This window comes from Candidatus Nealsonbacteria bacterium DGGOD1a (assembly GCA_022530585.1).
GTDB lineage: Bacteria > Patescibacteriota > Minisyncoccia > Minisyncoccales > UBA5738 > UBA5738.
Map to the genome: position 1 here is coordinate 516,744 of CP092821.1, position 57,671 is coordinate 574,414.

Genomic DNA, 57,671 nt, shown 5'->3' on the forward strand with positions numbered 1-57,671 from the left:
GAAATCAAAAAAATTTGCGATGAGAATAATTTAATTCTTATAGAAGATTGCGCGCATTCGTTGGGCGCGGAATATAAAGGCGGCAAAGTCGGAACATTCGGCAAGGCTGCGTTTTTTTCTTTCGGCCGCGATAAAATGATTTCTTGCGTTTACGGCGGCATGGCCGTGACCAATGATGACGAATTGGCGCGAAAGATCGCGGCGTTTCAAGAAAAAGCCGGTTATCCGCCAAACGGCTGGATTCGCCAACAGCTGTTGCATCCGGTGTTGATGGATCGGCTGGTTTTGCCGGCATATTCAATTTTGGGCAGATATTTGCTGGTATTGTTTCAATGGTTCAATGTCTTGTCGAAAGCTATTCATTGGAAAGAAAAGCGGGGTTTGGCGCCGGATTATTTTCCCAAGCGTTTACCCAACGCGTTGGCGATTCTGGCGTTGAGACAATTCGGTAAATTGGAGATATTCAACGCGCATCGCCGCGAATTGGCCAAATTATATTATAATGAATTAAAGAACGGCGATTTTGTTTTACCGCCGAGATTAAACGACCGGAAAGCGGTTTATCTGCGCTTTGCCGTTCGACACGCCGCCGCGGCCGAAATAATAAGAAAGTCATGGAAAAAAAATTTGCTGATTGGCGATTGGTATCGCACGCCGGTCGATCCGTTCGATACATTGCCGGAAACCGTGGGTTATAAAAAAGGCAGTTGTCCGACCGCCGAACGCTTCGCGGGGAAGATGATCAACTTGCCCACTCACATTAAAATTGGCGAGAAAGACGCAAGAATGATCGCGAAACATATAATTCAAAACCGCGAATGATCAAGGAAATCAACAATAAAGGCGAGTGGGAAAATTTTTTGGAAAAATGCGCGCGAAAAAGTTTTTTGAATTCTTGGGAGTGGGGCGAATTTCAGGCTGGGCAGGGGTTTAAAATTTTAAGGCTGGGGGCGGTGGATAACTCAAGGTTGATTGCTTTGGCGTTAGCGGTTAAAATAAAAGCGAAGCGGGGGACTTATATTTTAATACAGCATGGACCGAACATAATTGAAACAAATCCGGTTGCAATTCAAAAAATCCTTGATGAATTGTTTTTATGGTTGAAAGGATGGGCGAAAAAGGAAAATGCGTCGTTTATCCGTTGCGCGCCGTTATTTGAAAGAAACGAACGGAATCTGGAGATATTTAAAAATTTGGGATTGCGCGAGGCGCCGATGCACGCAAACGCGTATGAAGCGACATGGAAACTGGATATCGACCGGCCGGAGGATGATTTGTTGAAAGAAATGCGCAAGACTACGCGCTATTTGATACGGCAGGCGCAAAAAAATCCCGATATCGCGGTCGGAAAAAGCGCGCTGGCAAAGGAAATCGAAATTTACGGCGGGTTGAACGAAGAATTGGCGCGGCGGCAAAAATTCGTGGCTTTCAAAAAAGATTACATTGAGCGCGAATTCAACGCTTTTGCCAAAGACGGCCGGGCACTATGGTTTATCGGCCGCTACAAAGGCGAACCGGCGGCGGCGGCATTGGTGGTGTTCTGGTCCGGCGTCGCTTTTTACCATCAGGCGGCGTCGCGGATGAAATTCGCGAAATATTCGATTCCGTATCTGCTGCAATGGGAAGCGATCAAAGAAGCCAAGGCGCGCGGATGCACGATATATGATTTTTGGGGTTACACCGACCCCAAAGCCTTCCCGAAACATCCCTGGGCCGGCCCAACGCTGTTCAAAATGGGTTTTGGCGGCCGCGCTCACGAATATGTGAAAACCATGGATTTGCCGCTGTCGTGGAAGTATTGGCCAACTTACATATTTGAAGCGCTAAGAAAAATTAAGCGCGGATTGTAATAATATTCAATATTCAAACTTTCAATTTTCAAAAAAACAATATTCAAATAAATATCGCGGTTGTTTCGATTGTTGAATATTGATTATTTTTTGAAAATTGAAAATTGAGCGTTGGAAATTGGTTTCTTAATGACCCGCCGTATTTATAAAAAACCCCATCGCGCCAAAAAACACAAGCCTTTGATCGCCAAAGCTTCGTTTTGGAGATCAATTTGCGTTTTCGCGGTGTTGTGCGGAAGCGTATGGCTGGTTTGCTTTTCGCCGGCGCTTGAAGTCAAGGATATCGAAGTGGCCGGGGCGGAGAAAGTCAGCGAGCAGGATTGTGCCAAAGTAATCCATGACGAAGTGAACAAGAAAATCGCGTTTCTCGATTCCAAGAGCATTCTTCTTTTCAATATGGAGCAAACCAAGAAAGAGTTGCTGGCGCGTTTTCCGCAAGTGCAGAACATCAAAATTGAACGGCAATTTCCTTCAAAGATAATCGCGTCGGTCGAGGAACGGAGCGGCGTGGCGATAATGGGCGACGGTTCGGGCAAGAAGTTTCTGGTTGACGGTAATGGCATTGCTTTCGAGGAGGTTTTCGAACAAAAAGAACTGTTGGAAATCAGCGTTGCCGCCGGTCGGCCGTTGAAAGTTGGCGATGAAGCGGTGTCAAAGGAAATGCTTTCGGGCATATTGCGGATTAAAGGCGATATGCTGGCGTCAAGCGGCATCAACACCGTTGGCGCGTCCATTGAAACTCCCGAACGGATCAATTTGCAAACTCAGGATGGTTGGTATGTTTATTTCAATCCCCTGAAGGATATCGACAGCCAGCTTTCAAAATTGGCCGCGGTGATCGGCGATGAATCGTTTAAAGCAAAAAAAGCCAATCTTGAATATCTGGATGTAAGATTTACGAGAGTGTACCTCAAGCAAAAAGTTGAAAATTGAAAAATCAAAACGGAAAATGACGGTAAAAAATTGCAAAATTTTAAATTCCGCATTTTTAAATTTTTACATCGTCATTTTGATATCTTGTATCTGCATTTTAAATTACCTTGAATTGCGAAACAGCGAATTTTGAAATCAATTTTCGGCGTAATCGCGGAAATTTGATTTCAAAATTCGCGCGGTTACCGCCGCCTTCGGTGAAAATTGACTTCCCAAAAGCTGAAGTCAAATTTCCCCAAACGCTAGTTTCGCAATTCAAGGTAAATTAAAAAGCGCCGGAAAAATAATCCGCGCTTTTTGTTTTTGCAAACCATCTATTAAAAGTTGGCTATTGAATATGGTACACGAAAATCGAATGGCCGATAATGGCGGCCGGTTTGTAGGCGCTTAGCCAGTCGTATTCGCCCGATGTCAGATTGTCGCCCGGTTTAACGCTTGCTCGTTGGCCTTGTAAAAATGTCGCGGAAACCGCCAAATAACCGCCCGGCGGCAATTCGGATGGATTTTTTGAGCTCCACCAACCTTCGTATTTGTTGTCGAGATAGTATTTCGGATCCGCGCCGCCGAAATAATCGATGTAAATTTTATCAACTCCGTTTGTTTCCATCCACATTTTCAACCGTTTCAAGTCTTGGCCCCAGTCGGTGTTGGAATCAACCGCGATTTTATAGCCGTTGTTTGAACCGCCGGCGAATTCATTATAATAGGCCAAAAAACTGGGATAGGCGGAGGCAATGGAAATTATTTGCCACGCGCAGAGAACGGCCACGAGCGCGTAACCCCATTTGACGCGGTTGGCGAAAGCGATTGCGCCGCCGGCGGCCAAAGCCATTGTGAACGGGAACGCCGGCATCAAATGGCGCACGCCGATGTTTAAATTTCCGGCGACACTGCTGGTCCAATAGATCGCGACAAACAGCAACATCGCGATTTGCGGCAGATATTTGTCAATAATTTCCCGGCTTTCCGCGGCCATATTTTTAAATCCGGATCGCGGTTTTTTTATTTTTGCCAACGCGTAAATCAGCGCGGTCAGCGTGAAAATATGGAACGGAACGGTTTCTTTGGCCAGATACATTGTCGGGAAATACGCTCGCCAGCTTTCTTTTGAAATTTGCCCCAGAAAATAAGTCGTGTTGCCGCCGGCAACGCGCTGGGTGACCATCATTACTCCCAAGAAATACTGGGCGTAGGGGCGCAGGATTGGCTTGTCCGCGGCCCAGACTATAGCCGCGGCCCCAAGCTTAAACCCGTGCGACGATAAAATGTCTTTTGAATCGCTCACTTGCCGCGCGGGCGGATAATTCCAAACATGAAATTGATAAACCGGTCCGATGACCAGGAAGCAAACCGCGAACGATACGAACAAAATCCGGAAGGCTTTTTTGAAACTGAACATTCTCGCCAGCCAACAGATTCCGGCCAGCAGAATAAACATTGGAAACAAAAGAATCATCGAAAATTTCAGCAGCTCGGCGATTCCCAAGGCGATGCCCGAAATAACGATATTTTTCCAGCTTGGCGACTTTAGCGCTTTGACAAAATAATAGGTTGCCGCAAACGCGCCCAGAGCCGCGGCCACATCGGTCGTGACTAAATGTCCGTGCGCCAGAAAAGTGGGCGAAAGAGCAAACAAGAACAAAGCCAGCAACGCGGCCGCGTTGCCGAAAAGTTCGCGCGTCCATTTAAAAAGACAGAATCCCAATATCAATAATAGGCCGATCATGGGCAAGCGGCCGTAAAATATCATTTTATCGGCCGGGTTGTTCGAATCGAACAACAACGCTTGGCCGAAATCCCATTGGCCGTTGACCATCGTTGTCCAAGCCGTGGAATCATAGGGGAAATTGATCGCGCGCACGAAAAGAATTTGCCCGATTCCGGCCAGATCCTTGACCAGCGGCGGATGTTCGGGATTTATCCGCATATCCCGTTGCGCGATATAAGAATAACCGGCGGGAAGGTGGCTTTTTTCATCCATCGTCAGCGAATCGCCGCGCATGGCGCCGAATGTCAAGACGGCCATTACAGCGAGCAATGCCGCCGCGAAAATATTTGCGCGTTTGTTTGATAATTGCATTTGGCAAATTTTCAATTTACAATTATCAATTTTCAATGAATATTCCAAATTCCGATATTACAAACAAAATTGGCATTCCGTTTGAATCATTGATAATTGAAAATTCATTGAAAATTGGAGTTTGGGAATTGAAAATTATTTATGGGATTTCAAAATATCTTATTCCGCTTCGTTCCTTTGTCTGGCTTGCCGGAAATAAGAGCGAGAGTTGATCAAAGATTGCCTGGTCGTCCTTCATTGGGACAATTATGGTTTTCGGGCCGGGGACGATTTGGCCCAGCTGGTCGGGCTTTAAATAGGTTGAATGCGGGCTGTACCAGGTTTTGCCGATCAAACAGCCTGATCTGTAGCAATGCGCGGTTTCGGCGAATATCACGGTTTGAGCCGGCATCGGAATGCCGTCGGGATAGGGAACCGGCGTGCCGTTTTCATTAACGATAACAACCGTCCGCCAGCCTTGGCGATGCAATTCCGAAGTAAGGCGGCCGATATCGGCAAAAGTATCGGTAAACGCGCCTTTGACATTATCGTTGTCCGCCCAAACAATAAAATACCGCCAATATCCGTTTAGCGCCGTCGCGGCGATAAACAGCGCGGCGGTTCCGATAACCGCGATTTTCGGCCAGCGCGATTTCATCCAGTCGTAAACCGCCAAACCGCCGACTGCGGCCAAAATCATCACTGCCGGAATTACGGCCAAAGTCCGCAGGGCGTGCGGGATGCCTTCCGATGTCAAAACCCCGGGCAACAGCATAAAGAAGAACCAAAACAAAAGCAAAGAATACGATTGGAATTCGTGTTCGAAATCGCGGATTTTGATTGATTTTATCAGGCGCTTGGTTGAGAAAACAATTCCAATCAGAAATAAGACGCCAACCGGGCAGAAAAGTTCGGCGGCGCCGGGTAAATTGTGCCGCCAATTTCCGTCGCCGTAGAAATTGAACATTCCCAAATGCAAGACAAGGGATTTTCCCAGTTCAAACGCCGGATTGGAGGATGAAAAAACCGATGTTTGTCCGGCGCGGCCGATAAAATCAGCCGGATTGTTCAAGAAGTACAGACCGATCGGCAGCGCGACGGCAAAGGCCGCGAGCAATCCCGCGGCGGAAATCTTGATAAATTGAATTTTGTTTTTCCAAAAATTTATCAGCCAAAACGCGAGCGCGCACAACAGTAAAAGAACCGCCAGGCGATAACCGGTGTAAGTGTAAAATCCAAGGCCAAAGAAAATGCCGGCCGCCACCGCCCATGAAATTTTCTTTGATCGGAAAGATTTGGTTAAGAAGTAAAAACTGAAAATTAAAAAAAACGGTTCCAGTGTCACTCGAAAACCGATGCGCGAAAAATTGATATGCCAAAAGGAAGTTGCCAGCAAAAAAGCCGCGAGAAGCGCGATAAAATTTTTACGCTTGTCGAATAATTCACGAGCCAATAAATAAAGGCCGAATACGGTCAGCGCGCCGAATACCGCGGCCGGAATTTTTAACGCCAGCGGCGTGATGCCGAAAACCGCCATTGAAAGCGCGTCCAGCCAAACAATCATTCCTTCGCGGCCGTTATTATCGGCGTAAAACGGCAACCAGTTTCCGGTTTGCAAACTTTGCAAGGCATTGTTCCCGTTAATCGCGATATCCGGATATAATCCCGGCGGAACCGAATCCAGCCGATAAAACCTAAAAAAAACCGCGATCACGATTATTGCCAGCAACAAAAACGGCGTTATCAGCCGCGGACTGATTTTCATATGTGTCTGTGTTTTTAATTGCTTTGAATTGCTTCAAAGAATTTTGATTTAATGGTTTCGCGATTCAAGATAATTATACATCGGCGGCGGGTTTTTGAACATATTTATGCGTAACTTTTGTCCGCGCCAATCAATGGCGCGGAGAGTATTCATTTTCCGCGAATAGGTTATAATGGATTATTAAAGAAAGAATATGGCAAAATCCAATAATGGATTTTCGTATTACAAGAAGAAACTTTACGATCCGGATTCTGCCGCGCCGTTTGCGTTGAGCCGCTCCAAGGTGGATATGTTTTTGAAATGTCCGAGGTGTTTCTATTTGGAACAGAGATTGGGAATCAAAATTCCTTCCGGGCCGGGATTCTCGCTCAATAATGCCGTGGATCATTTGCTTAAAAAGGAATTTGACATCCGGCGGGCGGAAGGAGTGTCCCATCCTTTGATGGCCGCCTATGGCATTGACGCGGTGCCGGCGCGGCACGATGATTTGGAAATCTGGCGCGAGAATTTCAAGGGGATGCGCGTTTTGCACCAACCGACCAATCTTGAGATGTTTGGCGCGATCGACGATTTGTGGATCAATCCGGCGGGCGAATATCATATCGTTGATTACAAAGCCACGAGCACGATCAAGGAGATTACACTGGATGACCAATGGAAACAATGGTATAAAATCCAAGCCGAGTTTTATCAGTGGCTTTTTCGCGCGCGCGGATTCAAAGTGAACGACATTGCCTATTTTGTTTTCGCCAACGCGGCCAAAGATCGCGCCGCGTTTGACGCCAAACTGGAATTCGCCGTTACCGTGATCGCCCATAACGGCAATGACGCTTGGGTTGAGCCGACGCTTTTGAAAATAAAAGATTGCCTGGAATCCGTTCAGCCGCCGGCGCCCAACCCTGATTGCGAGTATTGCCAATACATTGAAAAAGCAAAATCAATCAAATAAAAAATTCTATAAATTCAGCTATGGCTAAAAATATAGAATAAAAAAATACATTGATGCCGGGGTATTAACCCCGCCGTCAACCAAAGGATGTTTCCTTCAAGATTACTTGCGCTTTGCTAAGGAATCCTCATTCTTTTTGCCCCCGCGGCGAGCTGACGGGGCATAAAAAGAATAAAGTTTTATATTAAAACAAAAATTGCGCGGTTGATTTAAATAATCGCTTTGAATTGCGAAACCATTAAATTCAAATTCTTTGAAGGGGTCTAACCCTTGCGATTATCCCTCGGGAATACTCGGGACAGGCAGCAAGGGATAGACCCCGAATACAAAGCGTTTCGTAATTCAAGATAATTGGGGGAAAATTCGACTGCGCGAGCCAAGTTAAAAATGAAAAAAATATTTATTGCGTTGGCGATGTTGTTGATGGCAGTTGCGGCATTCGCGATTTTTTTTGAGTTCAGCACGCCACAACAGCGGCAAAAGGATACCATTACGATTTTGCGGGGAGAAAACTCGTTGCAGATTGCCGGCGACCTCAAAGCGGAAGGATATATCAACAGCAAGATTTTCTTTGTGTTGGAATTATTAAAAGGCGGCAATTTCAAAAACCTTAAATCCGGCGAATATGATTTTAAAGATATCGGCCAGACCGAAATGATATACAAACTGGTTCATGCCGATACCGCGGTTAAAACCGTTACCATTGTTCCCGGACAGACATTGGCGGATATTGCCGCGGTTTTGCGGCAAAAAGATATCGCCGACGCGAACGGATTTTTTGCCGCTTCTTCCACTTTGAATTTTAAAAATAAATACGATTTTCTGGCGGATCTGCCGGATAACGCGGCCATTGAGGGTTATTTCTTCCCCGATACTTACCAATTGCCGCAAAATCCAACCGCAAGCGATGTTGCCGGTTTGGCTCTCGATAATTTCGGCAAAAAATTAACTTCGCCGTTGCGCCAAGAAATTAAAAAACGCGGCAAAACGATTTTCGAAACGATTATAATGGCCTCGATTCTGGAAAAAGAAGTGATAACTTTGGAAGACAAAAAGATTGTTGCCGGAATTTTACAAAAACGGATAAACGAAAAAATGCCATTGCAGGTTGATTGCGCGATTTTGTATGATAATAACGGAAAATTCGATAAAGAAATCGATTCGCCTTACAACACTTACAAATATGGCGGTTTGCCCGCGGGTCCGATTTGCAATCCCGGGATGGAATCGATTGAAGCCGCGATCGAACCGGCGGAAACCCGATACTGGTATTACTTGAGCGCGCCGGACGGTACCACGATTTTTTCCAAAAATTATGACGAACATCTGGCAAATGTCGCCAAATATTTGAAAAAATGAAAGTGATCGTTCGCCGGGATGCGTGTTTTCACATTTCGCGCGCTTTAACGGGATTTCAACGGATTAACCTTTAGAATCCCGTTCCCGGCAAACGGTTGCGCGGATGAAATTTTGACAAAATAAACATTATATTATATAATACCAATGATTTAACCGATGCGCGTGGCGCGCATTTTTGTTTTTATAAACCATATGATTAAATTATTGCGGTCCAAATGGCAAATGGGAGCGCGGGTGATACCGATACTTTTCGCGATCGCGGCGATCAAAGCGCTCGTTAATTTTTATGATTTGGAATTCCTAAATTTAAACACGATTTTCACCGCGTTGATTTCGGCCAATATATTTTTAATCGGTTTTAACATTTCCGGCGTGCTTACCGATTTCAAGGCCGGAGAAAAATTACCCGGAGAACTGGCGGCAAACATTGAAGCGATTTCCGATGAGTGCGTTTATGTTTACAAGCGTTCGAACAGCGAAGCCGCGCGCGAAGGGTTTGATTATTGCTTGAATTTCACTCAAACCGTGCTGGACTGGCTGTACCACAAGACTAAAACTCGCGATGTTTTGCAAAAAATCAATAGCTTCACCAATATATTTTTGGCGCTGGAGGATAAAAGCCAAACCTCGTTCATGAGCCGCCTTAAGCACGAGCAGTCCGAGATACGGCGGGCGGTGATGCGTGTACATGAAATCCGCGAAGTGCGATTTTCGGAAGCGGCCTATGCCGTTGCCGAAATTATGAGCGGCGCGATGATTTTTGGAATGATATTTTTAAGGATCGATCCTTTTTACGAAAGCTTGTTTTTCACGGTTTTCGTGGCTTTCGTTTTCATATATATGCTTTTATTGATCCGCGATCTGGACGACCCGTTCGCGTATTACGACAAAAAACATTCGGTGGAGGAAATTTCCCTGCATTCGCTGGAAGACTTAAAAGATAGATTGGAGGAACGGCAAAAAAAATTGATTTGAAATAGTTGTGCTATAATCATTATTGATGAAGCTTTTCAAGAAGAAACGGGTTTAATCAAAAAAATATGGAAATAAAAAATCAACAGATTGTTCCGGCATTGATTTTCGGTTTTAGCGTTATTGCGGCCACCGCTTTGGGCGCGGATTCGTTTTACCGGGCCAAACAGCTTTCAAATGTTTTGTCCGTTACCGGATCGGCGGAAAAATCGGTGGTTTCCGATACCGTCAAATGGCAAAGTTCGATTTCGCGCAGCGTTGACGCCAGCCAATTAAAACAAGGAAGCGCGCAGATTAAAAGCGATATTGAAACCGTGCGGGAATATTTCAAGAGTCTGAATGTCCATGAAGCGGAAATTACCGTCAATCCGGTGACTATAACTCCGTTTTGCGAGAGCCAGAACGGTATTTCTTATGATAAGTTCGGCAACCAGTCTTGCGGAAGCAGTCCCACCGCCGGATACAATTTGCAACAGGTCATCGTGATTGGGTCCGACCGCGTGGATGAAATCACCAAACTTACCCAAGACGCATCGGATTATTTCGTGGGCCGGGGATTGGTGTTCACGACACAGAGCCTAGAATATTATTATTCCAAGCTGGCCGATTTGCGGCTTGATTTGCTTACCCAAGCAACCAAAGACGCCAAGGATCGCGCGCAAAAGATCGCGGAAAGCACCGGCAAAAAAATCGATTCGTTGCAAACCGCCAGCCAAGGAGTGTTTCAGGTGACCGCTAAAAATTCGGTCGAAGTGTCTGATTACGGAACCTATGACACGGCTTCTCTGGAAAAGAAAGTAACGGGAGTCGTCCGCGCTTCGTTCTCGTTGAAATAAACAATAATTATTCCGTCCGCGGAGCCTTAAAAGCAGGGAACGCGGCAAAAACAAAACCCCTCGCGAGAGGGGTTTTGCGCGCAAAGATTATCGCGCCAGACCGTTTTCTTTGACAAAAGCGATCTTTTCGCGCAGAGCTTTGCGGGGGTCGTTTTTGAAGAAACCGGCAATCCGTTTTCTGAACAGCCATCCCAAGCACAGGATTATGCCGGCAAAAGCGATACCCAGTCCGATCATCATATTGCCGTCAAAACCGGTTGAGATCGTGGTGGCGCCTTGAATGCCGCGGCGGTAAACATAGACCGAAGCGTTGGAATTGGCCGAATTATTGCCCGCGTAGACCGTGGCTACATTGTTCAATGTGGTTTGGCCGTAAATGAAATTGCTTTCATCCGCGATTGTGGCCGTGTAGGTGATGATCTTGGTTTGCCCGGCGAAGAATGATCCTAAATTGATGTCATTTAACGAATTGCCGCTTGCGGCATAGCCGTCAACTTGCAGGTCGCGGATATTGGTAATGCCCGCGGGAACCGCGTCGCTCACGCGCACATTTTCGGAATTCCCCGAAACTCCGCCAACAATAATTTTGTAAGAAACAATATCCAGCGGATTGGCGGTTACGGTTCCTTGATAGCCGGTGCCGCGGGAAACATTGCTCACGGTCTTGGTGATACTCACATTGCCGGTTTGCGTCTGTCCGCATTGTTCCGCGCGCACGATTTCCGTGTCCGTGGCGGTGCGGCTTCCTTGTTCCACCCGCACTCGCGCGGTGTAGGAACCGACATTGCGATAATCGCACAAGTTGGTCGCGGTGTAGGAAGTGTTGCTCGTGGTGATGGTTTTGTCCCAACTGCCGTCGTTTTCGCAGTCAAAATAATAGGTGTAGTCGCGGTTGTAGCTGTCACTGCCGTAATTGGAAATCGTGGCGGTCAGATCAACATCGTATAGCGGGGCGCAATCGGATTTGGGCCGCGCGGTCAGAGCGACATTAAAATCCGTTGTCTGATGCTCGACATCGATTCGCACGCTGTCGGAATCCGAACCGCATTCGTTTCTGGCGGTCAAGGTGCAGGTATAGGTGCGGTCGTAATCATAGTCGGAGTCATAGTTGAACGGCGGACGGAATGTCGGGCGCAAAATATTGTAGTCCGACAAACTGCCGCCGGTGCAATGCCAGGAAAGGCTGTCGTAATCGCCATCCACCGAACCGTCCAAGCGCACGGATTCATCGCCGTCCACATCTTTGTCCGAACCGGCGTTGACTTCCAACGGATCGTCGCTGCCGTCCAAAGTCACGCTGTCGAAAGCGCTGGCGTTGCCGTTGTAACAAGTCAAGATGAAAGTCCTCGATCCGGTGAAATCGCCCACGGATTCCGATCCGGAAGTTAGTTTGCTTCCCGACCACGAACCCGAAGCGCTGCAAGAAGTGGCGTTGGTTGATGTCCAAGTCAAAGTCGCGTTCTTGTTGCAGGTTACCGAACCGCTGGAGCGCAAATCAACCGTGGGCGTGTTGTAGCCGCAATCTTGCGGGCAAGACGATTGGGTTTCGCCGCACTCGCAGCTGTCGTCGCCGCAAGAGTAACATTGCGCGTCGCAGGTTTGCCAGCTTTCCCAAACGGTGCATTGGCCGCTCTGGACGCAGGTTCTGCCCAAAGATCCGGAACATTCGTGCCGTCCCAAAGCGCATTCGTTCTGACAGGCGCCGATGCAAGAACCGTTGACGCAAGTCTGATTCCAGCCGCATTGAGTGATAGTGCTCCATTCTTTGCAGGAATCGCTGTCATAGTTGCCGCACTGCTTCCAGCCGTTGCCCGAACATTCCCGCTGGTCGTCGTCCGAACACTCGTCGGTGCAGGAAGAACAAAGAGGATCATTGGTATAAGCAAATACGACCAATACTTCTCCATGACCATTAGAATCATATAATTTAGAAATCACTTCTCCCTTATAAACATCAACTTGGTTCATACATTCTGCGGTATTGATCGACACTTGCTGGGTTTGTCCGGCCGACAAGGTAATCGTTTTTGAATCATACAAAACTTGAGTATCAAGCCAGCCGGTTTGTCCGGGTTGGACAAAAAGCTTGTAAGCGGAAAAGCTTACGCGAGCGGAAGCGGTGCCTTTATTGGTGATTGAGGCGGTTGCCAAACTCCCATGGCCGCCCGCAGACATTATCGTGGCACAGATATCACCATTGCAATTTTCCGCTTTAACATTGCTTGCCATTGTTAAAAACAAAGCAAGCGCAAAAAATAGACCGATAAATACATTTAGTGATTTTTTCATAGTTTTTTGATTATTTTTAACAATTAATGGCATTGTGTTGAAAATTTTTATAAAAGCAACAGGTTGTATATCTTTGATTATTATAACAAGAAATAATCTATTTGTCAAGCGACATCAGTGTAACCCCTCACTCACCGGGGATAATCATACATACTAAAACCCGCATTTTGGGGTCTATCCCCTTTGTAATCAAAGGGGATAGACCCCTTTAAAGACATGAGAATCGGTAAGGCGAAAGCACCAAAGGAACTCCCTCGCGGGAGTTTTGGAAAAATCACTCTTATCCGATTACCGAACTACATTGCCCGGTGGATTGCAGCGATCTTGTCGCGCAAGAGTTGGCGCGGGTCGCGCTTGGGATCGATGATTTGGGTTTTAACCACCCAAGCCACGCATATTAGCGCAACCAGCAATCCGATACCCAGTCCGATCATCATATTGCCGTCAAAACCGGTTGAAATCATGGTGGCCCCCATAACCGCGCGGCGGTTCACTATTACCATGGCGTTGGAATTGGCGGATTTGCCGTCAACTGTGACCGTGGCCACATTATTAAGAGTGGTTTGACCGTAGATAAAGTTGGCTTCGTTGGCCACGGTGGCCGTGTAGGCGATCGTTTTGGTTTGGCCATTGGTGATGGTTCCCAGATTGATACCCGAGACTAAATTGCCGCTTGCGGCATAGCCGTCAACTTGCAGGTCGCGAATGTTGGTAATGCCCGCGGGAACCGCGTCGGTAACCGTGACATTATTGGTCGTGCCGCCAACGCCGGTAACCGTGATGCGGTAGGCGACGATGTTTAACGGATTGGCCGATACCGTGCCTTGATAGCCGCCGCCCAAAGACAGATTGCTCACGGTCTTGGTGATATTCACATTGCCGGTTTGCGTCTGCCCGCATTGTTCCGCGCGCACGATTTCCGTGTCCGTGGCGGTGCGGTTTCCTTGTTCCACCCGCACTCGCGCGGTGTAGGAACCGACATTGCGATAATCGCACAAGTTGGTCGCGGTGTAGGAAGTGTTGCTCGTGGTGATGGTTTTGTCCCAACTGCCGTCGTTTTCGCAGTCAAAATAATAGGTGTAGTCGCGGTTGTAGCTGTCACTGCCGTAATTGGAAATCGTGGCGGTCAGATCAACATCGTATAGCGGGGCGCAATCGGATTTGGGCCGCGCGGTCAGAGCGACATTAAAATCCGTTGTCTGATGCTCGACATCGATTCGCACGCTGTCGGAATCCGAACCGCATTCGTTTCTGGCGGTCAAGGTGCAGGTATAGGTGCGGTCGTAATCATAGTCGGAGTCATAGTTGAACGGCGGACGGAATGTCGGGCGCAAAATATTGTAGTCCGACAAACTGCCGCCGGTGCAATGCCAGGAAAGGCTGTCGTAATCGCCATCCACCGAACCGTCCAAGCGCACGGATTCATCGCCGTCCACATCTTTGTCCGAACCGGCGTTGACTTCCAACGGATCGTCGCTGCCGTCCAAAGTCACGCTGTCGAAAGCGCTGGCGTTGCCGTTGTAACAAGTCAAGATGAAAGTCCTCGATCCGGTGAAATCGCCCACGGATTCCGATCCGGAAGTTAGTTTGCTTCCCGACCACGAACCCGAAGCGCTGCAAGAAGTGGCGTTGGTTGATGTCCAAGTCAAAGTCGCGTTCTTGTTGCAGGTTACCGAACCGCTGGAGCGCAAATCAACCGTGGGCGTGTTGTAGCCGCAATCTTGCGGGCAAGACGATTGGGTTTCGCCGCACTCGCAGCTGTCGTCGCCGCAACGATAGCATTGCGCGTCGCAGGTTTGCCAGCTTTCCCAAACGGTGCATTGGCCACTTTGGACGCAGGTTCTGCCCGAAGATCCGGAACATTCGTGCTGTCCCAAAGCGCATTCGTTCTGGCACATAACACAAAGCGGGCTGTGGGTAAGTTCGCCCAAAGGAACGATTGTAGTATAATAATCGTATAAATTATCGTATAATTTATAAACCACGCCGCCGCGAAAAACATCAACTTGAGTCATACAATCCGCAGTGTCAATTGAAATAATTCGGGTTTCGCCGGGGTTCAATATCACAGTCTCATAATCAAGCAATGTTTGCGTATCAAGCCAGCCGGAAACTTCATATGGTTGCCGATAGACTTTATATGACGCTACGGTTGCTTGGGCGGCGCAACTGGCGATATTTGTTACGGACACAGTTGCCGGTTGTCCGCCCCCGCCAAGGTTAATCAGCTTAGCCGTAATTCCTTGATTGCAATATTCAGCCTTAATAGGCAACGCGGTGAAAGTCGCGGCCAAAAAAATCATAAAAACAAAGGATAAGGATAAGATTAATAATTTATTAATTTTATTCATATTATTTTGATTATTTTTACGCGTTAAAATCATTGTATTGAAATTTTTCATTAAATCAATAGTCTTATTATGTTATGCAAAAAATTATATCAGAAGAATAACAATTTGTCAATATAAACCAATAGGGTGTAAATGACCCTGCGGCAAGACCGCAGGGCGTTCGCAGCTACAATTCAAACAATCGTAACTGGCTCACATCTTTTGGTCTGCCTTGGTTTTGAATGTATCGCTCAATAACTTTCCTATTACCGCGTGCGCTGATCGTAGCGATATAATAGCCGTCTGTCCAGAACTCTCCACCCCAGAGTTCTTTTTTAATTTCGGGAACTTGCCGGAACACCTCGCGCGCGGTAATGCTTTTTATTATTTTGATAACCTGGCCGCCGGAATACTTCGGCAGGAATCTTGCCAGAATATGGGCGTGGTCTTGGTCGAATCCCACATGGCTGATCTCAATGGCGTACCGTTCCATAAATCCTTTCAGGCTCTCGACAATTGCGGCAATCACCTTTTCGTTCAGTAATGCTTTGCGATATTTGACCGTAATCTGGATGTGGTAATAACATTCGGAAACATTGTGGTACCAACGCCAGATATCCCGCTTTTCTTGCTCCATATTGGCTTATTGTAACACGGACGCGCTTTCGCGCGTGATGGTAGGGGGATATCCCCCTACCAAACCACCCCCTTAAGTTGTTCCCTGCGGCAAGACCGACAGGGTGAAAACATTATTTAAATTATAACCCATGCTATAATAAATTAGCATTATGCTTTATTAAGACTGGCGGACACCGGTAATCGTTCGCCGGGAATACTCAAATAAGGGTTCTTCTAAGAAATATCAAGACCAAACCTCGACAAATTCGCCTTGACATCCTGTTTAAACAAAAAACTCTCCGAAATCACTTATCAAAGTTTCGCGAGAGTAAATTTATTTTCCGCTGATTGTCGCTTCCACGGCAATCCGTTTCAAATCCTTGCCGGGCGGCCAACAACTGACCAGCATCAATGAATTGCCCATGACCGTGGGATCGGGTACGCCCGCTTGCGGAGCGACGACGCGCGTTTTTACCACATGGTAATAGCGGGTTTCAAAGTTATAGGTAACCACCACCATATCTCCTTTTTTGAGATCGCCCAGTTTGCTGAAAACCCAGTCGTATTTGATTTTTGGCCAGCCCGTAGGCGCGCTATGTCCAAGAATTACGGTTTGGCCGGCTTGACCGAACGGCACGGATCCCGGATACAATACTACCCCGGAATCAAGCAAGCCGCGGATCACATCGTTATTGTTTGTTTGCGCCGTAATTATCGGCGCGGTGATATTGATCGCGGGAATAGTAATCATATCGCGCCGTTCCGTCACCGGAGTTACCCGCTGTTCCGTTGTTGTCCCGTTGTTTTTTTGTGATGATTCCAAAGGAACGGTTTTGGCTCCGGCACCGGTATTTTCAACGGTTGTTTTTTTAACCGCCATCACATATGGTTTTGGAAAATATTGCGGAAACGCGTCCGAAACAATCTGGCGCCAAACTTCGCCATTGGCAATCCATGAGATATTGCTCCAAAACAGCGTCATCCCAACAAGAACCAGCAACAGTAAAACCGGCAGCCAAAACTGTCCGAAGTTTTTTTTCAATTTCGTTTTATTTTTTCCCATACCGGAACATTCAAATCACTGAATTAATAAATTGTGCGGAATGAGCGCGGCAATCAAACTTTGGTCCAATAACGCGAAAATACCCATTACCGCGATAAAACCAAAAGCTTTCAACAGCAAATCCGTATGATCGATATCGGCTTTCAACGCGAAATTAAGAAGCAACAAAACAATAACGAAAATCAGCAAACCGTAAATAAGGGCTTGTAGTATAGAAAAGTATTTTTCGGCAAAAAACAATACGGCTTTGAATTCCGCGGAATTGCGATCCGGCCGGGTTTCGCTGGCGATTCCCAGAACGCCGGTTTGCTTGGTTTGCGAATTGTTTTGTCCGTCTATTTCGCCCGAATTCGCGGAAGCCGCGGTTGCCGCCGCGTTTGTTTGAGTGTTTTTGCCGGCCAGAACATTGGCTTGCTTGGTTCCAAAAAGTTGAACCACGATCGTGGCGGGATTGCCTTGAAAATTCGCTTTCAAAACCGCGATGCCGATTTCTTTGTATTTGTTGTTGATGATATTGGCCTTATGGGTCGGTGAAGCGGTCCACGCGTCTTGCACTTCGTTTGATTCAAGAAAACCGATGGCCAAATTTTCTCCCGCGTATTTATAATTGTAACCGGCTTGGCCGAACCAGTGCCAAGGGCTGACTCCGGAGGGGCTGAAATGGTTAAAATAACCGTTTTTTTCCATATCGAGAGCTTTCATATAAGCCGCGTTGTTCAGGTCGCTGTTTTCGGTCAGCGCGGCCAGATTGTGTTTGGCCCGTTCGACATTCGCCAGTTCGACAAGGGAGGTTTTGGTAATGTCGGCATAGAACTGGTTATTCGGAAACGAATAAAGAAAAAGCGCGAATCCCGCTTTGAGCGTGACCGCCGCGACAAAGAAAACAAACAGGGTTTTGCCGGTGAATATCCGGGCGCGGTAATTGTTTTCTTCACAGGGTAAAAAAAATTTTCGCGCGCCGGATTTAAAACGCGCAACAATACGCTTTAATAATGCCATAGGCCGTATTTAATTCTTTTTATACTTCGTCAGCTTGCCACGGAGAACAAAAAGAATGAGGAGTTCTTAACAAAGCTCAAGTGATCTTGGAGAAAACATCTTCCGATTGCGGCGGGGTCAATGCCCCGACGCAAGAACCTAATTTATTGCGTTTAATTATTATACATCCATATGCCGCTTAAGCAAAACAAAACGCGGTCTGCCACCGCGTTTTGCCAAGATGATCTCGCACAGGCTGCGAAATCGCGATACCTAAAATGTAAAAAGATTCTTGAAAAAATCACCTATCGATTGCCAGAAGCCTTTCTTCGCGGGTTCCTGGGCCTTGTTGGCTGCCGGAGCCGTTGAAACGCTCTGGCCATTTGAATCTTCCAAAGAAGATTGTCCCTCGTAATTTGTTTGTACGCTCCCTAAATTCGCGGTTGCGGTTTGGTCGGCGGCTTGTTTCGCGGCAAGTTCCTGGTTGAGTTCATTGATCTGCTGCTTTATTTTGGCGATTTGCGCCTCGACCGTTCCGTTGCCGATATTGCTTGCTTTCGATTGCGTTTCCACCCGGATATCTGTTCCCGCATACTTTTGTTGATTCGTTATCTGATAATCCAAATCCGCGGTTTTTTGCCGGATATCGCGCAAAATCACGAATACCTGAACTTCAATTCTCAAACGCGCCGTCTCCGCGGCGATAATATCTGTCTGAGATTTGATGTAATCCAGCTGGCTTTGCGTTAGCGTATGCGATACTGGCACAGGCGCCGTCGCTAATGGCTGGATTCGCGCGCTCTGCAATTGAATCGCGAGGTCATTTACTTTCTGCTGTATTTGCCGAATCAGCACGGAAGCGTCATTGATCGATACGGATGACGGATTTCCCGCCGCTGACACATTTCCTCCCAAGAGCAAGCCCATGGCCGCGATCAGCAACAATGAGAATGTTTTAGCTTTTGTTTGCATATTATCTTTAAGAATTGGTATTGCGCTTGGCACACATTATTTTTTGTCGACCGGCCGCGATCAATCGCGGTTAATCAATAATAGCAGATTATGTCCGATATATGCAACAGTAACCGTTTTTACACCGATATCAAAAGATTTTTGAGATAGTTCCAATACGGCATTAAAAACCAGAAAAAAATATTACAACATCAAGACCTTTATGAAAAAAGCTGTTCTAGTACCCGGTTAGGGAGGAAAAATTAACCGGGCACCAGAACAGCTCTCCAAGAATTTGGTCTTAACTATACATTTGTCCTAGGACACAATATCAATAATAAGTTTTATTCCATTTCCATAGCTTTGTCAATGGTATTGACAAATTATTATTCTTCTGATATAATTTGGAATAATATAATTAAGACTATTGATTTAATGAAAAATTTCAATACAATGATTTTAACGCGTAAAAATAATCAAAAAATATGAATAAATTGTATCTTGCCTGTTTGGGTGTTTGCGTTTCTTTGGCGTTCTTTGCGGTGATGCCGCAAACAATATCCGCGGAAAATTGCAAGAACAATGTTTGCGCCACACTGATCACCACGGGCGGCAACGGTCAGCCGGCTTCGGCCAAGATCGAAAATAAAGGCTCGGTCACGACAGAAGTCGCTTTTTATACCTACAAAGTCTTTGTCCAGCCGTTCAATGAAGGATGGGGAGACCAAGAATTGTACCAATACAAGATAGTTACTTTGGCGCCCGGAGAGAAGAAAACCGTTTCCATCAACAACCCTGATTGTATGGCCCAATTCGATGTTCATGTCGGTTATCCGGAACAAAGCGAGCAAACCATTCTCATCGGTGATTTTAATAACAATACCAATCTATGTATCAGAATTCCCGTGACTGTTTCGGGAAGAGTGACCAAATGCGGCCAAGGAGTTTCGGGCGCGGCTATAGAAACTTGCACCGGAAGCACAGTTTATACTGATTCCAACGGTTATTGGTCAATTTCAACATTTAAAGGCAAAGGGTATTGCGCGCGCGTTTCGCTTGCAGGTGTGAAAGGAATCAACAATAATTCCTGCAATCCAAATAATGTCAGTTATGAATGGCAAATTGCCGGTGAAAACAGATTTATCGGATGTAATGCCTCCGAATGGAATAAGTACGACAGAAGTTCGGACAGCAATGTTGATTTTGTGGTAGATTACTCTTGCGGCGACGACAGCTGCGAGTGCGGCGAAACCCAATCGTCTTGCCCGCAAGATTGCGGCTACAACACGCCCACGGTTGATTTGCGCTCCAGCGGTTCGGTAACCTGCAACAAGAACGCGACTTTGACTTGGACATCAACCAACGCCACTTCTTGCAGCGCTTCGGGTTCGTGGTCGGGAAGCAAACTAACTTCCGGATCGGAATCCGTGGGCGATTTCACCGGATCGAGGACTTTCATCTTGACTTGTTACAACGGCAACGCCAGCGCTTTCGACAGCGTGACTTTGGACGGCAGCGACGATCCGTTGGAAGTCAACGCCGGTTCGGACAAAGATGTGGACGGCGATGAATCCGTGCGCTTGGACGGTTCGGTGGATGGCGATTACGACAGCCTTTCCTGGCATTGCACCGGCGGCAGTTTGTCGGACTACAATATTTTGCGCCCGACATTCCGTCCGCCGTTCAACTATGACTCCGACTATGATTACGACCGCACCTATACCTGCACCTTGACCGCCAGAAACGAATGCGGTTCGGATTCCGACAGCGTGCGAATCGATGTCGAGCATCAGACAACGGATTTTAATGTCGCTCTGACCGCGCGGCCCAAATCCGATTGCGCCCCGCTATACGATGTTGATCTGACCGCCACGATTTCCAATTACGGCAGTGACAGCTACAACCGCGACTACACCTATTATTTTGACTGCGAAAACGACGGCAGTTGGGACAAAACCATCACCACGAGCAACACTTCCTACACCGCGACCAACTTGTGCGATTATCGCAATGTCGGTTCCTACACCGCGCGAGTGCGGGTGGAACAAGGAAGCCGCACCGCCACGGACACGGAAATCGTGCGCGCGGAACAATGCGGACAGACGCAAACCGGCAATGTGAGTATCACCAAGACCGTGAGCAATGTTTCCCGCGGCACCGGCTATCAAGGAACCGTAACCGCCAATCCGCTGGATATTGTTTCTTACAAAATTATTGTTGGCGGAGTTTCGGGGAATTCCGAAAATGTGCGCGTGAGCGACGCGGTTCCCGCGGGCATTACCAATATCCGCGACCTGCAAGTTGACGGCTATGCCGCAAGCGGCAATTCGTTAAATGACATCAATTTAGGATCATTCTTCGCCGGGCAAACCAAGATCATCACCTACACGGCCACAATCGCGGATGAAAGCAATTTCATTTACGGCCAAACCACATTGAACAATGTAGCCACGGTCTACGCGGGCAATAATTCGGCCAATTCCAACGCTTCGGTCTATGTTTACCGCCGCGGCATTCAAGGCGCCACCACGATCTCAACCGGTTTTGACGGCAATATGATGATCGGACTGGGTATCGCTTTTGCCGGCATAATCCTGTGCTTGGGATGGCTGTTCAGAAAACGGATTGCCGGTTTCTTCAAAAACGACCCCCGCAAAGCTCTGCGCGAAAAGATCGCTTTTGTCAAAGAAAACGGTCTGGCGCGATAATCTTTGCGCGCAAAACCCCTCTCGCGAGGGGTTTTGTTTTTGCCGCGGTTGAAATTTTATTCCAAAACTGCTAACTTATACTTGTAAATATCGGACGATTAGCTCAGCGGTAGAGCGTTCCGTTCACATCGGAGAGGCCACAGGTTCGAGCCCTGTATCGTCCACAAACTTTAAATTATATATGAACAATCCCGATAAAACCACAAAACTGCTTTTTGCCTGCCTTGATTGGCGTTTGCACCCGGCGATTGAAAATTATTTCGCGCGGGAAAATGTCGCCTGCGATATGTGCATCACCGCCGGTTCCATAAAAGACTTGATCAACCCCGAAACGCGAAATTTTTTTATCAAGCAAATTGAAACTTCAAAAAATTTGCATCATTGCCAAGAAGCGATTTTAACCATGCATATGGATTGCGGCGCCTATGGCGGATCGGCGGCGTTCTCCGGGCGCGAAGAAGAAATCGCTTGCTATACGGAAGAATTGCGCCGCGCCAAAGAGATTATTGCCGGGTGTTTTCCCGGATTGGCGGTCAAAACATGGTTAGTCGGGCTTGATGAAAAAAATGGCGAATGGGAAATATCGCCCGAAGAAATAAATCTTGATTAAAAGGGTCGGACCCTTTTTGAAATTATATTGTTTGGATTACGCCAAGTTTGATTTTAATATGCCGAAACTTGAGAACATTAAAACATTTCTTTACTCTTGGGGAGTGCTCACCAACACGATCATCGGTATCGGGATTTTTGCGTTGCCCTACGCGGCGCTGAAAGTCGGCCTGCCGCTGGCCTTGTTTTATTTGGCGGTTTTGGGATTCGTGGTGTCAATAATCCATCGAATGTTTGGCGAACTGGCGCTAAAAACTCCCGACTACAAGCGATTGGTGGGCTTTGCCGGAATTCATTTGGGTAAATGGGCGCAAATCGTGGCGGTGGGTATTACCATTTTCGGGTTTTTCGGCTCTCTTTTGGCATATATCATTATCGGCGGCCAATTTCTTTATGAATTTTGTTCGCCGTTCGCGGGAGGATCGGAAATTTTCTATGCCGTTGCCTATTTTGCCGCGGGCGCGTTTTTTGTTTATTTGGGAATAGATTTCATTTCCCGGTTTGAATTTTGGGGTATGGCGATTTTTTTCGCGATTTTGGCGATTTTGGGATTTGGCGGCGCGCCGCTGATCACAATGGAAAACTTGTTCGCGCGAACCGGCACGATACACGACATCTTTTTTCCGTACGGGCCGATTTTATTTTCGTTTTGGGCGTCCTCGTCGATTCCGGAAATCGAGGAAATGCTGGGACGCCGCGGCAATAAAAAAATGCTGGGGAAAGTGATTGCCGCCTCGGGAATCACCGCGTTTTTAACTTACGCGCTGTTTATTCTGTTGGTTGTCGGGATCAGCGGACCGCATACCGCCGAATCCGCGCTGGCGGGATTGCGCCAAGCGTTGGGAAACAATGTCGCGTCAATGCTGTTCTTTTTCGGGTTTATCACCACCTTCACTTCGTTTGTAATCACCGGTTTGTCATTGAAGAAGATTTTCGCCTATGACTTGAAAATAAACAAAACTTTGTCGTGGGCGATCGTTTCAATCGTTCCGATGTGGCTGTTTTTAAGCGGTTTGCGCGACTTTATGATGATTTTTTCCTTAATTGGCGGGGTGTTTTTGGCGATTGACGGAATTTTAATAATTTTAATGTATCAAAAAATCCGGCCTGACAGAAAAGCGCTTGCGTGGCCTTTGCTTTTAATTCTCATCGGCGGTATAATTTATGAATTATCGTATTATATAAAATGAAAGCGTTGAGTAATCGATAAATTGTCAAATTTTTAAAAAATTTAAGCTTGACAGCTTCTTAAAACAATAAAAACGGCAATTATTCAACGCTTTAAAAACAGAGATAAATGTTTTTTTATTTTTTGATCTTTTTGCTTTGTTGCGGCGCGCTCTATTTCGCCGGCAATTGGGTGGTGTCGGGAATGGCCCGGTTGGCCAAACTTTTCGGATTGAAAGAGTTCGTGGTGGCGTTTTTTATTATGGCGCTGGCCGCGACTCTGCCCAATTTGTTTTTGGCGATTATGTCGGTGATCAATGGCGTCCCCGAGCTTTCTCTGGGCGATATTTTGGGCGGCAATGTCGTGGATATGACTCTGGCAATCGCCTTGGCCGCGTTTTTTTCAAAAAACGGAATTGATACCAAGGGCGGCACCATTCAAACCAGTTTGATATTCACATTCGCGGCCGCGATTTTGCCGCTGGCGCTTTTGTTGGACAATAACTTGTCGCGCGTTGACGGAGTGTTGCTTTTGGCGCTGTTTTTCGCCTATGTTTATTGGTTGCTTTCAAAAAAAGAACGGTTTAAAGAAATTTATAGCGGCCATCAGGTTTCCGCCGGCAAGAAATTAAAAGATTTCCGGCGCGATATCGCCAAAGTCGGCGCCGGAATCGTTGGATTGATAATCATCGCCCAAACTCTTATTTTTTCGGCTCAATCATTTTCCGATCAAATGGGAATTTCTTTGCCGGTGATCGGCATCCTGATCATCGGCTTGGGAAATTGTTTCCCGGAAATTTATTTTGGCATTGCCGCCGCCAAAAACGGGAAAACAAAAATGATTATGGGCGATTTGATGGGCGCGATCGTCATTTCCGGCACTTTTGTTTTGGGGTTGGTGGCAATGTTTTCGCCGATAGAGATCGGACATCTGGCAAAGTTTGCCGCGGCGCGCTATTTTTTATTCTCTTCGGCTTTGTTTTTCTACATTTGCGCCCGGTCCGGGCAGAAAATCACCAAAAAGGAGGCGGTAATGCTTTTGGCGGTTTATATCGCGTTCTTGATCACCGAGATATTCGCCAAATAATTCATAATTATCTTGAATTGCGAAACGCTTTTGTATTTGAATTTAATGGTTCCGCAATTCAAAGGATTTAGGAAAAATCCGGCGTTGCCGGATTTTTGTATTTGTATTTATTCTTAAATCATAAATCCCGAATCATAAACCATTTTTTGTTTTTAACTTAATCTCTTGAATTTGTGAATGGATTCGTGCGGCTTTTTCAAATTGCAAATTGCGGCGCGCCAGATCCAATTTGGCGGTTAATTCTTTTTGATATTCTTTGATAAATTCGTCCGCCGGCAAAACTTCCTCTTTTTTGTCGCGCGCCGACAGGGTTTCTTTGATTTCTTTATAAATTATTTGGGGATTTATTCCTTGTCTTTTGTTGTAATTATCCTGGATTTTCCGGCGGCGGTCGGTTTCTTCCATCGCGCGGCGCATTGAACCGGTGATGTTGTCCGCGTACATAACCACCAAACCGTCCGGATGGCGGCTGGCCCGTCCCATAATTTGGACCAATGAAGTTTCGTCGCGCAAAAATCCTTCTTTATCGGCGTCGAAAATTATAATCAGCGACACTTCCGGCAAGTCCAGCCCTTCGCGCAAAAGATTGATACCGACCAAAACATCGAATTTCCCTTTGCGCAAATCCGCCAAAATTTTCGGACGGGCAAGAGTTTTGATTTCCGAATGAAGGTATTCGGCTTTGATGCGGCGTTGCTTCAAGTGATCGGCCAGCGCTTCGGACAGCCGCTTGGTGATTGTGAGGCAAAGCGTCCGTTGGCCGAGTTTTTTGCGCGCTTCAATTTCTTTGATTGCATTGTCGATTTGATTTTCGGTCGCGCGAACTTCAATTCGCGGATCAAGCAAATAAGTCGGCCGCACGATCTGTTCGGCGATTTGCTTTGAGGTTTTCTTTTCATAATCGCCGGGCGTGGCCGAAACAAAAACCGTTTGGTTGATTTTTCGCAAAAATTCATCATATTTCAACGGCCGGTTGTCAATTGCCGACGGCAGGCGGAAGCCATAGTTGATCAGCGGCTGTTTGCGGGCGAAATCGCCGGCTTGCATCCCGTGAATTTGCGGCACGGTAATGTGCGATTCGTCGATCATCAGCAAATAATCATCGGGAAAATAATCCAGCAAAGTATAAGGCGCTGAATCCGGTTGCCGAAAATCAAGATGGCGCGAATAATTTTCAATGCCATGGCACCAGCCGGTTTCGCGAATCAGTGAAATATCATATTCGGTGCGGCGGCGAATGCGTTCGGCTTCAACCAATTTATCCTGTTTTTTAAAATAAGCGATTTGCGCTTCCATTTCTTTTTTAATGTTTTTAATCGCCTCGTCGACTTTATCGCCCCCGGCCATCCAGAATTTTGCCGGCCACAAATCCGCTTCCGCCGCGGGAATGAAATTCCCAAACGGCGCTTCGCATTCGGCCAAACCAATAATTTTGCCATTAACAATTTCTATCCGGTTGATGGTTTTCGCTCCCGCCAGCCAAACATCGACAAAATTCATCCGCTTGCGGAATCGTCCGCAAGCCAGCTCATAATCATTGCGTTCATATTGCAAATCCAGCAAGCGTCCAAACAATTGCTCAAACGACATCGCGTCGCCCACTTTCAAAATTAACCTTTCCTTTAAATAAGTTTCGGGCTTTCCCAAATTGTAGATGCAGGAAACCGATGCCACGATAATCGTATCGCGGCGCGAAAGCACGCCCTGTACCGCCTCATGGCGCAAACGGTCGATTTCCTGATTAACCATTGAATCCTTTTCAATATAAGTGTCAGTCGCGGGAATATACGCCTCGGGCTGGTAATAATCATAATAAGAAACAAAATAGCTCACCTGATTATTCGGAAAAAACCCCTTAAATTCCTCATACAACTGCGCCGCCAGAGTTTTATTGGGCGAAATCACCAAAGTCGGCCGACCGGTCTTCTCAATTACCTTGGCCATCGTATAGGTCTTGCCCGATCCGGTCACGCCCAACAGCGTCTGAAACTCAAAACCCGCCTTTATTCCTTGGCTTAATTTTTCAATCGCCTGCGGCTGATCTCCCCGCGGCTTAAATTTGGATTCAATTTTCAGTTTCCGCATTGTATTTCGTGGCATTTGCATTTTGAGGTCGTTCCTCGGCGTAATCGCAGAGGTGCGACCTCGATAAACTTGTATTTTAAAAATTTTAGTAAGCGGTTATTTTATCTCTTGACATTTTCTTTTTTTTGCTACGCTTTGCCCAGCTTTTTGGAGGAATTATAAATGGAAGTTTGTATTGAGACATTGTGCAATATGGTCGTTATTGAGTTTGGACAACCAAAGATAATAACGATTATGACCCCGGACGGCGAAGAAACAATTACTGCAAGTGCTATAAATATAACCTTGCCGATTGGAGAAAAATGGGAAGTGAAAAATTTCTCTGTCAGCAAGGCCGGAATAAATACAACTATTACGAATAAGATAAGATAGGCGATAAGCTTATCTAATTTTTTTAATACATCTCAATCTATTATACCCGATGGCGAAGCGGTGGGCTTCGTCGCGAATTTGTAAAAAAAGATTTGACAAATTGGGCGGCAGTTTTGACAATTGGCTGTAATTTTTTGAAAACGGCGAAAATAATTTGCCGTCTTTATCGCCGATTTTTGCCAGCGCCAACACTGGAATATTTTTTATGTCGCGCGCGGATTTCAATTGGCCCTTGCCGCCGTCAAGCAAGATCAAATCGGGGAGCGGCCATTCTTGGTGCTTCATCCTCCGTTTTAAAATTTCCGCCAAGGACGCCACATCGTTTTGGCCCTTTACGGTCTTTATCTTGAATTTGCGGTATTCGTTTTTATCCGGTTTTCCGTTTTGAAAAACTACCATCGATCCGACCGCCAGAGTGCCGGAGAGGTTCGAGATATCATAACCTTCGATTCGTATGTGTTTTTCGGATGGGCCGTTGCCAAATGCGTCCGACCCATCCAAGCTCGCGTGGGTCGGACCCACGCAATTTCCCGACTTGCCTTGGTAGATTTGCGCTAAAATCTTGAAAGCGGCGATCATTTGAGAATACGCCATTTTTTGTTTTTTGTGAAGGCAGGGCGCGGCGCACAGGCCCAGCGAAGCATAAAAGCAAGGTTTTTCCGGCAGGGCGCGGCACGACCGATAGGGCAGTATTTTGCGAATTTCTTTTAAAAACGATTTCACCTCGCGCCCGGATACATACGGCCCAAAACAATTTTGAAAGGGTCCGACCCTTTCAATCTTGACCCTTTTAATCTTGAAAGGGTCGGACCCTTTCAAAGCAGGTTGATGGGTGAGATTTGCGTGGGTCGGACCCACGCAAAATCTGCGAGAATCGGGAATCTGCAAGTTTTTTTCTTCAAAGGGCCGGTGGGTAAGATAGACGCGGGGAAATGGGTCGGCGGACAGCGCGATGTAAAAATAACTTTTGTCGTCTTTCCATTCCACATTCCAGCGAGGTTGGAGCTGTTTGATGAATTTTTGCTCCAAAATCAGCGCCGCGTTTTCGGTGTCAGCCAAAATAAAATCAATATCGGCGATTTGCGAAATGAAATCAAATGCGTGTTGATCCGGCTTTTGGAAATGGTTTTTTACCCGTTTTTTCAAATTTTTTGCCTTGCCAACATAAATCACTCTTTCATTCGCGTCCTTGAAAAAATACACCCCGGCGGTTTGCGGCAAATTTTCAATTTTGTTTTTCAAATCAATATTCATCAAATGATCATATCAAAAAATGGGTACTTGACAAGAATCTTGACTTAACGGCTCTATTTTTTTAATAAATTTTTAGCGTATTGATTGATTTGAAATAATGGCATAACAATGCTATATAAAAATCGTTAGGGATTTAATCTCTAGCCGAACAAAAATATTTGTTCGCAATATTTGAAAATACTGACGCCCCACGCGGTACCCGCCAGTGGGGCCTAGGTAAGACGGCATTCGCCGCCATGGGAGAGGCAGTCTATCAGAGGCCTCTCCCGATTTGATAAATTTAACCGTGGCCGCAAGGCCGCTTTTTGTTTGAATGCCCACTGCATCTTTTCAAATCTTGACATTTGGGGTACAATGAATACTTCTTATATTATTGCGCGCAAATCAAACAGATTTTGATTTTATGGAAAATGATTTTATTGAACTTTCGGGCGTTAAGGTTCACAATTTGAAGAATATCTCGGTCAAAATACCTAAGAACAAACTGGTGGTGATTTGCGGTATTTCCGGGTCGGGGAAGTCGTCGCTGGCGTTTGACACGATCTTTAACGAGGGTCAGCGGCGGTATTTGGAAAGCTTGTCGTCGTACGCGCGGCAGTTTTTGGGCGGATTGAAAAAACCGGATGTGGAAAAAATCAGCGGGTTGTCGCCCACGATCGCGGTGAACCAAAAAACCATCTCTTCCAACCCGCGCTCCACCGTGGGCACGCTCACCGAGATTTACGATTACTTGCGCTTGCTTTATTCGCACATCGGCATCGCGCATTGTCCAAAGTGCGGCAAACCGGTAACCACGCAAACTCCGAATCATATGGCCGAACGCGTATTCGCCATGGCGATGGAGTTTGAGACCACTTTGATCGCTCCCGTGATTGCGGCCAAAAAAGGCGGCCACCTTGGCGTTTTGGAAGAAATTTATCGCAGCGGCTGGCCGCAAATCATTATCGACGGCATCACTTATTCATCCGAAGAAGGCAAGGACAAACTGCTTGATAAAAACAAAGCGCATAATATCGGCGTGCCGATCGACAAATTCGATCTGAAAAAATTCGGCTCGGCGGCGCTAAAAACTTCGGTAAAACAAGGTAAAAATATCTCCAAAACAGAGCAGGAAGCTCTGGCGACCAAAAAAAAGAAGTTGGAAGGCGTGATCAAGGAAGAAAAGGAACGCATTTTGGCATCCGTGAAAAAAGCCTTGGAAATGGGCAAAGGAAGAATCGATGTTTCCCGAAAAATCGGCAAGATCGAGAAAAAGGAATCTTTTTCGAGTTTTTTCTCCTGTCCGGACTGCCAGGTATCCTTGCCCGATATTGAACCCAAGATATTTTCATTTAACAGTCCTTACGGCGCTTGCAAAACATGCCAAGGGTTGGGCAAGCTGGCCAAGGTAAACCGGGAATTGGTTTTGAATCCGCGCCTGTCTTTGAACGAGGGCGCGATTTTGCCGTGGTTTTCGCTCGGCCGCTGGACTTTGCGGACATTGGGCGTGCCTTATCAAAAATGGTCGCTGGAAAAACTGGCGGAGAAGGAAGGTTTTTCGCTGAATGTTCCGTTCAAAGAATTGCCGGAAGACATCCAGCAGTTGGTTTTGTTCGGAGACAAGAAACATAGCGGCTACGAAGCGATTATTCCGCGGATGGAACGCGCGTATCGCGAAACTACTTCGGAATATCTGCGCGCGGAAATTTCAAAATATATGTCCGAAATCGCTTGCCCCGATTGCGATGGCGCGAGATTATCGCCCGAAGCTTTGGCGGTAAAAGTGGGAGGGAAAAGCATTTATGAAGCTTCGTCGATGCCGGTGCGCGATGAAATCGCTTTTTTTAAAAAATTGCAGGGCGAATTGCCCGCCAAACAGAAAGAAGTGGCCGAATCGATTTTGCGGGAAATTTGCAAACGGCTGGGTTTTTTGGTTGAAGTGGGCGTGGATTACATCGATCTGGCCCGCGAAGCCACAACGCTGTCCGTGGGCGAAAACCAGCGCATTCGTTTGGCCTGCCAGCTGGGTTCGGCGCTTTCGGGCGTGATCTATGTATTGGATGAACCCACCGTGGGCCTGCACCAGCGCGATGTCGATCGTTTAATCGGCGCGTTGCAAAAGCTCAAGGAATTAAAAAATACCGTGATCGTGGTCGAACACGACGAGCAAGTGATGAAAGCCGCGGATTGGGTTGTCGAGATCGGTCCGGCGGCGGGAATTCACGGCGGCAAAGTTGTTTTTGAAGGTACGCCGCCGCAACTGTTAAAAGCCGATAGCCTTACCGGAAAATATTTGTCCGAGCGGCTGACAATCAACACCGGATTCAAGAAAAAAGAGATCACCGATCGGACGCTTTGGATGGAACTTAGCGGCGCGAATCAATTCACATTAAAAAACATTGACCTGAAAATTCCGTTGGGCAAGTTGGTGACGATTTGCGGCGTGTCCGGCTCGGGCAAGAGCACGCTGATCATTGATACGCTTTCAAGCATCCTGATGCGCGACATTATGCGCGCGCGCACGGTTCCGGGCAAATACGGCGAATTGAAAGGTGCGGAGCGCTTAAATAAAGCGGTTCTGGTGGACCAAAGCCCGATCGGCAAAACTCCGCGTTCAAATCCGGCCACCTATACCGGCGTCTTTAATCATATTCGCGAACTTTACACCCGCACGCGCGATTCGCAAATGCGGGGTTTCACCGCCGGCCACTTTTCTTTCAACACCCAAAAAGGTCGCTGTCCGGCTTGCCAAGGCGAAGGCTGGCAAAAAGTGGAAATGTATTTTTTGCCCGATGTCTATGTGGAATGCGAGCTTTGTAAAGGACAAAGATTTACCTCCGAAGTGCTGGGGGCAAAATATCACGACAAAAACATTGCCGATGTTTTGAATATGAGCATTGACGAGGCTAAAACATTTTTTACCGACATCCCGGTCATCAGCGATAAAATGCAACTGCTTTCCGATATCGGCTTAGGCTATCTAAAATTAGGTCAATCCGCCCCCAGCTTGTCGGGCGGAGAAGCCCAGCGCATCAAACTTGCCAGCGAGCTGGCCAAACGCGATACCGGCAACACGGTTTATATCCTTGACGAGCCCACGGTCGGCCTTCACTTTGACGATGCCAAAAAACTTTTGATCATCCTGCGCCGCCTGGTGGAGAAAGGCAACAGCGTCATCATTATCGAGCACAACCTCCAAATCGTGAAAGAAAGCGATTGGTGCGTTGAACTCGGCCCGGACGGCGGGGACAAGGGCGGCAAGATCATCTTCACCGGCACTCCGGAACAACTGGCGAAAAGCAACACCTGGACCGCGAAGTTTTTGAAATAAAAAATTTGTTTGCATTTTAATTGCATTTTGTAGGGGCAGGTCTTGCTTTGCCTCGCCGTAGCTTTGGCGAAGGCGGGTGCCTGCCCGTATTAAATTTTACGAAACCAAAAAGGCGGACATAAAGCCCGACCCTACGAATTAAATGTAAACAAAAAAATAATATCCAGATGTCGGACTTCTAATTATTATTTGAATATTTTTGCAAAAAAACAATCCTATACAATTCTTGCTATCGCAAAATTTATATAGGAATGAAATTTACACAAGCCGTGCACATTACCCCTTTGGTAACGAGTTTTCGCCGCTGCACTTCGCGGCGCGTTAAGTCTCCAGGAATTCACGCAAGTATTGCAAGAATACAAAAGTGAGTGGATGCATGCAAAATTTGCTTAAATTAAATCATTGGGCTAACATAGAGATATGAAAAAAGACTGCCAAATAACAATCAAATCAAAAAGCCACGATCATCTTCTTTTGCCCAAAAAGCGTTCTTTGATATGGCAAAAATTAAGAGGCAAATGGCAAAATAAAACCAATATAATCACCGATTATAAAAAAATCAGAAGCGAATGGAATAGAAAAGTCCAAAACACATAACAAAAATATGTACACGCTGGATACTAACGCGATAATTTATTTTCTGAAAGGAGACAAAGAAGCAACCTCTGTCCTGGAAAAAATAATCAACGAAAATTGCGGACCCATTTATATTTCTTCCATAACCGAAGCCGAATTATTCAGCTACGCCAATCTCACCGACCAAGACGAAAACGACCTTGAAGAAATGCTAACCACCTTGGCAACAATAACTGTTGATTCGCGTCTTGCAAGAATTGCCGCCTGGATTCGCCGTCAATATGGCCTTAAAATCGCCGATAGCATTATTGCCGCAACCGCAATTTTTACCGGAACAACCTTGGTTACCCGCAACATAAAAGACTTCGATAAAATCCCGAATTTGCGTCTCCTTAAAATATAAACGCCGCTATCAAAATTAAATCAAAAATTTTCGCTTAAAAACGGTTTTTCCCATGTAATTTCACCGCAAAACAGACTGAAGAAATATTAAAACAAAATTTGATCGAATACAACCTTCAAATCATCAAAGAGGCGGACTGGGCCATCGAACTTGGCTCCGATTTTTGCAAAATTGCAAGATAAATGTTAAAAAATACCCAGTTTCGGAGGTCTCTATGAAATATTTCGATAAGCAAGACCCGTTTAAAAAATATATAATTAAACTCGTTGCTCCCAGTATTGCCGTATTAGTGTTGTTTGGGCCCAAAGACCCGTCGGCGGCATTCATTATTGCCATTGCCCTTTTAGGGTTGATGTGGACTTTTTGGGCATTAACATTAAAAACAACATACTAACTATCGGCTTTTTTATTTGACAACTTGCGACAAATGAATATAATTTCCGCAAGGAGGTATTCGAAATGAATTATAATGTTCTTATCCAATTTTGCTACACCATGGCATGCATCGCCTTTGGAATATTGTTAATCCCATATGATCGGCTATTGGGCATGGAACTCATGGGATTAATTAATATTTTTGGCAATCTGGCAATATTTAATCCGGGATTTACCTATACCGAGGAAAGCAACGATATTAGCGAAGCGATTGCTGGTGGTGCGTATTGTTCCCTGATACCCGCAATACTATACGGGGCAGCGATATGGCGTTTTGGTTCATTTACATATGGATTGATCGCCAGTTTGATATTTATTGCCGGGACGATTATTGTTCATTACGGATGGAATAAAGTGCTCTACCGTCCGAAGGGCCGATTTTAGGCCTTTTTTATTTGATTTTTTGATAACGCAGGCGTAAAGTTAATTTATGGACACAATAGTAATCTTATTATTCATTGCCGTGATCGGGGTGCTGGGGGTACAGACATGGGTTTTGATGCGGAAGCGGAAAGAGGACGAACTTCCCAAGAATGATGCGGGGATGGCAATGTTGCAACAGCAGTTAAATCAAGTGAGTCAGACGCTGGACTCAAAGCTGACCGAATCCAACCGCGCGATGCAGGAACAGTTCGGGCAGAGCTTTAAAGTTATCCGCGATGTCACGCAAAAGCTCACCGAACTGGACAGCACCAACAAGCAGGTGGTGGGATTCGCGCAACAATTGCAATCGCTGGAAAATATTCTCAAAAACCCCAAACAGCGGGGAATCCTGGGCGAATACTATTTGGAAACAGTGCTGAAAAATGTTTTGCCGCCGCAATCGTTTCAAATGCAATATAAGTTCAAAAACGGCGAAATCGTGGACGCGGCGGTGTTCGTGAAAGATAAAATCATTCCCATTGATTCCAAATTTTCGCTGGAAAATTACAATAAGATCGTTAACGAAAAAGATGAAACCGCCAAAATCGCGCTGGAGAAGATTTTCAAGGCTGATTTGAAATTGCGCATTGATGAAACTTCAAAATACATCCGCCCCGACGAAGGCACGATGGAATTCGCGCTGATGTTTATCCCTTCGGAAGGCATCTATTATGATTTGCTCATCAATGAAGTGGGATCGGTCAAGGTTAACACCCGCGACTTGATTGAATACGCGTTTGCCCAAAAGCGGGTGATTATCGTCTCTCCCACCAATTTTTTGGCCTATCTGCAAACCGTTCTGCAAGGCCTGCGCGCCCTGCAAATCGAAGAATCCGCCAAAGAAATCCGCCAGCGCGTGGAAATGCTGGGCAAACATTTGTGCGCCTATAACGAGTATTTACAGCGGCTGGGCGGCCATTTGGCAACTTCGGTGAACACCTACAACGCCGCCGCCAAAGAATTCGGCAAAATCGACAAAGATGTGCTAAAAATCACGGGCGCCGACCGCGACAAATTGGAAACCGGACAGATAGATAAACCGAATTTGGAATAAAAAAATACGGGCGATTACACGGAATCGCCCCTACAAAATTCGCGTTTGCATTTGTAGGGGCGAAACTATGTTTTCGCCCGCATTGAATTTTATTTTATTGAGTGCAATACCTCGGGGCTTTGCCCCGGGGTGCACCAAGAGGATTCCAAAGGGGTGCCCCCTTTGGTCGTCGTGCGGGGTTCATACCCCGCTCGACGAAATACATTTGGAAAATATATTTTTGATTTGCCGTTGACTTTTGAAGAAATACATTATAAAGTAATAAAGTTAATCCAATTTAAATAAATAATAAACTCATGTTAGCAGTAATCAAGACCGGAGGGAAGCAATATATCGTGTCTCCCGGGCAAAAGTTGAAAGTGGAAAAACTGGAAGGGGAGGCGGGCGCTTCAATCAAATTCGAGGAGGTTTTGCTCGTGGAAACCGACGACAAAAAGGTGGAAATCGGCCAGCCGACCGTAAAAGGCGCGGCCGTGGCCGCCAATATCGTGGCGCAAACCAAGGGCCCCAAAGTGATCGCCTACAAATACAAGGCCAAGAAGCGTTATCATTTAAAGAAAGGCCACAGACAGCAGCTAACCGAAGTGGAAATTACCGGAATCAATCTTTAACCTTTAATCGTTAATCTTTGATAAAATATGAAAAAACCGCCCTAATGAAAATCGGGCGATTTTTTTGAATTCGCGTTGATTATAATAATTTTAAAAATTCTTCAATTGAAATTCCGGCATCGTTTCAATAATTGATTTTAAAAGTGGTTTTTTGATTTCTTTTCCGGCGTGAATCGGCACAACGGTTCTTTTGTTTGTTTTTTGATTATACAAAACCAAATGCGAACCCTTTTGCCGAACCTCTTCAAAGCCGAGTTTCTTTAAAGCTTTGATAACTTGTTTTAAATTTAAAGAGGGCAGATTTTTCATTGAAAAGCAATTTAAACCTCAACCTCGACCATACCTTGAAAAAGTTTCACCTCTTGAGGCAAGCACTCATTACGGGAACCCAAGGTTTCCAAATAAAGCGCGATTGCTTCCTTAATATTGATTTCGGCTTCCTCCAAAGTGTCGCCTTGCGTGTGGCAACCCGGCAACGCCGGCGCCCACGCCACATAGCCGCCTTCCGGCACTGATTGATAAATAACCGAAAAAGACAAATTTTTCTTTTTTTGATTTTCCATGGAAATTGATTTAACTCAACGCTTTCATTATACAAGTCCGCACCCACCTCGTCAATTTGACAAATTTTACAATTTATGCTATAATCCAACCAGCATTCCAGTTGTAAATTGTCTAGTGAAATGCAACTTTTTGATTAAATTTCTCCGAATGTTTTTCTCCCCGCTAACGCGGGATTTTTTGTATAATACCACGCTTTAGCGAAACTTCATAAGCGGAGCGGTATCCCAATGATTTTCGGTATTTGCCGTTAAGAATATGCAAGCAATTTTGGAATTGCTCTTCGGAGACATTTTTCAAATCGGTTCCCTTTGGAATGAACCACCGGCGGGCAAGTCCGATGCCGTTTTCCGCATGGGGTTTTTGCCACGGGCTGTGAGGGTCGCAAAAATATGTCGGCAATCCGAACTGCTCATGTTCTTTGTTTTCGATGCCGTTGTCGAAGGTTAAATCGCTAATATTTAAATCCATGGTCATGCTTTTAACCGCCGCGACCATCGTGGCCGGTTTTTTGTTTTCAATCATTGTGCCGACCAATAGCTTTGAAGCCGGAACGCAGATGATCGCGCCGCTGTTTTGACTGCCGGTTTTGGTTGGCGAAACAAACAGATCGCCTTCGGCGTGGATGCCGCGCTTGGACCGTTTGCTAATGGAAACCCTATTGGGGATCATCTCTCTTTTGGCTTTCCTTTTCTGCTTGCGCGAATGATAGCGCTTGGCGCAAAGCAAATGACAGTATGCCTGGCCCCAGGCGCTGTAAAGCCATTTATAAATGGCATTGGCGCCAATTCTCGGATTCTGCTTTTCGCGCTTCATTCGTCCGGCGATTTCATCCGGGGAACGATGGTTTTCCAACCCGGCGATAATTTGTTCTCGCAGAGCGGGATATTTTTCAACCTTCATTCCTTGATGCTTGCTGTACGATCTTTTCACTCGCGCTTTTTGCTGGGCGGTTTTGGCGGAATAGACGCCGTTCTTTCGTTTTCTTTTGTTGATTTCCCGGCTGATGGCGCTGGCGTCAAAGTCCAACACCTTGGCGATTTCTTCTTGTTTGTGGCTGGCGTTCTTTAACGCTTCAATGCGGTCTCGATCAAATTGGTTAAGGTGGCGGAAGCGCCGCCTTTTTTTGCGTAATTTTTTGGTTTCTTTTTTCATACAACCTCATTTTACCGAAGTTGCATTTCAAAAGAGAATTTTCGAGTCAAAACTTAATAAAGGAGGTGGTTTAATTGGATGAAATAGGCGAGTTAAGGCCGATTTTATTTATTCCCGGATTTTTGCGCGACGAAGAAACGGTTGCGCGGGTATCGCAAATTCTTGAACAAGTCCAACCGGTTTTCAATGAAGCCGGTTGGAAAATCGTGGTTTCTAATTATTATCAAGGGGAACCAATGGATAATTCTTTGGAAATCTATGCGAGAAGCGTTTATGCTGATATTTTTTACGGAAAATATCGCACCATAATCGCTCATTCAATGGGCGGATTGCTGATTCCGGAAAAATTGCCACGGCAAATGCTCCCGCCGGTAATTATTGAATCGCCACTAAACGGAGTTACCATGCGGCAATTCAAAATTATCAATCTGCTGGCAAGATTAAAAGGATTGGGAAAATCGCGCTTTCCGCTGGACAATATCAGCGTTCAAGGAATGTTGAGAAACGGTGATTTCATGGAAAATCGCAGAACCAAAAATTTTCCATGGATGATGCCAATGCTCCAAATAAACGGTTCACTGGGAACGAATTTTCTTGCCCGTTGGGACGGCGACACATTTGGAAAACATACCGATTGTATTGGGGTATATAAAGAATTTCCAAAAATTGATCATATCGCTCTCTTAACCGATCCCGATGTGATAAAAGCGGTTATAGCCCATTTAAATCGATGGGATGATAAATATGACGCTTTATCGCAACGGAGGATATATCGGAGGCCCCTCGAGGACGAACCTTGAGGCCTTTTTTTATACACGCGCAAGACGAATTTGCATAGATTTGCATAGGTGCCACCTATGCAATTTTTGTGTTTTCGACGGGTTTTTGGTATGTTGAAGGTATAAACATAAGCAATGGAATATGGACGATATTGAGAATAATTTGCAAAAATATAAGGATTTGATGGAGGGTTTGGCGCGCAAGATGCCCCAGATCGTTTTGGCGTATATTTTTGGCTCCACAGCAACCAATAGGCGCGGGCCGATGAGCGATTACGATTTCGCGGTCTATTTGAATGAACCGGACAAAAAAAAGAGATATGACATTAAATTCCAATTGATGGGCGAGCTGTCGAACGCGCTAAAAACCAACAAAGTTGATGTGGCGGTGATAAACGATACAGACAATATAAATCTAAAATACGCGATCATCAGCGAAAGCAAAGTTATTTTTGAAAAAGAGCCACATAAGATTATTGTGGAATCAAGAATTTTAAATGAATATTTTGATTTCAGAATTTTTATTGACACATATCAAAAAACAAAATGACAACAATCAATGTTATTGAATCAAAACTAAAAGCCATTGATGAATATTACTCGCAATTGCTTGAATATCGGAAACATTCGCAAAAAGATTTGGAAGGCGACGCCACGCTCAAAGGCGCTTTGGAGCGGTATCTATATTTGCTTTGCCAATCCGCAATTGATTTGGGCGAAGCGGTAATCGCTCTCAAAGATTTTTACCGGCCCGGATCATACGCAGAAATTTTTGAAACCCTGAAAGAAAAAGAGGTTATCTCATTGGAATTGGCGCAAAAAATGATTAGAATGACCGGCTTTCGTAATTCAATAATTCACGATTACCAAAAATTTGATTTTGCCATTGCCTATGAAGTTTTAATGTCAGGCATTGATGATATTAAGAAATTTGAATCAATTATCAAAAAGTACTTGAATTTGTAATTCCGATGCATCTCCCCTCGAGGATTAAAACTCTCGGGGTTCTTTTTTTATATACAAACGAGAGACTTGCACACACCAGGTCGGTGCAAGTTTTAAAGGGAGGAGATTTGGACGGCGTTGCTTCGGATAATATGCGATTTTAGTATACTATCCAAAATAAAATTCAGGCGATTGCCGACAAAATCGCTGCCGAAAATCAAAATGTGAGCTAATGATCATTCGCCCCTACGCGATATAACCCAAAACCCGCCGCGCAAATCCCACACGTCTTATTTTCCCGCCTGCGTTTAGAAAAACAAAAAACCGTCCCCTCAATTTGCTCGGGATGGTTTTGTGTTTTTGTTTGAAAATTGATAATTGAAAATTAAAACGACGATAAAAAGGTGGAAATCGGCCAGCCTACCGTTAAAGGCATTGAACTTTAACAAAATGATTGCAAAAGATTACGATTTTCGTTTTAAAATTTCCACTTCGGCGCGCAAATCCATTAAATCAATGTTGCGCGCGGTGTTTGCCAGTTTAGCTTCGATGCGCTCTTGGCCATCTTTGAGATCGGCGACATCATGCTCAATACATTCGATTCTCTCAATCTGTTCCAAAAACCCCTGTTGCATTTTTAATAACAATAAATCAGTTCTATCGTCAATCTTTTTGTCCAGAATACCAAACTTGGTGTCAATCTTTTTGTCCAGAATACCAAACTTGGTGTCAATCTTTTTGTCCAAAGTCGCAAACCCAACTGCCATTGCTTGCGCCAGCGATTCCAAAGTTACCGGTTGTTTTTTTAATGATTTTGCCATTGTTGCGAATTTATACTTCCATTATATAAAACTCGCCATCGCCCTGTCAATTTGTTGTTCATTCTCCTGATAAGAAATTTTTTAAGCGATTTGTTTCCTGCCTTCCAGCGCCGAACTTAAGGTTTCCTCGTCGGCGTATTCCAGTTCGCCGCCCATTGGCAAGCCCACGCCTAATTTGGTGATTCTTTTGCCTAAAGGTTTTAGGATCTTTTCAAGATAGAGGATCGTAGCGTAGCCTTCGGAAGTCGGGTTTATGGCTAGAATAATTTCCTTGATCGATTGGCTGGTTTTGACGCGGTTTTCCAGTTCGGCGATGCGCAATCCGGACAGGCTTTCTTTGTGTAAGGTCGAAACCGTACCGCCCAAAACAAAATATAAACCTTTATAGATTTTTGTTTTTTCTATAGTTGCCAGATCGGTTTCGCCAGCCACCACGCAAAGCTGGGTTTTATCGCGTTTGACATTCGCGCAAACCGGACACAGCGTCTTTTCCGATTCATAGATATTGAAGCACATCGGGCAGGTTTTGATGTTCACCTTCATATCCGTAATGGCTTGGATAAGTTCTTTCACCTTGGCATTATCCAGCCGCATCAAATAAAAAACAAACCGCGCCGCCGTTCGCGGCCCAACAGTGGGAAATTTACTAAACCTATCGATTAGTTTTTGAATGGAAGGGGAATACATTGCAAAATAAATTATTGGTCTTGATATTCATACCCCTCGGTATGATTTTTGAAGCAGACGGTGCGGTCGTCAAAATGCAATAATTGTTTGCCCACCGGGCCGTTGCGGTGCTTGGCGATAATGATTTCGGCAACGCCTTTTTGTTCGCTGTTTTCGCGGTAGCGGTCTTCGCGGTAAATAAACATCACCACATCGGCATCCTGCTCGATGGCACCGGATTCGCGCAAATCGGACAGCTTGGGAATGGGCGGGATACGCTGTTCCACGGCACGGGACAACTGGGATAGGACAAGCACAGGAATATTAAGCTCGCGCGCCAAGCCTTTCAAGGCGCGGGAATTTTCCGAAACTTGCTGGACCGGACTGGCCATCCGGTTGAGCGGTTCCATTAACTGCAAGTAATCAATTACCAAAAGACCAAGTCCGTTTTCAGCTTGCAAACGCCGCGACAGCGCTTTCATTTGCAGAACGGAAGGGGAGCCAACATCATCGATATACAACGGCATCTCGGATAAAATCGACAAGGCTCTTTGTATATTCTCAAAATCTTCGGTTTGTAATTTTCCGGTACGGATTTTCCAAAGATCAACGCCCGAATAAGCCGAAATCAAGCGATCAACCATCTGGTCTTTTGACATTTCCAAGGAAAACACGCCCACGGGAATTTTTTCGTTGTAAGCGATATTGGCCGCGATATTCAACGCCAAAGTTGATTTGCCCAGAGATGGCCGGGCGGCCAGAATTACCAAATCGGATCTTTGAAGCCCGGAAAGCATTTTGTCGAGATCGGCAAACCCCGTGGGTACGCCGCGCGTACCGGTGCCTTGCGACAACATTTCAATGCGGTCAAACGCCGCGCCCAAAGTGTCTTTTACGATAGTGAAATTCTGGCTCACGCCTTTCTGGGCGATATTGAAAATTTTCTTTTCCGCGTCATCAAGAACCGCCTCCAGATCGTCGCTTTCGTTATAACCCAGCATTTCAATTTCCTGCGATACCGAAATCAAATCGCGCAACACCCGCTTGTGCCGCACGATACGCGCATAGGACGCCACATGGCCGGAGCTTGGCACCAGATTGACCAATTCGGTTAAATACGCATTGCCGCCCACCGCCTCCAATTCGTTTTTGTCCTTCAACCGGTTTGAAACCGAAAGAAAATCAATCGGATCGCCTTTTTCAAACAACTCGCGGCAAACCGCGTAAATTTCTTTGTGGCTGTGCTTGTAAAAATCATCCGGCGACAAAACATCGGCCACCTTCATCATGGCCGATCTATCCAGCATCAAACAACCCAAAACCGACTGCTCAATCTCCAAACTCTGCGGCGGTATTTTCGTGGGCGCAACATTTACCATAATTTTTGTCCTGTTGGGGTTCTGTTGAGGTCAAACCTCAACAAGTTTGTTGAGGTTTGACCTCAACGAGATATGTAATCGACAAAACTGTATGAATTATCGTAACAAAGCGAATCAAACCTTGCAACCCTTGTGCATAACCGGCATTGACAATTGAATCCGGCGGGTATATATAATCATTTGGTTTCCGATTTCGCGCGCGCGATCAAACGCAAGGGCAAGTTGTTTATCTTTTTAATTTAATTTTTCTTTACAAATTTCTTCAAAGAATTGGAAAAATTAAACGGAAAAACAAAAGATTTGCCGATGCCTTGACATTGGTTTTAAAAAACGCTAAACTGTCATTGTTGCGAAGTTAATTGTAAAATTATGGCCGATAAAAAATCCGCCAAGAAAGTTAACAAAAAGAAAGCCGCGCCCAAAACTTGCGCCTGCTCTTGCAATTGCTGCCCGAGCAACAAGTAGAAAATTGACGACGGTTGAAAGCAAGAAAAAAATCATAAGATATTATGACTGTATGATTTTTTGTTTGTTTTTAACAAGCAGTTATAATTGCCGAGGGGGTGACCGAGCGCGAGCGAGGAAATCCCGAGGCGAGCACGCCGAGGGGAAAGAACTTCTAAAATTAAATAGCGAAATATTTTCAATTTTCCACGAAAATATTTCGTGAGCCAAAGCGGTATGCGCTTTAACAAAGCATACAAAGAATTTTTTGAAGTTGTCTTGGACTCATTTTATTGAGGATTTGATCCTGGTCCAGGATGAACGCTGGCAATGTGGATAAGGCATGCAAGTCGAGCGGATCATATGCTCTGCACAGGGAAATTCGAATATCGAATTTCGAAACTCGAAACAAATTCTAATTTTCAAAAAAATAAAAACGAAATTCTTGTTTTGAGAATTTGAAAATTATGATTTTGAAAATTGTTTCGGATTTCGGATTTTGAAAATTCGGATTTTCCCGTGCAGGGTGTATGGTTAGCGGCGAACGGGTTAGTAACACGTAGGTATCTACCATTAACTCGGGGATAGCCCGTCGAAAGACGGAATAATACCCGATGGTCCCTGAAGCGCAAGCTGAAGGGTAAAGGCGCAAGCCGGTTGATGATGAACCTGCGGACTATCAGCTAGTTGGTGGGGTAATGGCTCACCAAGGCGATGACGGTTAGGGGGAGTGAGAGCTTGTTCCCCAACACTGGGACTGCGACACGGCCCAGACACCTACGGGTGGCAGCAGCCGAAAATATTGGACAATGGGCGAAAGCCTGATCCAGCGACATTGCGTGGAGGATGAAGACGTTCGCGCCGTAAACTCCTTTTATAGGGAAAGAAGCAATTGACGGTACTCTATGAATAAGCGGGGGCTAATTCTGTGCCAGCAGCAGCGGTAATACAGAACCCGCAAGCGTTATCCGGATTTATTGGGCGTAAAGTGTTCGTAGGCTGTATGGAAAGTCTGGTTTTAAATACCTCGGGCTCAACCCGGGGGGTGAACCGGAAACTTCCAAACTTGAAGATGCTAGGGGCTATCGGAACGCACGGTGTAGGGGTGAAATCCGTTGATATCGTGCGGAACACCAAAAGCGAAGGCAGATAGCTGGGGCAATCTTGACGCTGAGGAACGAAAGCGTGGGGAGCAAAAAGGATTAGATACCCTTGTAGTCCACGCCCTAAACATTGGACACTGGTCGCTTGAAGTGTCGACCCTTCAAGTGGCGAAGCTAACGCGTTAAGTGTCCCGCCTGGGAAGTACGGCCGCAAGGCTAAAACTCAAAGGAATAGACGGGGGCTCACACAAGCGGTGGATCATGTGGCTTAATTCGACAACAAACGAGTAACCTTACCCAGTTTAGACATTCTACTGATCGTCCCGTGAAAGCGGGATTTCCCACAAGGACAGTAGTTCAGGTGCTGCATGGTTGTCGTCAGCAGGTGTCGTAAGATGCATACTTAGATGTCGTAACCTGCGCAACCCTTATCTTATGTTTTACTTGTCATAAGAAACTGCCGGGGACAACTCGGAGGAAGGTGAGGATGACGCCAAATCAGCACGGCCTTTGACAACTGGGGCCGCACACGTGATACAATGGCAGTTACAGAGGGCAGCGATGCCGCAAGGCGGAGCAAATCCCATCAAAAACTGCCCTAGTTCGGATTGAGGTCTGCAACTCGACCTCATGAAGCCGGAATCGCTAGTAAACGTGAATCATGACGTCACGTTGAATATGTTCCTGAGCCTTGTACTCACCGCCCGTCACGCCAAGCGAGTTGGGGACAGCCGAAGCGCCCCGCGAGGGGAACTAAGCTGGATTCAATAAGAGGGGCGAAGTCGTAACAAGGCACGGGTAGGGGAACCTGCTCGTGGATCAATTAATTTACATTTTTGAGTGTCGGCTTTTGTCGAGGGACGAGAATTCTTCTCTTGACACCAAGACGCTGATCGGTTCGTCTCTAAGAAACCGATTTCGAAAGTCCAAGGCGACTTCAAGCAATTCTTTTATTCGTAGTGGAAATCAAAGCACCCGCAGGGGTGTTTTTGCGCTAACAAAAATTTGGCAACAGACCCATTATGTCCCCGATGATTATGTGTTTTTTGCGGTCACGGAATTTTATAATTTTTTTATACAAAACCGATATTCTATAAATTTAGCTATGGCTAAAAATATAGAATAAATTTTATTGACGGAATACGAGGGTTTGGTAGGATACAAATAGAAATCAAAATTCAAAATCAAATTATAAAACCAAAAATAAAATTGATGAAAAAATAAATTTAAAGGCCGCGGTTTGAAAAAAATACAAGCAATATGTTTCATATCAATCATGCGCCAGTCAAAACTAAACGAATCCGAGTTCAAAGATTAATGATATGATAAAAAAGGTTCCAAAAAATAAAAAACGGATTAACAAAACCGAGATGCCGGTGAAAATTCCAAAAAAAGTGGAAGGTTTTTTGAGTAAAACGGGGATTAAATGTGAAACAATAACTCATCGCACGGTCTATACCGCGTTTGACAAGGCGGCGACTTTAAAAATAAAGACAGGCGCGATCGCCAAAGTTTTGGTGATTAAAATTGACAGGGAATTGGCAATGGCGGTTATCGGCGGAGACAGGAATTTGGATATGGATAAGCTGGCAAAACTCGCCAAGGCAAAGAAAATTGATTTTGCCAAAGAAAAAATTATTGCCGAAACTTTTAAAGGTATTGACCCGGGAGCGATCCCGCCCTTTGCCGGTTTGTGGCAAATACGCGTTTTTTGCGACAAAAAATTTCTGGAATCGCCAAAAATAATAATATCCGCCGGAAGTTATGAAGCGTCGCTGATAATCACCCCCGCCGCATTTAAAAAAACCAACCCCGAAATGGCAATTGGCAATTTTTCGGCCGCCAAACCCAAATTAAAAAAGCCGATTAAGGCCGCCTTGAAAAAAAGAAGGAAATAGGGTATAAATAGTTTGTTGCGGGCGCGTAGTTAAGTGGTATAACGCCGTCCTGATAAGACGGAGGCCGAAGGTCCGATTCCTTCCGCGCCCACATTAAAAAATCCCGTTTCCGGGATTTTTGCTTTAAAAGGTTTTTACGATTTATTGGTGTTTCAATTTTAAAACAAGAAAAGCGGCGGCCAGGCATAGAATACCGGCGAGAATAAAGGAATTTGCGTAACTGCCGGCCTCCATTAACTTGACGATTGTTTTACCCGCGGTATCAACGGTTTCGTAAGGTACATCCCGAACCGCAAGTAAAAGTTTTGGCGCGAGCCACGGCCCAACCAGTCCGCCGGCGCCGTAGGCGGTAAACATCAAGCCGTAGTTGGCGCCGATGTTTTTCGCGCCGAAATAATCCGCGGTAATCGCCGGATAAAGCGCCAAAAATCCGCCGAAACAAAAGCCAATAAGAGACGCGACTGCGGCAAAGCTCCAAAAACTGTTCAATCCTCCTAAAATCAGTAGCGCGATGCCGCATAGCGCAAAAATTGCCATCAAAGTTTTTTCGCGGCCCATTTTATCTGAAATTAGACCCCAGACAATGCGGCCCGAACTATTTAGAATTGATACCGCCATCACCGCCAGCGTTCCCTGCGCCAGAATTTGCGAAAATTGCACCGCCGTAATGATTCCGGCGATCTTTGCAAAACCGGACGCAACCTGCGCCTGCCAGATATTTACCAAATTCATTATCACCATCAATCCCGCCGCACAACCGATAAAATAGGTAATCCACAAAATCCAAAAGCGGCGGGTTTGGACCATCTCCTTGGTCGTGAAATCAGCCTTTTGATTGATGGCGGCCACCGGCGGCATCCATCCGGCGGGACAATAACCGGCCGGCGGCACGCGCATTAACTGCGCTCCGGCCACAATGGCAAAAAAATAAACCAAACCAAGATAAAACAATGCCGCCATAATGCCGATATGGGCGATCAGATAACTCGCGAGCGGCGCAAACACCAATCCTCCGGCGCCAAATCCCGCCACTGCCAGTCCGGTAATCAGGCCGCGCTTGTCCGGAAACCATTTCACGCAGGTTGCGATCGGGCAGACATAAGCCGCGTAAATACCGATGCCGCCCAAAACTCCGAATCCGAATACAAACTGGAGCAAAGTTTGCGCTTTAGCGGCAATACACATTCCCAATAATAATATAAACGCGCCAATTATGGCGGTTATTTTGGGTCCGATTTTATCTTGAATCTTGCCCGCAACAATCATGATTAACGCGCCTATTCCCAGCAGAACTTGGGCTGGCAGAGCGATATCGGTTGCCGACCAGGTTGGAAAATGTTCTTTCAAGGCCGGCTTAAAAACACTGTAAATATAGATCGCGCCCAGGCTAACCTGGATAAGCAAAGCCCCCAGCACCACGAACCAGCGGTTATGTTTCATAAATTTATGATTATTACGCCATTCTATCAAACCCCGCCGTTAAAGCAATTGCAATCGGGCTATTTTTTGCTATTGTATATTTGTTGAATTTGCTTCATTTGAGTTCGTGTTTAAACTCATCGCTTGCGACTCATCAACCATTTCCCGGGCCTTTAGCTCAGCCGGCAGAGCGCCTCATTTGCAATGAGGAGGTCGGCGGTTCGAATCCGCCAAGGTCCACCAAAGTTTTCGGGACATGATGAAGTCGCCGGTTCGAATCCGGTAAGGTCCACATTTTCATATTAGCGGGAGAATTTCTCACGGCCGCGGCTTCGCTAATGTGGTGTTTGCTTGAGAAAGTTAGAACCTGTTGTCTGCAAGATCCAGAATAGCACAAAATCCGCCCAATTCGACAATTTTGACCCCCGACTGAGCGTCGCTTGCCCTTCCAGATGGCTATCTTCCAGGGCGGCGCTCGCAAAGGGGCAGCCGGGCTCGAATTGGGCTCAGGCCAACGCATTTTAGCCGCAGGTGGGGGTAAAAATATATATATAAATCGAAGCCAGTAGGCTTCGCGAATTTTTGGAAATTTAGACTGTTGAATAATGGCGGTTAATTTAAGCGCAATTCGTGGTAAAATAGAGGTAGAAAACAATCTAACTTTACCACGAAATATGTTCAAACAAACCAACAAAAATTCATTTTTCGGATATTTCTTGTATGATCAAATCGTTCCCAAGGATCACTTTTTAAGAAAGCTTGCCGCCGCGGTTGATTTTAATTTCGTCAACGAGCTTTGCCAGGATGCCTACCCGAATTTCGGAAAGGCGGGCAACCGCCCGTATGAACCGGCAATGCTGTTCAAGATTCTTCTGCTGGCTTTTCTCTACAATGTATCGTTGCGTGACATGGAAGAACAGATCAACGACCGCCTGTCATTTAAATGGTTTCTGGGATTGGCGGCCACCGATTCCGCGCCGGATCATTCCACGATTTCGGTATTCCGGGACAGGTTAAGGGAAAATGTCTTTCAAGAAATTTTCAACCAAATTGTCAAACAAGCCGATGGAAAAGGACTGATTCATGATCGTTTGAAGATCATTGATTCCACCGATATCGCCGCCAATGTTGACTTGGCTAGATTGGTTAAGGAACATCGCGATGACGACAAATCCGATGGCAATACTTTCATCGATGACAACAGCCCCGACCAAGATGCGCGCTTCGGGCGCAAATCCGATCAGAAGCAAATCTATGGATTCAAACAGCATACCGCCATTGACGCCGATTCGGGAATCATCGAAGCGATGAAAATAACTCCGGCCAACGTGCTTGATATGGATGTCGTGGAACCGCTACTCAAACCGCTCAAAAAATCAACCGATGGCAGAAAGAAAACCAAAGCGACTCTGGACAAGGGCTACGACACAAACGAAAATCACGCGCTTTTGGAAAAATATGGTTTCAAATCATTCATCATTATCAAGAAGAACCGCAAGGTGGAAAAACTGAAACAAAGAATGAAAACCGCCATCTACAAGAAGACCATCGGTGAACGCTACAAAGTTGAACGGATATTCGCCGAAAGCAAATCGAACCACGGACTGGCCAAATGCCGCTGGCCGGGAAAATGGAAAACTGAAATTCAGGCATATGTTACCGCCAGCGTTCTTAACTGCAAAAGAATCGTAACTTTGCTTTCTCCAATTGCCGCTTGATACGCTTTTCAAAGAGCATCTTTCAATCAAATATCCAATCATTGCCACCCTCGCGCGAGGCGAAAACCCTCATTTGAGTTTTCCTCTGGCGCGAGAGCCGCAATCCGGCCTCAAATTACCCACGGGGTAATAATTATTCAACAGTCTAATATTATAGAAATTATAGAATTGAAAAATGATCGTAAAAGAGCTAAAGTGTATAGAAATATAGCTTTAAACACAATATGTTCCTAAGCGACAACGAAAAACGAGATATAGCCAAATTTATTGAAGCAGGCAAGCCTTTGCCGGACAAATACCGGTTTTTGCTGTTTGAAGACAAGCGCGAAGTCGAGCTGGTATGGAATGGAAAAACCAATGAAGTAACAAACGCAGTTTTGCCCTTTCAAACGATTGAGCAAGTTGACGAACCGCGAAGCGAAAAGGAAATTAAAATGCAAAGATCGCTTTTCGACGTCGATTCGCGCGGCCGCCAGTTGAAAGGCTGGACGAATAAACTGATCTGGGGTGACAATAAACTAATCCTTTCGAGCTTGAAAAACGGCCCGTTGCGCCAGGAGATCGAAGCGCAAGGTGGTATTAAACTGATTTACATTGATCCGCCGTTCGATGTGGGCGCAGATTTTTCAATGAACATTGAAATAGGAAATGAAGAATTCACTAAAAAACCGAATGTTTTGGAGGAATTGGCCTACCGTGATACCTGGGGAAAAGGCGCGGATAGCTTTATTGCGATGATCTATGAGCGGCTTTCGTTAATGCGCGATTTATTGGCCAATGACGGCAGTATTTATGTCCATTGCGATTATAGGCTTACACATTACGTGCGCGCTGTATTGGATGAGTTATTTGATAAAAATAAATTCTTGAGTGAAATTATCTGGCAAGGTGCCGTTGGTGATACTTCCGCTAAAAATAAAAAATATATTAAATCGCACGATACTATTTTTTTATATTCAAAGTTGGATACATATATCTGGAATGATGTTTTTCAAGCATACGGCGAGGCTAGCAATAAGCTTTATCGATACGAAGACGCACAAGGTAGATATCGGTTGGTGCCGGTAGATAATCCTGGCGGTGGCGGATATATTTATAGCTTCGGTAAAGGAGAAAAACTACCAGCAAATGGTTATCGGATGCCAGAATCAACAGCTAATCAATGGCTTAATGATGGAATTTTAATTGTTGAGAGTGGTAAGGTGCCAAGTAGGAAGCAATATATGAATGAAAGCGGCGTACGGTGTAAGGATGTCTGGGACGATATTTCATCTTCAGTTGCCAAGGAATATCCAACACAAAAACCAGAAGCGTTGCTTGAAAGAATTATTAAGGCGTCATCAAATGAAAATGATATTGTGGCGGATTTTTTCTGCGGGTCTGGGACAACTTTATCTGTCGCGGAGAAATTAGATAGGAAATGGATTGGTTCAGATTTGGGAAAGTTCGCAATTCATACCGCGCGGAAGCGAATGATTGGCGTTCAGCGACAGATGAAAAAAGATGGTAAGAATTTCCGGGCGTTTGAGATTCTGAATCTTGGAAAATACGAACGCCAGCATTATATTGGCGTGAATCCAAATTTGCGCGATGAAGAAAAGCAGGCACAAATCGTGCAACGGGAGAAAGATTTTATCGCGCTGGTGCTGGGGGCATACAAAGCCGAAGCGTTTGACGGATTTAGAACTTTTCACGGCAAGAAAAGCTCGCGATTGGTTGCTATAGGGCCAATAAATTTGCCAGTATCGCGGTTGTTTGTTGAAGAAGTTATCAATGAGTGTCAGGAAAAGAAAATTACCAAAGCCGATATTCTCGCGTTTGAGTTTGAAATGGGATTATTCCCAAATATTCAGGAAGAAGCCAAGAGCAAAGGCATCGATTTGGCGTTGAAATATATCCCGCGCGATGTATTTGACAAACGGGCGATTGAGAAGAACCAAGTGGTATTCCACGACGTTTCTTATATCGAAGTTAAACCAATTATTAAGAAAAACACTTTAGCAATTGAACTCACCGATTTTTCTGTTTTCTACAATCAAGATTCGATCAAAGAAGTCGAGGAAAATTTGAAGAACGGAGGTAAGAAACTGATCGTTGAAAACGGTCAGATTATCAAAGTTTCTAAAGATAAAGAGGGCATAATCGAAAAAGAAAATTTAACCAAGGAATGGACCGACTGGATTGATTACTGGGCGGTTGATTTTGATTTTGAAAGCAAAAAAGAAATAATCCGGGTGTCGAAAAAAGAATCGGTGCAGCCAAAACTTGACGGTTCGGCAGTTCCGCATCAAGTAAAAATTCCCGAATTTGAGGAAGTTTGGACCGGCGACTATGTATTTGAAAATGAGTGGCAATCTTTCCGAACCAAAAAAGACCGCAACCTTGAATTAATAAGCGTTGCCAAAGAAATGCCAGCCGGAAAGCATAAGGTTGCAATTAAGGTGGTCGATATTTTCGGCAACGACACGATGAAGATAATTGAAATCAATATTTGAATTTATGGGTAATTATATAAAAAAAGTAAAAGTTAATTTGCTGGACGGGCGATTTACCCAGGAAATAGCTTTTTCTTCGGGGCTTAATATTATCGCGGGAGCTAATGGAGCTTGCAAAACAAAGCTTCTTGAATATATTCAATTAAACAAATCAAATAATGCCACAGTTGAATTATCTATTCCTGGCCAAAATGTTATCATTGCCCAATTTAGCCCAAAGAGGAATGCTCAAAAAGTATTAATGGAACAAGCGCAACAATTAGTAAGGCAAGATATAAATGCTGAACAGAACGCATTAAACGCTTTTATAAATCAACAGCTCCAAGATGATAATATCCAAACAATCAAATCAATCTCGGAGTATTTAACACTTAGTTCGGAGAAAATTGTTGATCAAGGAAATAAGACCAAAGAGCAAGCTACGGAGGAAATTAAGCAAAAATATCAAGAAGTATTAAGTAAGGTATTTGATTATAAAATAAATCTTTCTTGGGACTCAAGTCGTCGTCGTTATATTTCGAATATCTCAAAAAATGGAGATAACTTAGAATTTAATCAATTGAGTTCCGGAGAAAACGCTATTATTTCATTAGTTTTCGCGGTTTTTTATGTAAAGGATACTGCCGATATTTACTTAATCGATGAACCGGAAATACATTTAAATTGGCTGCTAGAAGAAAAATTGTTTGGCTTCTTTGACTGGTTTGCGCAAACTTACAATAAGCAAATTATTATAGTTACGCATTCGAGGGCGTGTTTCATTAAGCCATACGTTGATTTTGCGCAATTTTTTGTTTGGGAAAATGGCAATACGGTTATAAAAAATAAACCAGATCAAGGTTTAATAGAAGCCTTATCTGGCGACATAGTAAAAGTTGTTAATGGAATAACCGCCGAAGATAAGCTTATATATGTCGAGGATAAAAAACAGAAACATGTTATTGGGAAAATATCCGAATTATTACCAAAGAAAATTGAGATCGTTGACATTGGAAATTGCGAAAAAGTAAAGACGCAAGCAAAGGCGTTTAAGATGCTGAACGTAAATAATGTTTCTTTTTTAATAGATGGAGATAATAAACCAATGGAATCCATCGAACGGGCGGATTACCATAGTTCTTTAGTGCAACTTGATAAATATTGCATAGAAAATTATTTTTTAGATACTGCTATTCTTGCGATAATTGACAAAAGTAATCCTAAAAAAGATATTTCCAGCGAATTATTTAATACAGTAAAAGAAATATCAAATCAAAGCTTTGCACCAGTTAAAGCATTATTAACTAGTAAGGATTCTCTCACAAAGGATGTTCTTGATAGGCTTGACGCTTCAATCTTTGTCAAAAATTTAGCAAGAAGGTTAGGCTATAACAATGAATCCGAATTGATGGACGCTTACATCACAGAAGTTAACCGTCAAGGCAAATTAAATGAATTTTTCCCTGAGATAGTGAACAAAATACTTATTTAGATTTATGGCACTTCACAAAGATTTTCCAACTTCGCCTTACGAAATTCTTGATCCGGCTATCCGGTGGTTTCCGGCTGATGAGAATTTGCGCGACAAAGGCTATGAAAAGCTTTTGCCGCCGCTTGTTGCCGAGCTTCGCAAGAAAGTTACCGCTTGGCGTGCGTCTGGTTATGAGGGGTTGAGCGAAACCAGCAAGGCACTGCTTAACTGGTGGTTTTTGACAGATCATCCCGTTGAGAATAAAGACGGAGAATTATCGCTATTTAGATATTATTTCGCCCAGCGTGAAGCGGTGGAAACTGTGATTTGGCTTTACGAGGTTGCTAAATCCAGGGATAAATACGATCTTATTCGATATGATAGCTCCGGCGCGGTTTCGGCGGGAATGTTTGATGAAGATTGGACGCGCTATGTGATTAAAATGGCAACCGGCGCGGGCAAAACCAAGGTTTTGAGCTTGATGTTGGCGTGGAGCTATTTTCATAAACTATATGAAGCGGATTCCAATTTGGCCCGCAACTTTTTAATTATTACGCCAAATATTATCGTGCTTGATCGTATTCGCACCGATTTTGACGGATTAAAAATTTTCTTCCAGGATCCGATATTGCCGGATAATGGATATTGCGGCCAAAACTGGCGCGATGATTTTCAATTAACATTGCATATCCAAGATGAGATCGGCACGGTAAGAAAAACTGGAAATATTTTTTTAACGAACATACACCGCGTTTATGAGGGCGCGACCGAAGCGGCGGGATTTGACGATCAAGATACTGCCGACTATTTCCTGGGAAAGAAACCCGCGGGCGCGACCAATGAATCAAAACTTGATCTTGGCGATATTGTCCGTACTGTGGATGAGTTGGTAATTTTAAATGATGAAGCTCATCACATCCATGATCCGCGCTTAGCGTGGTTTAAGTCTGTTGGTGATATTCACAATCGGTTAAAAATGAAGGGTGGGGCATTGTCGTTACAGATAGATGTTACCGCTACACCCAAACACAACAATGGATCAATTTTTGTGCAAACAGTAAGCGATTATCCGCTGGTTGAGGCCATACATCAAAATGTGGTTAAGCATCCGGTATTACCCGATTCTGCCAGTCGCGCCAAACTTCAAGAGCATAAATCATCAAACTATACTGAGAAGTATAAAGATTATATCCATCTTGGGTATTTAGAATGGCAGAAGGTTTACGAAGAACACAAAAAGCTCGGCAAAAAAGCGGTGCTGTTTGTGATGACCGATGATACGAAAAATTGCGATGATGTGGCTCAATACCTTGAAAACACCTATCAGGATTTGAAAGGATCGGTTTTAGTAATTCATACGAAAAATAACGGCGAAATTTCCGAAAGCGCAAGCGGTAAAAAAGAAGAAGAATTGAAAGAATTGCGCCAAGCCGCTAATGCAATCGATTCGATGGAAAGCCCGCATAAAGTTATTGTTTCGGTGTTAATGTTAAAAGAAGGCTGGGATGTTCGCAATGTAACGACAATTGTCGGGCTTCGCGCTTATGTGGCCCAAAGCAATATTTTGCCGGAACAAACGCTTGGCCGCGGTTTGCGGCGAATGTACCGTGACCCGGATTTGCCGGAATTTGTCAGCGTTGTAGGAACGGACGCTTTTATGGACTTTGTGGAATCTATCAAAAACGAAGGTGTTGAACTTGAACATCGCAAAATGGGGGAAGGTTCTGGACCAAAGTCGCCCATAGTGGTTGAAATAGATCGGGAAAATCTGAAAAAAGACATTGAGCAATTAGACATTGAAATACCGGTATTAACGCCTCGTATCTATCGAGAATATAAAAATCTTTCGGAATTAGTACCGACCAATTTTGATTATAAAAAAATCGAGATTAAAGAATTTAGCGATGAAGAAAAACGCGAAATCGTTTTCCGCGACATTGCTAGTGGCGAGATCACGCATAAAACCGAATTGGACAGCAATTTTATCCCAAATTACCAAAGCGCAATCGGTTATTTCGCGCAGGTGATTATGAAAGAGCTTCGTTTGGTCAGCGGCTATGATATTCTTTACGGCAAAGTAAAAGAATTCATCCAGAATTATTTATTTAACAATCCAATAGCTTTGGATAATCTTAATTCACTTCGCAATCTTTCCGAAATTGAAGCCTCAAGAACCGTTATTGAAACATTCAAGAAAGAGATCAATAAATTAACAGTTCTTGATAAAGGCGAAGCTGAAATCCGCGATTATATAAAAATTAGCAAAAGTCGTCCGTTTGTGGTCAAAGATCAGGGATATATCGTACCCAAAAAGAGCATATTCAATAAAGTTGTTGGCGATAGCCATTTTGAACTCGAATTTGCCAGTTTCCTTGAAAATTGCGAGGACATAACCTCATACGTTAAAAACTATTTTGCCGTCCATTTTAAGATTGATTATAAAAATGCCGACGGTAATATCTCCGATTATTATCCGGATTTTATCGTTAAGGTGTCGCCAAAAGAATATTATATCGTGGAAACGAAGGGCCGGGAGGATTTAGACGATATCGAAAAAATAAAGCGTCTTGAGCAATGGTGTACGGACGTGAATGCTAATCAGAAAAACGCAAAATATCAGATGCTTTATATCAAGCAGGAGGATTGGGAAGCGCAAAGCCAGAAACCGAGGAATTTCAAAGAGGTGATTAGCGGATGGGGCCAATAATAGAATAAAGAATATTTATGGATTGGAATAAGATTAAGAGCCTATTTTACCTTTTAATATTCGCCAGCTCTCTTCTGGCGATAAAGTTTTTTTTAATAAATAAGGTATTTCCTGGCTTAGAAAGAGACGCTGACATCTGGTTTACGAGCGGACTTTTATTGATAGTTTTTGGAATTTTTATAACGGAAAAGTATTTTACAAAACCGATTGATGTAATAGTAAACATTCTTACCCTTTTAATCGTACTGCTTACCCTAGACAATAAAAATCATTTTCTTCTTTATTGGCCATTATTTGCCTACTCGATTATTGTCGCAGGAATAGCTTTTTTATCGTTTTTCTTAATTGATGATTCAAGAGATAAAAATCATATTTCACAAAAGATTGCAAAATCTTCGGCGATTATTTCTGGATTTTTGGGCAGCTCCAGGATGCTATTCTCGATAGTTTTTATTCTTTCTCTTTTTAGCTATTTTATTCCCTCATTGGAAGGAAAATCGTTAATAAATTCTGAACAAGTTTCAGTGATTTTATTAATAATATTTTGGGGATTTGCTATTTTAATAGAGCCTATAGATAGAAAGCTTATTCAGCCATTTTTCGAATTACTAAATAATAAGGGTAAGATTAAATTGATCGGAAAAATAGCAAAAAGGATTAATCCGGGTATTTTTTATGTAGAGCAATCTCCTAATTCGCCAACTTTGAACCAGAATGATGTTGTTTTTCTTGACGATATAAAAAATTCGCACGAATCATTTAAGGATAAATTACCTTTTGCGATATTTATTTCAAAATTTGAAACTGATAGTGTTAATTATTTACAATTCTGTAGTCTTAACCAAGACGCTAAATTTGATATCAATAAACAAAATTATATTTTTAAATATTCATCAGAAATAACGGAAGGAATAAAGAATAATGAAATATATAAAAATAAAGAAAATATTATTGGTTTCGTTTCTGATAACTCCGATATTGATATCATAAAAATAAGGATGATAGATGGCGTTGACGAAAAGAAAGAACTAAGGGAAGGTGATTTATTATCTGTAAATTTTTATAAAAACGCGACCAAATATCAAATAATCAATGTGGAAACTGATTATGAAAATATTGACGGCCAAAGTAGAAAAGGGATAAAAATTATATCGGCACAACAGATTGGATATTGGAAGGATGACATTCAACGCTTTTCTGAAGTTGGATGGGTGCCAGACTTAAATTCGCCAGTATTCCTAGAAAATTCCACTGAACAAATACCGGATTTGCCCGGAAATTATTTTAGAGTTGGCAATGTCCCAAGATCAAAATATCCCATATATATTGATCTTGATGAGGGAGTTTCCCATCATATCGCTATCATTGGAAAAACTGGAACGGGTAAATCATCAATGGCAGCGAAGATTATAGAAAAGATGGCAAATAATGGATGCAAGGTCGTTATTTTTGAAGTTGATAGGAATAATAACCAATCACTGTCCAAATATATTGATACCACTCTAATCGAAGTCCAAAATTCTACTTCTTTTAATCTAGGGTCAACGACGAAAAATATTGTTTCAATCGCATTTCAAATAACTGCGCCGAGACAAACCAGTACTGGGCAAACTAATACTGTTAACTTAAGCGATGATGCTGCTGGTTTGATAGACAACGTAATAGCGTATCAAACGAGTCATCCCGATGAGAAAATTTGCGTTGTGATGGAAGAAGCCTATGACTTTATTCCGGAAAATAGTTTTGGTAGTCAAGGTTTCGGTCAGCCATCGGTTAGTCGTATCTCTCAGCAAGTGTTAAAATGCAGGAAGCATAGCATTGGATTTTTAATAATTACTCAAAGGACGGCATTGGTAACTAAAACTATTTTATATCAATGCCATACAATAGTTGCGCTTCAATCGTTCGACGAAACTTCCAAAAATTTTATGGGTGCTTATATTAGCAATAATTATTTGGATTCAATGAGCATATTGCCTAAATATAGAGCAATTGTCGTCGGGAAAGGATCAACATGCGATAGGCCAGTTATTGTTGATTTTTTCCGAAATAATCTGGGAACATAGAATGAATTATTTAGTCGAAGACCTGCTAAAAATTCATACACCGCACCATTCACAAATTCAATGGCTCATAATGAGATATTTTTCGCGTTTGGGCTATGAAGCCCGGACGGAAAAAGAGATCTGGCGGAACCGAAAGGGCCGGATTGATGTGTTTGCCCGGAAGGGCAGCTACTCGGTCGGGATTGAAGTGGACGATTGCTCGATCCGGATGAATTCAATCGAAAAATTAAACGCACTTAAACCGTCTTTGGCGGTTTTTGTTCTAAAGGAGCGGGTTTTCAATTGGAAAAAAATGTATTCCCGCTTTAAATTATTGTCAGTGAAATCATTGATCATCCATTTGCAAAGCGAACAGTATAAATGGGTCTATCCGAACGAGAAAAATTTTTGTAAAATAAATCAAAGCGCGGATATTTACAATAAGCAAAATTTTTCAAAGTGCCCAAACACAGATTCAAAAAATACGAGAGGAGCCAAACCCCTCCGAAGTTTAGGATCGGTTCGGCGGACTTCAAAATAACGGAGAGTTTGAATCTCTCCGATTCCGCCACTTTTATTGCCATTCCCGCAAAAAAACTCGATAAATGGTTGCCGAGGCGTTGAGGTTTCGTGATTTAAAGAAATGAGGATATTTTGGACGGGGATTGTCATCTCCGTATTTTTTTGTTGTAAAATTATCGGAAGGGGATTAAAATATAATAATAGTCGCGAATCCAAAAATAATTTGGCGTTAAAATAAGCGTGTGTCGACCGCGCTTAATCAATAAAATTAATTGTTATAAAGAAATTAGCAAGGTTTCAATAAAAATTTATGAAAAAAAATAACAAGGTTTCAGCGGTCGCATTGAGTATCGCGCTTGCGCTTGGTATGGCCGGATTAACCGCTACGCTTGCGGCTACGGATCCGGGTTTGGGAGCGGCGGCAACCTTTTCCATTATCGCCCAAACGGCGATTACCGGAACGGGCGCTATTTCCGGCGATGTGGGAATAAACAGCACCGGCGCCGGAATCACCGCGT

General features: G+C 44.5%; 46 protein-coding genes, 3 tRNA genes, 1 rRNA gene and 1 pseudogene (2 of these 51 cut by a window edge). 34 read left to right on the top strand and 17 right to left on the bottom strand.

What is annotated here, in order from left to right:
* The 3 genes from L7H18_02535 to L7H18_02545 all read left to right on the top strand — a co-directional run.
* Positions 1–822 carry the 3' portion of an aminotransferase class I/II-fold pyridoxal phosphate-dependent enzyme gene (locus L7H18_02535; GenBank protein ID UMX48396.1) on the top strand. Its footprint begins 429 nt before the window's first position, so only the last 822 of its 1,251 coding nucleotides appear in the window; its start codon lies off the left edge, out of view; its stop codon occupies positions 820–822.
* Positions 819–1,850 carry a peptidoglycan bridge formation glycyltransferase FemA/FemB family protein gene (locus L7H18_02540; GenBank protein ID UMX48397.1) on the top strand — a complete coding sequence of 344 codons (1,032 nt, stop codon included), beginning with the start codon at positions 819–821 and terminating at the stop codon, positions 1,848–1,850. The genes L7H18_02535 and L7H18_02540 overlap by 4 nt, the downstream gene beginning before the upstream one ends.
* A 129-nt stretch (positions 1,851–1,979) precedes the next feature.
* Positions 1,980–2,783 carry an FtsQ-type POTRA domain-containing protein gene (locus tag L7H18_02545; protein ID UMX48398.1) on the top strand — a complete coding sequence of 268 codons (804 nt, stop codon included), beginning with the start codon at positions 1,980–1,982 and terminating at the stop codon, positions 2,781–2,783.
* Positions 2,784–3,111: 328 nt separating this feature from the next.
* Here L7H18_02545 and L7H18_02550 read toward each other — a convergent pair whose 3' ends face one another.
* On the bottom strand, positions 3,112–4,863 hold the full coding sequence (locus tag L7H18_02550; protein UMX48399.1) for a glycosyltransferase family 39 protein: 1,752 nt from the start codon (positions 4,861–4,863) through the stop codon (positions 3,112–3,114).
* A 139-nt stretch (positions 4,864–5,002) separates the two neighbouring features.
* A complete protein-coding gene (locus L7H18_02555) occupies positions 5,003–6,607 on the bottom strand; it encodes a glycosyltransferase family 39 protein (protein UMX48400.1) in 1,605 nt (534 codons plus the stop codon).
* Between the two features lie 193 nt (positions 6,608–6,800).
* On the opposite strand from L7H18_02555, the gene L7H18_02560 reads away from it, so the two are divergent.
* The 4 genes from L7H18_02560 (at position 6,801) to L7H18_02575 (ending at position 10,723) form a co-directional block, all read left to right on the top strand.
* Positions 6,801–7,556 (top strand): PD-(D/E)XK nuclease family protein, encoded by a 756-nt coding sequence (locus L7H18_02560; GenBank protein UMX48401.1) that lies wholly within the window; start codon positions 6,801–6,803, stop codon positions 7,554–7,556.
* A gap of 387 nt (positions 7,557–7,943) precedes the next feature.
* Positions 7,944–8,915 carry an endolytic transglycosylase MltG gene (gene mltG / locus L7H18_02565; GenBank protein UMX48402.1) on the top strand — a complete coding sequence of 324 codons (972 nt, stop codon included), beginning with the start codon at positions 7,944–7,946 and terminating at the stop codon, positions 8,913–8,915.
* Between the two features lie 192 nt (positions 8,916–9,107).
* Positions 9,108–9,890 (top strand): hypothetical protein, encoded by a 783-nt coding sequence (locus L7H18_02570; protein ID UMX48403.1) that lies wholly within the window; start codon positions 9,108–9,110, stop codon positions 9,888–9,890.
* Between the two features lie 65 nt (positions 9,891–9,955).
* Positions 9,956–10,723 (top strand): SIMPL domain-containing protein, encoded by a 768-nt coding sequence (locus tag L7H18_02575; protein ID UMX48404.1) that lies wholly within the window; start codon positions 9,956–9,958, stop codon positions 10,721–10,723.
* An 87-nt stretch (positions 10,724–10,810) separates the two neighbouring features.
* Here the strand turns inward: L7H18_02575 and L7H18_02580 are convergent, their stop codons facing one another.
* From L7H18_02580 to L7H18_02605, 6 genes are all read right to left on the bottom strand, one after another.
* Complete coding sequence (locus tag L7H18_02580) at positions 10,811–13,012, bottom strand: hypothetical protein (protein ID UMX48405.1); 2,202 nt, start codon at positions 13,010–13,012, stop codon at positions 10,811–10,813.
* A gap of 296 nt (positions 13,013–13,308) precedes the next feature.
* Positions 13,309–15,363: a hypothetical protein gene (locus L7H18_02585; GenBank protein UMX48406.1), complete on the bottom strand. Its 2,055-nt coding sequence runs from the start codon at positions 15,361–15,363 to the stop codon at positions 13,309–13,311.
* Between the two features lie 166 nt (positions 15,364–15,529).
* Positions 15,530–15,979, bottom strand: a complete 450-nt coding sequence (gene tnpA / locus L7H18_02590; protein UMX48407.1) for an IS200/IS605 family transposase — start codon at positions 15,977–15,979, stop codon at positions 15,530–15,532.
* 315 nt (positions 15,980–16,294) lie between these two features.
* Positions 16,295–17,023: a sortase gene (locus tag L7H18_02595; GenBank protein ID UMX48408.1), complete on the bottom strand. Its 729-nt coding sequence runs from the start codon at positions 17,021–17,023 to the stop codon at positions 16,295–16,297.
* Positions 17,024–17,038: 15 nt separating this feature from the next.
* Positions 17,039–18,022 (bottom strand): CAP domain-containing protein, encoded by a 984-nt coding sequence (locus L7H18_02600; protein UMX48409.1) that lies wholly within the window; start codon positions 18,020–18,022, stop codon positions 17,039–17,041.
* 252 nt (positions 18,023–18,274) lie between these two features.
* Positions 18,275–18,973, bottom strand: a complete 699-nt coding sequence (locus L7H18_02605; protein UMX48410.1) for a hypothetical protein — start codon at positions 18,971–18,973, stop codon at positions 18,275–18,277.
* A gap of 464 nt (positions 18,974–19,437) precedes the next feature.
* On the opposite strand from L7H18_02605, the gene L7H18_02610 reads away from it, so the two are divergent.
* The 5 genes from L7H18_02610 to L7H18_02630 all read left to right on the top strand — a co-directional run bounded on the left by L7H18_02610 (position 19,438) and on the right by L7H18_02630 (position 24,523).
* Positions 19,438–21,660: a hypothetical protein gene (locus tag L7H18_02610; protein ID UMX48411.1), complete on the top strand. Its 2,223-nt coding sequence runs from the start codon at positions 19,438–19,440 to the stop codon at positions 21,658–21,660.
* Positions 21,661–21,752: 92 nt separating this feature from the next.
* Positions 21,753–21,824, top strand: a tRNA-Val gene (locus tag L7H18_02615).
* A gap of 17 nt (positions 21,825–21,841) precedes the next feature.
* Complete coding sequence (locus L7H18_02620; protein UMX48412.1) at positions 21,842–22,270, top strand: hypothetical protein; 429 nt, start codon at positions 21,842–21,844, stop codon at positions 22,268–22,270.
* A gap of 58 nt (positions 22,271–22,328) precedes the next feature.
* Complete coding sequence (locus tag L7H18_02625; protein ID UMX48413.1) at positions 22,329–23,459, top strand: hypothetical protein; 1,131 nt, start codon at positions 22,329–22,331, stop codon at positions 23,457–23,459.
* A 107-nt stretch (positions 23,460–23,566) separates the two neighbouring features.
* Positions 23,567–24,523 carry a sodium:calcium antiporter gene (locus L7H18_02630; protein ID UMX48414.1) on the top strand — a complete coding sequence of 319 codons (957 nt, stop codon included), beginning with the start codon at positions 23,567–23,569 and terminating at the stop codon, positions 24,521–24,523.
* A gap of 132 nt (positions 24,524–24,655) precedes the next feature.
* Here L7H18_02630 and uvrB read toward each other — a convergent pair whose 3' ends face one another.
* On the bottom strand, positions 24,656–26,608 hold the full coding sequence (gene uvrB, locus L7H18_02635; protein UMX48445.1) for an excinuclease ABC subunit UvrB: 1,953 nt from the start codon (positions 26,606–26,608) through the stop codon (positions 24,656–24,658).
* 192 nt (positions 26,609–26,800) lie between these two features.
* Between uvrB and L7H18_02640 the strand changes: the two genes are divergently transcribed.
* A complete protein-coding gene (locus L7H18_02640; GenBank protein ID UMX48415.1) occupies positions 26,801–26,980 on the top strand; it encodes a hypothetical protein in 180 nt (59 codons plus the stop codon).
* A 9-nt stretch (positions 26,981–26,989) separates the two neighbouring features.
* Here the strand turns inward: L7H18_02640 and L7H18_02645 are convergent, their stop codons facing one another.
* Entirely contained in the window at positions 26,990–28,222 is a 1,233-nt protein-coding gene (locus tag L7H18_02645; protein ID UMX48416.1) for a GIY-YIG nuclease family protein, read from the bottom strand.
* A 415-nt stretch (positions 28,223–28,637) separates the two neighbouring features.
* Between L7H18_02645 and L7H18_02650 the strand changes: the two are divergent.
* The 7 genes and pseudogenes from L7H18_02650 to rplU all read left to right on the top strand — a co-directional run bounded on the left by L7H18_02650 (position 28,638) and on the right by rplU (position 35,046).
* Positions 28,638–29,060: pseudogene (locus L7H18_02650) on the top strand (hypothetical protein).
* 12 nt (positions 29,061–29,072) lie between these two features.
* Positions 29,073–31,544, top strand: a complete 2,472-nt coding sequence (uvrA, locus tag L7H18_02655) for an excinuclease ABC subunit UvrA (GenBank protein ID UMX48446.1) — start codon at positions 29,073–29,075, stop codon at positions 31,542–31,544.
* Positions 31,545–31,964: 420 nt separating this feature from the next.
* Positions 31,965–32,141, top strand: a complete 177-nt coding sequence (locus L7H18_02660; protein ID UMX48417.1) for a hypothetical protein — start codon at positions 31,965–31,967, stop codon at positions 32,139–32,141.
* Positions 32,142–32,148: 7 nt separating this feature from the next.
* The gene (locus L7H18_02665; protein UMX48418.1) at positions 32,149–32,523 is read left to right on the top strand and encodes a type II toxin-antitoxin system VapC family toxin; all 375 of its coding nucleotides are present in this window, start codon (positions 32,149–32,151) and stop codon (positions 32,521–32,523) included.
* Positions 32,524–33,081: 558 nt separating this feature from the next.
* Complete coding sequence (locus L7H18_02670; protein ID UMX48419.1) at positions 33,082–33,342, top strand: hypothetical protein; 261 nt, start codon at positions 33,082–33,084, stop codon at positions 33,340–33,342.
* Between the two features lie 46 nt (positions 33,343–33,388).
* Complete coding sequence (locus L7H18_02675) at positions 33,389–34,435, top strand: DNA recombination protein RmuC (GenBank protein ID UMX48420.1); 1,047 nt, start codon at positions 33,389–33,391, stop codon at positions 34,433–34,435.
* A 296-nt stretch (positions 34,436–34,731) separates the two neighbouring features.
* The gene (gene rplU / locus L7H18_02680) at positions 34,732–35,046 is read left to right on the top strand and encodes a 50S ribosomal protein L21 (GenBank protein UMX48421.1); all 315 of its coding nucleotides are present in this window, start codon (positions 34,732–34,734) and stop codon (positions 35,044–35,046) included.
* 90 nt (positions 35,047–35,136) lie between these two features.
* Here the strand turns inward: rplU and L7H18_02685 are convergent, their stop codons facing one another.
* The 3 genes from L7H18_02685 to L7H18_02695 form a co-directional block, all read right to left on the bottom strand.
* Positions 35,137–35,355: a type II toxin-antitoxin system HicA family toxin gene (locus L7H18_02685; GenBank protein UMX48422.1), complete on the bottom strand. Its 219-nt coding sequence runs from the start codon at positions 35,353–35,355 to the stop codon at positions 35,137–35,139.
* A gap of 11 nt (positions 35,356–35,366) precedes the next feature.
* Complete coding sequence (locus L7H18_02690; GenBank protein UMX48423.1) at positions 35,367–35,609, bottom strand: type II toxin-antitoxin system HicB family antitoxin; 243 nt, start codon at positions 35,607–35,609, stop codon at positions 35,367–35,369.
* A 163-nt stretch (positions 35,610–35,772) separates the two neighbouring features.
* Positions 35,773–36,762, bottom strand: a complete 990-nt coding sequence (locus L7H18_02695; GenBank protein ID UMX48424.1) for an IS30 family transposase — start codon at positions 36,760–36,762, stop codon at positions 35,773–35,775.
* A gap of 74 nt (positions 36,763–36,836) precedes the next feature.
* Here L7H18_02695 and L7H18_02700 point away from each other — a divergent pair, with 74 nt between their 5' ends.
* The 3 genes from L7H18_02700 (at position 36,837) to L7H18_02710 (ending at position 38,507) form a co-directional block, all read left to right on the top strand.
* Complete coding sequence (locus tag L7H18_02700) at positions 36,837–37,562, top strand: hypothetical protein (GenBank protein UMX48425.1); 726 nt, start codon at positions 36,837–36,839, stop codon at positions 37,560–37,562.
* A 121-nt stretch (positions 37,563–37,683) separates the two neighbouring features.
* Positions 37,684–38,091 (top strand): nucleotidyltransferase domain-containing protein, encoded by a 408-nt coding sequence (locus L7H18_02705; GenBank protein UMX48426.1) that lies wholly within the window; start codon positions 37,684–37,686, stop codon positions 38,089–38,091.
* Positions 38,088–38,507, top strand: a complete 420-nt coding sequence (locus L7H18_02710; GenBank protein ID UMX48427.1) for a DUF86 domain-containing protein — start codon at positions 38,088–38,090, stop codon at positions 38,505–38,507. The genes L7H18_02705 and L7H18_02710 overlap by 4 nt, the downstream gene beginning before the upstream one ends.
* Positions 38,508–38,950: 443 nt before the next feature.
* Here L7H18_02710 and L7H18_02715 read toward each other — a convergent pair whose 3' ends face one another.
* From L7H18_02715 to dnaB, 3 genes are all read right to left on the bottom strand, one after another.
* Complete coding sequence (locus L7H18_02715) at positions 38,951–39,307, bottom strand: hypothetical protein (protein ID UMX48428.1); 357 nt, start codon at positions 39,305–39,307, stop codon at positions 38,951–38,953.
* 81 nt (positions 39,308–39,388) lie between these two features.
* Positions 39,389–39,994: a recombination mediator RecR gene (gene recR, locus L7H18_02720; protein UMX48429.1), complete on the bottom strand. Its 606-nt coding sequence runs from the start codon at positions 39,992–39,994 to the stop codon at positions 39,389–39,391.
* An 11-nt stretch (positions 39,995–40,005) separates the two neighbouring features.
* Positions 40,006–41,352 carry a replicative DNA helicase gene (gene dnaB / locus L7H18_02725; GenBank protein ID UMX48430.1) on the bottom strand — a complete coding sequence of 449 codons (1,347 nt, stop codon included), beginning with the start codon at positions 41,350–41,352 and terminating at the stop codon, positions 40,006–40,008.
* A 733-nt stretch (positions 41,353–42,085) separates the two neighbouring features.
* Between dnaB and L7H18_02730 the strand changes: the two genes are divergently transcribed.
* From L7H18_02730 to L7H18_02740, 3 genes are all read left to right on the top strand, one after another.
* Positions 42,086–43,729, top strand: a 16S ribosomal RNA gene (locus tag L7H18_02730).
* A 492-nt stretch (positions 43,730–44,221) separates the two neighbouring features.
* Positions 44,222–44,797 carry a YbaK/EbsC family protein gene (locus L7H18_02735; GenBank protein ID UMX48431.1) on the top strand — a complete coding sequence of 192 codons (576 nt, stop codon included), beginning with the start codon at positions 44,222–44,224 and terminating at the stop codon, positions 44,795–44,797.
* Positions 44,798–44,816: 19 nt separating this feature from the next.
* Positions 44,817–44,888 (top strand) — tRNA-Ile (locus L7H18_02740).
* Between the two features lie 50 nt (positions 44,889–44,938).
* Here L7H18_02740 and L7H18_02745 read toward each other — a convergent pair.
* The gene (locus L7H18_02745) at positions 44,939–46,237 is read right to left on the bottom strand and encodes an OFA family MFS transporter (protein UMX48432.1); all 1,299 of its coding nucleotides are present in this window, start codon (positions 46,235–46,237) and stop codon (positions 44,939–44,941) included.
* Between the two features lie 146 nt (positions 46,238–46,383).
* Here L7H18_02745 and L7H18_02750 point away from each other — a divergent pair.
* From L7H18_02750 to L7H18_02785, 8 genes are all read left to right on the top strand, one after another.
* A tRNA-Ala gene (locus tag L7H18_02750) sits at positions 46,384–46,459 on the top strand.
* Between the two features lie 431 nt (positions 46,460–46,890).
* Positions 46,891–47,934, top strand: coding sequence for an IS5 family transposase (locus L7H18_02755; protein UMX48433.1), 1,044 nt, complete (start codon positions 46,891–46,893; stop codon positions 47,932–47,934).
* A gap of 224 nt (positions 47,935–48,158) precedes the next feature.
* A complete protein-coding gene (locus L7H18_02760) occupies positions 48,159–50,429 on the top strand; it encodes a site-specific DNA-methyltransferase (protein UMX48434.1) in 2,271 nt (756 codons plus the stop codon).
* Positions 50,430–50,433: 4 nt separating this feature from the next.
* Positions 50,434–51,900 carry an ATP-binding protein gene (locus L7H18_02765; protein UMX48435.1) on the top strand — a complete coding sequence of 489 codons (1,467 nt, stop codon included), beginning with the start codon at positions 50,434–50,436 and terminating at the stop codon, positions 51,898–51,900.
* Positions 51,901–51,904: 4 nt separating this feature from the next.
* Positions 51,905–54,586, top strand: coding sequence for a DEAD/DEAH box helicase family protein (locus L7H18_02770; GenBank protein ID UMX48436.1), 2,682 nt, complete (start codon positions 51,905–51,907; stop codon positions 54,584–54,586).
* A 17-nt stretch (positions 54,587–54,603) separates the two neighbouring features.
* Positions 54,604–56,652 (top strand): DUF87 domain-containing protein, encoded by a 2,049-nt coding sequence (locus L7H18_02775; GenBank protein ID UMX48437.1) that lies wholly within the window; start codon positions 54,604–54,606, stop codon positions 56,650–56,652.
* A 70-nt stretch (positions 56,653–56,722) separates the two neighbouring features.
* Positions 56,723–57,172 (top strand): hypothetical protein, encoded by a 450-nt coding sequence (locus L7H18_02780; protein ID UMX48438.1) that lies wholly within the window; start codon positions 56,723–56,725, stop codon positions 57,170–57,172.
* Positions 57,173–57,463: 291 nt separating this feature from the next.
* Positions 57,464–57,671, top strand: partial view of a DUF3494 domain-containing protein gene (locus tag L7H18_02785; GenBank protein UMX48439.1) — the 5' end (the start) only. 1,877 nt of this gene lie beyond the right edge of the window; the window shows 208 of its 2,085 coding nt (coding positions 1–208); the start codon lies at positions 57,464–57,466; its stop codon lies off the right edge, out of view.

Excerpts from the sequence above, each read along its gene's own strand:
- L7H18_02540 (UMX48397.1), top strand. The coding sequence starts at position 819 with ATGATCAAGGAAATCAACAATAAAGGCGAGTGGGAAAATTTTTTGGAA.
- L7H18_02545 (UMX48398.1), top strand. The coding sequence starts at position 1,980 with ATGACCCGCCGTATTTATAAAAAACCCCATCGCGCCAAAAAACACAAG.
- L7H18_02550 (UMX48399.1), bottom strand. The coding sequence starts at position 4,863 with ATGCAATTATCAAACAAACGCGCAAATATTTTCGCGGCGGCATTGCTC.
- L7H18_02555 (UMX48400.1), bottom strand. The coding sequence starts at position 6,607 with ATGAAAATCAGTCCGCGGCTGATAACGCCGTTTTTGTTGCTGGCAATA.
- L7H18_02560 (UMX48401.1), top strand. The coding sequence starts at position 6,801 with ATGGCAAAATCCAATAATGGATTTTCGTATTACAAGAAGAAACTTTAC.
- mltG (UMX48402.1), top strand. The coding sequence starts at position 7,944 with ATGAAAAAAATATTTATTGCGTTGGCGATGTTGTTGATGGCAGTTGCG.
- L7H18_02570 (UMX48403.1), top strand. The coding sequence starts at position 9,108 with ATGATTAAATTATTGCGGTCCAAATGGCAAATGGGAGCGCGGGTGATA.
- L7H18_02575 (UMX48404.1), top strand. The coding sequence starts at position 9,956 with ATGGAAATAAAAAATCAACAGATTGTTCCGGCATTGATTTTCGGTTTT.
- L7H18_02580 (UMX48405.1), bottom strand. The coding sequence starts at position 13,012 with ATGAAAAAATCACTAAATGTATTTATCGGTCTATTTTTTGCGCTTGCT.
- L7H18_02585 (UMX48406.1), bottom strand. The coding sequence starts at position 15,363 with ATGAATAAAATTAATAAATTATTAATCTTATCCTTATCCTTTGTTTTT.
- tnpA (UMX48407.1), bottom strand. The coding sequence starts at position 15,979 with ATGGAGCAAGAAAAGCGGGATATCTGGCGTTGGTACCACAATGTTTCC.
- L7H18_02595 (UMX48408.1), bottom strand. The coding sequence starts at position 17,023 with ATGGGAAAAAATAAAACGAAATTGAAAAAAAACTTCGGACAGTTTTGG.
- L7H18_02600 (UMX48409.1), bottom strand. The coding sequence starts at position 18,022 with ATGGCATTATTAAAGCGTATTGTTGCGCGTTTTAAATCCGGCGCGCGA.
- L7H18_02605 (UMX48410.1), bottom strand. The coding sequence starts at position 18,973 with ATGCAAACAAAAGCTAAAACATTCTCATTGTTGCTGATCGCGGCCATG.
- L7H18_02610 (UMX48411.1), top strand. The coding sequence starts at position 19,438 with ATGAATAAATTGTATCTTGCCTGTTTGGGTGTTTGCGTTTCTTTGGCG.
- L7H18_02620 (UMX48412.1), top strand. The coding sequence starts at position 21,842 with ATGAACAATCCCGATAAAACCACAAAACTGCTTTTTGCCTGCCTTGAT.
- L7H18_02625 (UMX48413.1), top strand. The coding sequence starts at position 22,329 with ATGCCGAAACTTGAGAACATTAAAACATTTCTTTACTCTTGGGGAGTG.
- L7H18_02630 (UMX48414.1), top strand. The coding sequence starts at position 23,567 with ATGTTTTTTTATTTTTTGATCTTTTTGCTTTGTTGCGGCGCGCTCTAT.
- uvrB (UMX48445.1), bottom strand. The coding sequence starts at position 26,608 with ATGCGGAAACTGAAAATTGAATCCAAATTTAAGCCGCGGGGAGATCAG.
- L7H18_02640 (UMX48415.1), top strand. The coding sequence starts at position 26,801 with ATGGTCGTTATTGAGTTTGGACAACCAAAGATAATAACGATTATGACC.
- uvrA (UMX48446.1), top strand. The coding sequence starts at position 29,073 with ATGGAGTTTGAGACCACTTTGATCGCTCCCGTGATTGCGGCCAAAAAA.
- L7H18_02660 (UMX48417.1), top strand. The coding sequence starts at position 31,965 with ATGAAAAAAGACTGCCAAATAACAATCAAATCAAAAAGCCACGATCAT.
- L7H18_02665 (UMX48418.1), top strand. The coding sequence starts at position 32,149 with ATGTACACGCTGGATACTAACGCGATAATTTATTTTCTGAAAGGAGAC.
- L7H18_02670 (UMX48419.1), top strand. The coding sequence starts at position 33,082 with ATGGGATTAATTAATATTTTTGGCAATCTGGCAATATTTAATCCGGGA.
- L7H18_02675 (UMX48420.1), top strand. The coding sequence starts at position 33,389 with ATGGACACAATAGTAATCTTATTATTCATTGCCGTGATCGGGGTGCTG.
- rplU (UMX48421.1), top strand. The coding sequence starts at position 34,732 with ATGTTAGCAGTAATCAAGACCGGAGGGAAGCAATATATCGTGTCTCCC.
- L7H18_02685 (UMX48422.1), bottom strand. The coding sequence starts at position 35,355 with ATGAAAAATCTGCCCTCTTTAAATTTAAAACAAGTTATCAAAGCTTTA.
- L7H18_02690 (UMX48423.1), bottom strand. The coding sequence starts at position 35,609 with ATGGAAAATCAAAAAAAGAAAAATTTGTCTTTTTCGGTTATTTATCAA.
- L7H18_02695 (UMX48424.1), bottom strand. The coding sequence starts at position 36,762 with ATGAAAAAAGAAACCAAAAAATTACGCAAAAAAAGGCGGCGCTTCCGC.
- L7H18_02705 (UMX48426.1), top strand. The coding sequence starts at position 37,684 with ATGGACGATATTGAGAATAATTTGCAAAAATATAAGGATTTGATGGAG.
- L7H18_02710 (UMX48427.1), top strand. The coding sequence starts at position 38,088 with ATGACAACAATCAATGTTATTGAATCAAAACTAAAAGCCATTGATGAA.
- L7H18_02715 (UMX48428.1), bottom strand. The coding sequence starts at position 39,307 with ATGGCAAAATCATTAAAAAAACAACCGGTAACTTTGGAATCGCTGGCG.
- recR (UMX48429.1), bottom strand. The coding sequence starts at position 39,994 with ATGTATTCCCCTTCCATTCAAAAACTAATCGATAGGTTTAGTAAATTT.
- dnaB (UMX48430.1), bottom strand. The coding sequence starts at position 41,352 with ATGGTAAATGTTGCGCCCACGAAAATACCGCCGCAGAGTTTGGAGATT.
- L7H18_02735 (UMX48431.1), top strand. The coding sequence starts at position 44,222 with ATGATAAAAAAGGTTCCAAAAAATAAAAAACGGATTAACAAAACCGAG.
- L7H18_02745 (UMX48432.1), bottom strand. The coding sequence starts at position 46,237 with ATGAAACATAACCGCTGGTTCGTGGTGCTGGGGGCTTTGCTTATCCAG.
- L7H18_02755 (UMX48433.1), top strand. The coding sequence starts at position 46,891 with ATGTTCAAACAAACCAACAAAAATTCATTTTTCGGATATTTCTTGTAT.
- L7H18_02760 (UMX48434.1), top strand. The coding sequence starts at position 48,159 with ATGTTCCTAAGCGACAACGAAAAACGAGATATAGCCAAATTTATTGAA.
- L7H18_02765 (UMX48435.1), top strand. The coding sequence starts at position 50,434 with ATGGGTAATTATATAAAAAAAGTAAAAGTTAATTTGCTGGACGGGCGA.
- L7H18_02770 (UMX48436.1), top strand. The coding sequence starts at position 51,905 with ATGGCACTTCACAAAGATTTTCCAACTTCGCCTTACGAAATTCTTGAT.
- L7H18_02775 (UMX48437.1), top strand. The coding sequence starts at position 54,604 with ATGGATTGGAATAAGATTAAGAGCCTATTTTACCTTTTAATATTCGCC.
- L7H18_02780 (UMX48438.1), top strand. The coding sequence starts at position 56,723 with ATGAGATATTTTTCGCGTTTGGGCTATGAAGCCCGGACGGAAAAAGAG.